At 46.1% G+C, this 57,671-nt stretch carries 52 protein-coding genes and 1 pseudogene (2 of these 53 only partly in view); 27 read left to right on the top strand and 26 right to left on the bottom strand.

The genetic code is table 11. The annotated features are described in order from the left end of the window. Both MHUN_RS09300 and MHUN_RS19000 read left to right on the top strand, forming a co-directional pair. On the top strand, window positions 1-1,436 hold the 3' portion of the coding sequence (locus tag MHUN_RS09300; protein WP_048067414.1) for a NosD domain-containing protein. 778 nt of this gene lie to the left of the window's left edge; the window shows 1,436 of its 2,214 coding nt (coding positions 779-2,214); its start codon lies beyond the left edge, outside the window; it ends in the stop codon at window positions 1,434-1,436. Between the two features lie 129 nt (window positions 1,437-1,565). Then, the gene (locus MHUN_RS19000; RefSeq protein WP_158498202.1) at window positions 1,566-2,843 is read left to right on the top strand and encodes a diadenylate cyclase; all 1,278 of its coding nucleotides are present in this window, start codon (window positions 1,566-1,568) and stop codon (window positions 2,841-2,843) included. Between the two features lie 2 nt (window positions 2,844-2,845). Here MHUN_RS19000 and MHUN_RS09290 read toward each other — a convergent pair whose 3' ends face one another. Further along, the gene (locus MHUN_RS09290; protein WP_011448764.1) at window positions 2,846-3,403 is read right to left on the bottom strand and encodes a LemA family protein; all 558 of its coding nucleotides are present in this window, start codon (window positions 3,401-3,403) and stop codon (window positions 2,846-2,848) included. A gap of 143 nt (window positions 3,404-3,546) precedes the next feature. Here MHUN_RS09290 and MHUN_RS09285 point away from each other — a divergent pair, with 143 nt between their 5' ends. From MHUN_RS09285 to MHUN_RS09230, 11 genes are all read left to right on the top strand, one after another. Then, complete coding sequence (locus tag MHUN_RS09285; RefSeq protein WP_011448763.1) at window positions 3,547-4,467, top strand: AEC family transporter; 921 nt, start codon at window positions 3,547-3,549, stop codon at window positions 4,465-4,467. A 46-nt stretch (window positions 4,468-4,513) separates the two neighbouring features. Next, window positions 4,514-5,623 carry a DUF362 domain-containing protein gene (locus MHUN_RS09280; RefSeq protein ID WP_011448762.1) on the top strand — a complete coding sequence of 370 codons (1,110 nt, stop codon included), beginning with the start codon at window positions 4,514-4,516 and terminating at the stop codon, window positions 5,621-5,623. A 296-nt stretch (window positions 5,624-5,919) separates the two neighbouring features. Then, entirely contained in the window at window positions 5,920-6,234 is a 315-nt protein-coding gene (locus MHUN_RS09270; protein ID WP_011448761.1) for a hypothetical protein, read from the top strand. Window position 6,235: 1 nt separating this feature from the next. Then, on the top strand, window positions 6,236-8,215 hold the full coding sequence (locus MHUN_RS09265) for a V-type ATP synthase subunit I (RefSeq protein ID WP_011448760.1): 1,980 nt from the start codon (window positions 6,236-6,238) through the stop codon (window positions 8,213-8,215). Further along, on the top strand, window positions 8,212-8,937 hold the full coding sequence (locus MHUN_RS09260; RefSeq protein WP_048067412.1) for an ATP synthase subunit K: 726 nt from the start codon (window positions 8,212-8,214) through the stop codon (window positions 8,935-8,937). The genes MHUN_RS09265 and MHUN_RS09260 overlap by 4 nt, the downstream gene beginning before the upstream one ends. A gap of 11 nt (window positions 8,938-8,948) precedes the next feature. Then, complete coding sequence (locus tag MHUN_RS09255) at window positions 8,949-9,551, top strand: V-type ATP synthase subunit E (RefSeq protein ID WP_011448758.1); 603 nt, start codon at window positions 8,949-8,951, stop codon at window positions 9,549-9,551. Beyond that, window positions 9,551-10,744, top strand: coding sequence for a V-type ATPase subunit (locus MHUN_RS09250; protein WP_011448757.1), 1,194 nt, complete (start codon window positions 9,551-9,553; stop codon window positions 10,742-10,744). The genes MHUN_RS09255 and MHUN_RS09250 overlap by 1 nt, the downstream gene beginning before the upstream one ends. Continuing rightward, on the top strand, window positions 10,741-11,013 hold the full coding sequence (locus MHUN_RS09245; protein ID WP_011448756.1) for a V-type ATP synthase subunit F: 273 nt from the start codon (window positions 10,741-10,743) through the stop codon (window positions 11,011-11,013). Before MHUN_RS09250 ends, MHUN_RS09245 begins: the two co-directional genes overlap by 4 nt. 49 nt (window positions 11,014-11,062) lie before the next feature. Next, on the top strand, window positions 11,063-12,829 hold the full coding sequence (locus tag MHUN_RS09240; RefSeq protein ID WP_011448755.1) for a V-type ATP synthase subunit A: 1,767 nt from the start codon (window positions 11,063-11,065) through the stop codon (window positions 12,827-12,829). Then, window positions 12,826-14,235: a V-type ATP synthase subunit B gene (locus tag MHUN_RS09235; protein ID WP_011448754.1), complete on the top strand. Its 1,410-nt coding sequence runs from the start codon at window positions 12,826-12,828 to the stop codon at window positions 14,233-14,235. The genes MHUN_RS09240 and MHUN_RS09235 overlap by 4 nt, the downstream gene beginning before the upstream one ends. Further along, the gene (locus MHUN_RS09230; RefSeq protein WP_011448753.1) at window positions 14,220-14,897 is read left to right on the top strand and encodes a V-type ATP synthase subunit D; all 678 of its coding nucleotides are present in this window, start codon (window positions 14,220-14,222) and stop codon (window positions 14,895-14,897) included. The genes MHUN_RS09235 and MHUN_RS09230 overlap by 16 nt, the downstream gene beginning before the upstream one ends. Here MHUN_RS09230 and MHUN_RS09225 read toward each other — a convergent pair. Both MHUN_RS09225 and MHUN_RS09220 read right to left on the bottom strand, forming a co-directional pair. Further along, the gene (locus MHUN_RS09225; protein ID WP_011448752.1) at window positions 14,892-15,740 is read right to left on the bottom strand and encodes a universal stress protein; all 849 of its coding nucleotides are present in this window, start codon (window positions 15,738-15,740) and stop codon (window positions 14,892-14,894) included. The two genes, MHUN_RS09230 and MHUN_RS09225, sit on opposite strands and share 6 nt — an antisense overlap. Window positions 15,741-15,767: 27 nt before the next feature. After that, a complete protein-coding gene (locus tag MHUN_RS09220) occupies window positions 15,768-16,373 on the bottom strand; it encodes a hypothetical protein (RefSeq protein ID WP_011448751.1) in 606 nt (201 codons plus the stop codon). Window positions 16,374-16,559: 186 nt separating this feature from the next. Here MHUN_RS09220 and MHUN_RS18995 point away from each other — a divergent pair, with 186 nt between their 5' ends. The 10 genes from MHUN_RS18995 to MHUN_RS09175 all read left to right on the top strand — a co-directional run bounded on the left by MHUN_RS18995 (window position 16,560) and on the right by MHUN_RS09175 (window position 25,145). Beyond that, complete coding sequence (locus MHUN_RS18995) at window positions 16,560-16,727, top strand: hypothetical protein (RefSeq protein WP_158498201.1); 168 nt, start codon at window positions 16,560-16,562, stop codon at window positions 16,725-16,727. 83 nt (window positions 16,728-16,810) lie between these two features. Then, a complete protein-coding gene (locus MHUN_RS09215; RefSeq protein WP_011448750.1) occupies window positions 16,811-17,128 on the top strand; it encodes a V-type ATPase subunit subunit G family protein in 318 nt (105 codons plus the stop codon). 13 nt (window positions 17,129-17,141) lie between these two features. Beyond that, a complete protein-coding gene (locus tag MHUN_RS09210) occupies window positions 17,142-19,043 on the top strand; it encodes a V-type ATP synthase subunit I (protein ID WP_239441516.1) in 1,902 nt (633 codons plus the stop codon). A gap of 84 nt (window positions 19,044-19,127) precedes the next feature. Next, entirely contained in the window at window positions 19,128-19,346 is a 219-nt protein-coding gene (locus MHUN_RS09205) for an ATPase (protein WP_048067948.1), read from the top strand. Further along, on the top strand, window positions 19,339-19,980 hold the full coding sequence (locus MHUN_RS09200; RefSeq protein WP_204222942.1) for a V-type ATP synthase subunit E: 642 nt from the start codon (window positions 19,339-19,341) through the stop codon (window positions 19,978-19,980). The genes MHUN_RS09205 and MHUN_RS09200 overlap by 8 nt, the downstream gene beginning before the upstream one ends. After that, window positions 19,973-21,022, top strand: a complete 1,050-nt coding sequence (locus MHUN_RS09195; RefSeq protein WP_011448746.1) for a V-type ATPase subunit — start codon at window positions 19,973-19,975, stop codon at window positions 21,020-21,022. The genes MHUN_RS09200 and MHUN_RS09195 overlap by 8 nt, the downstream gene beginning before the upstream one ends. Continuing rightward, window positions 21,015-21,335 carry a V-type ATP synthase subunit F gene (locus MHUN_RS09190; RefSeq protein ID WP_011448745.1) on the top strand — a complete coding sequence of 107 codons (321 nt, stop codon included), beginning with the start codon at window positions 21,015-21,017 and terminating at the stop codon, window positions 21,333-21,335. Before MHUN_RS09195 ends, MHUN_RS09190 begins: the two co-directional genes overlap by 8 nt. A gap of 1 nt (window position 21,336) precedes the next feature. Beyond that, window positions 21,337-23,091 (top strand): V-type ATP synthase subunit A, encoded by a 1,755-nt coding sequence (locus MHUN_RS09185; protein ID WP_011448744.1) that lies wholly within the window; start codon window positions 21,337-21,339, stop codon window positions 23,089-23,091. Beyond that, complete coding sequence (locus MHUN_RS09180) at window positions 23,073-24,473, top strand: V-type ATP synthase subunit B (protein ID WP_011448743.1); 1,401 nt, start codon at window positions 23,073-23,075, stop codon at window positions 24,471-24,473. Before MHUN_RS09185 ends, MHUN_RS09180 begins: the two co-directional genes overlap by 19 nt. Before the next feature lie 3 nt (window positions 24,474-24,476). Beyond that, window positions 24,477-25,145: a V-type ATP synthase subunit D gene (locus MHUN_RS09175; RefSeq protein ID WP_011448742.1), complete on the top strand. Its 669-nt coding sequence runs from the start codon at window positions 24,477-24,479 to the stop codon at window positions 25,143-25,145. A 93-nt stretch (window positions 25,146-25,238) separates the two neighbouring features. On the opposite strand, the gene MHUN_RS09170 is transcribed toward MHUN_RS09175, so the two are convergent. The 8 genes from MHUN_RS09170 to MHUN_RS09135 form a co-directional block, all read right to left on the bottom strand. After that, the gene (locus MHUN_RS09170; protein ID WP_204222940.1) at window positions 25,239-28,487 is read right to left on the bottom strand and encodes a DUF499 domain-containing protein; all 3,249 of its coding nucleotides are present in this window, start codon (window positions 28,485-28,487) and stop codon (window positions 25,239-25,241) included. Between the two features lie 147 nt (window positions 28,488-28,634). Beyond that, window positions 28,635-29,252 carry a DUF4276 family protein gene (locus tag MHUN_RS09165; protein ID WP_011448740.1) on the bottom strand — a complete coding sequence of 206 codons (618 nt, stop codon included), beginning with the start codon at window positions 29,250-29,252 and terminating at the stop codon, window positions 28,635-28,637. Beyond that, window positions 29,249-30,466: an AAA family ATPase gene (locus MHUN_RS09160; RefSeq protein ID WP_011448739.1), complete on the bottom strand. Its 1,218-nt coding sequence runs from the start codon at window positions 30,464-30,466 to the stop codon at window positions 29,249-29,251. The genes MHUN_RS09165 and MHUN_RS09160 overlap by 4 nt, the downstream gene beginning before the upstream one ends. A 330-nt stretch (window positions 30,467-30,796) precedes the next feature. Continuing rightward, window positions 30,797-33,679, bottom strand: a complete 2,883-nt coding sequence (locus tag MHUN_RS09155) for a DUF1156 domain-containing protein (RefSeq protein ID WP_011448738.1) — start codon at window positions 33,677-33,679, stop codon at window positions 30,797-30,799. Between the two features lie 10 nt (window positions 33,680-33,689). Next, window positions 33,690-34,232 carry a hypothetical protein gene (locus tag MHUN_RS09150; protein ID WP_143709442.1) on the bottom strand — a complete coding sequence of 181 codons (543 nt, stop codon included), beginning with the start codon at window positions 34,230-34,232 and terminating at the stop codon, window positions 33,690-33,692. Window positions 34,233-34,255: 23 nt separating this feature from the next. Beyond that, the gene (locus MHUN_RS09145) at window positions 34,256-35,797 is read right to left on the bottom strand and encodes an AAA family ATPase (RefSeq protein ID WP_011448736.1); all 1,542 of its coding nucleotides are present in this window, start codon (window positions 35,795-35,797) and stop codon (window positions 34,256-34,258) included. Window positions 35,798-36,017: 220 nt separating this feature from the next. Further along, the gene (locus MHUN_RS09140) at window positions 36,018-37,565 is read right to left on the bottom strand and encodes an ATP-dependent nuclease (RefSeq protein WP_011448735.1); all 1,548 of its coding nucleotides are present in this window, start codon (window positions 37,563-37,565) and stop codon (window positions 36,018-36,020) included. 85 nt (window positions 37,566-37,650) lie between these two features. After that, complete coding sequence (locus MHUN_RS09135) at window positions 37,651-38,964, bottom strand: DUF3883 domain-containing protein (RefSeq protein ID WP_204222937.1); 1,314 nt, start codon at window positions 38,962-38,964, stop codon at window positions 37,651-37,653. A gap of 69 nt (window positions 38,965-39,033) precedes the next feature. On the opposite strand from MHUN_RS09135, the gene MHUN_RS09130 reads away from it, so the two are divergent. Beyond that, window positions 39,034-40,644 (top strand): IS1182-like element ISMhu2 family transposase, encoded by a 1,611-nt coding sequence (locus tag MHUN_RS09130; protein WP_011447087.1) that lies wholly within the window; start codon window positions 39,034-39,036, stop codon window positions 40,642-40,644. Between the two features lie 66 nt (window positions 40,645-40,710). Here the strand turns inward: MHUN_RS09130 and MHUN_RS09125 are convergent, their stop codons facing one another. The 10 genes and pseudogenes from MHUN_RS09125 to MHUN_RS09085 form a co-directional block, all read right to left on the bottom strand. Continuing rightward, on the bottom strand, window positions 40,711-42,900 hold the full coding sequence (locus MHUN_RS09125) for a DEAD/DEAH box helicase (RefSeq protein ID WP_048067945.1): 2,190 nt from the start codon (window positions 42,898-42,900) through the stop codon (window positions 40,711-40,713). A gap of 158 nt (window positions 42,901-43,058) precedes the next feature. After that, a pseudogene (locus MHUN_RS20030) lies at window positions 43,059-43,247 on the bottom strand (type II toxin-antitoxin system HicA family toxin); the annotation flags it as partial. 45 nt (window positions 43,248-43,292) lie between these two features. Then, a complete protein-coding gene (locus tag MHUN_RS09120; RefSeq protein WP_011448734.1) occupies window positions 43,293-43,532 on the bottom strand; it encodes a type II toxin-antitoxin system HicB family antitoxin in 240 nt (79 codons plus the stop codon). Window positions 43,533-43,655: 123 nt separating this feature from the next. Then, window positions 43,656-44,036 (bottom strand): 4Fe-4S binding protein, encoded by a 381-nt coding sequence (locus MHUN_RS09115; RefSeq protein WP_011448733.1) that lies wholly within the window; start codon window positions 44,034-44,036, stop codon window positions 43,656-43,658. A gap of 5 nt (window positions 44,037-44,041) precedes the next feature. Next, window positions 44,042-45,121, bottom strand: coding sequence for a nickel-dependent hydrogenase large subunit (locus tag MHUN_RS09110; RefSeq protein ID WP_011448732.1), 1,080 nt, complete (start codon window positions 45,119-45,121; stop codon window positions 44,042-44,044). Continuing rightward, a complete protein-coding gene (locus MHUN_RS09105) occupies window positions 45,114-45,503 on the bottom strand; it encodes an NADH-quinone oxidoreductase subunit C (protein ID WP_011448731.1) in 390 nt (129 codons plus the stop codon). The genes MHUN_RS09110 and MHUN_RS09105 overlap by 8 nt, the downstream gene beginning before the upstream one ends. Further along, window positions 45,500-45,946 (bottom strand): NADH-quinone oxidoreductase subunit B family protein, encoded by a 447-nt coding sequence (locus tag MHUN_RS09100; protein WP_011448730.1) that lies wholly within the window; start codon window positions 45,944-45,946, stop codon window positions 45,500-45,502. Before MHUN_RS09100 ends, MHUN_RS09105 begins: the two co-directional genes overlap by 4 nt. A gap of 5 nt (window positions 45,947-45,951) precedes the next feature. After that, complete coding sequence (locus tag MHUN_RS09095; RefSeq protein WP_011448729.1) at window positions 45,952-46,800, bottom strand: respiratory chain complex I subunit 1 family protein; 849 nt, start codon at window positions 46,798-46,800, stop codon at window positions 45,952-45,954. A gap of 5 nt (window positions 46,801-46,805) precedes the next feature. Next, window positions 46,806-48,740 carry an NADH-quinone oxidoreductase subunit 5 family protein gene (locus MHUN_RS09090; RefSeq protein WP_239441515.1) on the bottom strand — a complete coding sequence of 645 codons (1,935 nt, stop codon included), beginning with the start codon at window positions 48,738-48,740 and terminating at the stop codon, window positions 46,806-46,808. A 451-nt stretch (window positions 48,741-49,191) separates the two neighbouring features. After that, complete coding sequence (locus MHUN_RS09085; RefSeq protein ID WP_011448727.1) at window positions 49,192-50,025, bottom strand: nitroreductase family protein; 834 nt, start codon at window positions 50,023-50,025, stop codon at window positions 49,192-49,194. A 272-nt stretch (window positions 50,026-50,297) separates the two neighbouring features. On the opposite strand from MHUN_RS09085, the gene MHUN_RS17575 reads away from it, so the two are divergent. Beyond that, entirely contained in the window at window positions 50,298-52,823 is a 2,526-nt protein-coding gene (locus tag MHUN_RS17575) for a PAS domain S-box protein (protein WP_011448726.1), read from the top strand. 39 nt (window positions 52,824-52,862) lie between these two features. Here the strand turns inward: MHUN_RS17575 and MHUN_RS09075 are convergent, their stop codons facing one another. The 5 genes from MHUN_RS09075 to MHUN_RS09055 form a co-directional block, all read right to left on the bottom strand. Further along, complete coding sequence (locus tag MHUN_RS09075; protein ID WP_011448725.1) at window positions 52,863-53,201, bottom strand: cupin domain-containing protein; 339 nt, start codon at window positions 53,199-53,201, stop codon at window positions 52,863-52,865. A gap of 2 nt (window positions 53,202-53,203) precedes the next feature. Beyond that, window positions 53,204-53,887: an NAD(P)/FAD-dependent oxidoreductase gene (locus MHUN_RS09070; protein WP_011448724.1), complete on the bottom strand. Its 684-nt coding sequence runs from the start codon at window positions 53,885-53,887 to the stop codon at window positions 53,204-53,206. Window positions 53,888-53,938: 51 nt separating this feature from the next. After that, window positions 53,939-54,949, bottom strand: a complete 1,011-nt coding sequence (locus tag MHUN_RS09065) for a TIGR00341 family protein (protein ID WP_011448723.1) — start codon at window positions 54,947-54,949, stop codon at window positions 53,939-53,941. A 101-nt stretch (window positions 54,950-55,050) separates the two neighbouring features. Continuing rightward, on the bottom strand, window positions 55,051-55,515 hold the full coding sequence (locus MHUN_RS09060) for a thioredoxin family protein (RefSeq protein WP_011448722.1): 465 nt from the start codon (window positions 55,513-55,515) through the stop codon (window positions 55,051-55,053). A gap of 163 nt (window positions 55,516-55,678) precedes the next feature. Further along, window positions 55,679-56,953: a hypothetical protein gene (locus MHUN_RS09055; RefSeq protein WP_011448721.1), complete on the bottom strand. Its 1,275-nt coding sequence runs from the start codon at window positions 56,951-56,953 to the stop codon at window positions 55,679-55,681. A gap of 294 nt (window positions 56,954-57,247) precedes the next feature. On the opposite strand from MHUN_RS09055, the gene MHUN_RS09050 reads away from it, so the two are divergent. Both MHUN_RS09050 and endA read left to right on the top strand, forming a co-directional pair. Further along, the gene (locus tag MHUN_RS09050; protein ID WP_048067410.1) at window positions 57,248-57,442 is read left to right on the top strand and encodes a hypothetical protein; all 195 of its coding nucleotides are present in this window, start codon (window positions 57,248-57,250) and stop codon (window positions 57,440-57,442) included. 214 nt (window positions 57,443-57,656) lie between these two features. Beyond that, on the top strand, window positions 57,657-57,671 hold the 5' portion of the coding sequence (endA, locus tag MHUN_RS09045; protein WP_011448720.1) for a tRNA-intron lyase. Its footprint extends 993 nt past the window's final position; 15 of the gene's 1,008 nt are visible here — the first part of the coding sequence; its start codon is at window positions 57,657-57,659; the stop codon falls past the right edge of the window.

Genomic DNA, 57,671 nt, shown 5'->3' with positions numbered 1-57,671 from the left:
ACTTTTCAAAGACTGCAACCGGTCCGGTGGTAGTCATTGGGAACGGGGTCACGGGTGCGAAGATATACAACAACTACTTTGGAAGTGTGAATAATATCTCCGTGGATGAGATCAGCAGCGATATTGTCTGGAATGTCACCCTCGAAGAAGGCGTGAATATCCTGGGAGGTCCGTATAAAGGTGGTAATTATTGGGGATCTGCACCAGGCCTTGATGGGTTTTCTGATACGGTTCCTGATGAGGACGGGTATGGAATCGGTGACAAACCATATGAGATCAATGCTTATAATATCGATTATCTCCCCCTGACAAATACCGATAAAAATTATCCTGCCCCAACTCCTGAGCCAACCCCTGAACCAGTTGAAGCGGTTTCATCAGAATTTGAACATAATATTCCTGCAGATACAAACACAACCTCTGAAGAAGAACCGGTTGCCAATCAATCGAGTGAGGGACTGTCGGTAGAAGAAAGAGAACCGTCTGAACCGGTCAAAACGAATGAGACCGCCAATGAGGTGGTGAATGAGACGATCAATGCCACGACCAAATCCCCTTCAGCCACACCTGCAATCTCTGTCCAGAATGAGTATCAGGATGAAGAGTCTGCCTTTTCAGCCCTGGGTTCAGAGGTCGTCAGGGTGAAGGATGAGAACGGGACGGTTATCGCAGAAAATATTTCAGCAAATGAGACCCCGGTGACGGCTCCGGCAGTAAAAAATGGTTACCTTCTCTTTACCGGGCTAAACCCCGGGAATCAGGTTGTTCTCACCACCAGCACTCATCAGGAGGTCGTACTTGACGCAGTGATGACATCAAGTCTCTCGGTTCCGGTTCCCGCAAATATTCCCTTATATACCTCCTGGAAGGTTATGGCGATGAATGCGACCGCTGCCCAAGGGTCCATTGATCGGTATCCTGCTGCTGATGAAACCGTGGTTATTGCCGTAACACTGAGAGAACTTTCACCCTCACTTTCATCGAATAATTCATCAATGGCGGTGCTTTCAGTCAGTGATCCTGCCATCCTGACTATTCCTGATAGTACCTCCCCGCTACCGACACCTGATTCCAGTCAGTCGGTTGATATTGCCAATAATTCCACACCATATGAGGTTGTACCGCCCGTGCTCACTTATCTTCCTGAAATGCGGTCAGGGAATGAAACCGGGATTGCATCCATAGTCATTGAAAATGGTGCCGGAGAAAAGGTGCCCGGGCACACGGTTACTGCATATGCCGGCCCCGGTGGCGCAATCTTTCCGGAAGGAACTGTTGAAGTGATGGCCGGCGGAGATATTACCTTTGTGCTGACTCCCTATGAGGGACACCAGATCGAGTATCTCCTCATAGACGGTTCCAATGTTGACCCTTCATCTGAATACCAGTTTGTGAATGTAACAAGGGATCATACCATCATTGCAGGATTTAGCTAGATCCTCTCTTCTCATCAGACTCTCATTTTTCTTTTATATACAGATTGAAGAGTAAATAATTTAATAAACCCCAAAATGATACGTCCTTCCGGTTACATCTTTATCAGTAATCAGCACCTTAGTACTACTATGAACGCCATCTCCTGGTACCGGTACCTGATGGTGTTTATTTTAGTTCTGACAGCAGTATCATATATTACCCCCTGTTTTGCTGAAACATCGGTAACCGGAACTGATATCATCACTCCAGTGGTTACGGCACCTGTTCCATTGGATGAAATGACAACCAAAGCGACCATCGCTCCGATTCATACCAAGGAGCCGGCGGTAAAGCCCCCGGTTGAAAACCCAAAGCCTGGAGTGAGCCCGACCCTTCCCCCTCCGGTGCAAAGTCCGACCATGAGACCGGCCCCGAGTACAGGGACCGCCACACCAACCCCATCACCAGTCAGTACCATGACCGGAAATAATGAGACGGCAGAGACATATTTCCAATGGGGACGGGCATATGAGGATGTCGGGAACTGTCAGGCTGCACTGGTTGAGTTTGAAAAAGCGATTGCCCGCGATCCGTATTATGCCGATGCCTGGTACCACCGTGCGATCTGTTATGAAAGACAGGGGATGTATGATGAGGCATACGACTCATATCGGTTCCTGCTGACCATAGAGCCAGGGTTTTTCTCTGATAATAAAAATGTAACAAAACCTCTGACCTCGAATATCAGTCCTGGAGAGTTTCCAAAGCCCCCTGGTGAAGAGTCGGTGATGAACGGGCCGTTCTTCTGGATCCTGATCGGGACCGGAGTAGGCGGGCTTATTATCAGTGGTCTTGTTCTCTATCATATTCGTCGGCGTCCTGCTCCAGATGGAACGGTTGTCCTGACCAGGCAATCCACAGGGCCTGTTACCAACGAGGAGCTAAGCGCGATCGCCGACCAGATTGCAGAGTACTATGACGGGGATAAGGAGATCTGCATGCAGGTCATCAAACTTGCAATAGAGATTGCCCGGGAGGGACGAGAAGGAAAACCGGTAGGCACCGCCTTTGTCCTTGGTGATAGTGATGCTGTCCTCGAACGGTCCAGGCAACTTATCCTGAACCCCCTCGCCGGTCATTCCTCAACAGATCGGAAGATTACCAATCCGGACATGCGGGAGAACATCAAGGAACTTGCCCTTCTTGATGGTGCCTTTGTCATCAGGGAGGACGGGACGGTTGAAGCAGCCGGCCGGTATATCTCTATTGATACCAGTAATGTCCAGCTCTCAAAAGGATTTGGAACCCGTCATGTTTCAGTTGCCGCAATTACGCAGGAGACAAAAGCGATCGGTATTGTCGTCTCTGAAAGTGGCGGGCAGGTCAGGATTATGGCAGAGGGCCGGATAATCCTTGAGACCAGATAAAATTAGAAGGATATCTCAGGTCTTTTAGCAATCTCTTCCTCAAACTCCAGGTACTGAAGCTTGGAAAGACCTGAAAACCGTGCGACCAGGTTTGAAGGGATGGTATCCACCATGGTGTTAAACTGCTCGGCGATGTTATTGCAGGTATATCGCTGGCGGGCAATCTCATCTTCAACACTTTTCACAGCGCCCATCAGATCAGAAACGGTTGCCTGGGTTTTTAAATCCGGATAATTTTCCATAACAGCAAACAGTCTTCCCAGAATCGTCCGTGATTCTGCTTCAAGTGCTGCGATATCACCAGCTCCAGCAGATCCGACTGATGCCCGCATTGCAGTAACCCGCTCAAATGTCTCCTTTTCAAAAGCGGCATAGCTCTTCACCGCCCCCAGAAGCTGGTCAATCATATCAAGCCGCTTTTTAAGGGCAACCTTGATCTGACCAAGGGTCGCTTCATATGAATTTTTGAGTGCATAAAACCGGTTATACAGAGATACAAACCAGACAACAAGTGCTATCAGGATAAGAATCAGAACACCGGGTAGAATAAATTCCATCATGAATATTCCTAAAACCTATTGCATCAGGACTGATTAATAAATCTTCTTTACGAATCTGGTCTGATGTCCAGACCCTCCTTGTAGAAAAGGGAAGATTGATACCTGACCATTTTCTGATTTATCAGAACAACAAGGTACTGGGAATGGACTTTCTTCCGGTTGCAACAAGCATATTCACCCTTTTTATTCTGATAGGGGTAGGATTTCTCGCGTTTCGCATGGGATATATTACCCGGAGCGGAGCATCAGGACTCTCTTCTCTTCTTGTAAATGTAGCCATACCCTGCCTTATCCTGGAGAGTATGCAGGTCCCCCTCTCGAGCGGCCTCGTATACTCGATGGAAGTCATAGCTCTCATTGAGGTCGTCGTTTACCTCGTCTCATTCATCAGTGCCATTGTCATCCCCTGGTGCCTGACAGGGTCAGTCTTTGAGACCGGAGTCCTGCGGTTCATGCTCATCTTCTCAAATCTGGGGTTTATGGGGTACCCGGTGGCTTATGCAATGTTTGGGGAGGAGTCTGTTTTTTATGTCACTCTTATCAACCTCCCGTTCGGATTTCTGGTATTTACTCTGGGAGTATTTCTTCTGCGTCCGGATCTTGCACGGAATCCTGATCTGAAACGGATTTTAACCCCAGGTCTTATTGCTTCAGTCCTTGGTTTGTGCCTTCTCGGGACCGGTACCACCATCCCCTCTCCCCTGAATGAATCTGTTTCACTCCTTGGGTCCATCACAACACCTCTGGCGATGATCGTCATCGGAACGTTTCTGGCGCCTCTTCCCTTCTTCTCCATGGTATCCGATATCCGGGTATGGATAATATCCGCCGCACGGTTGATTCTGATTCCGGTGATTGTGTTCCTGATAACATCTCCCTTTGTAACAGATCCGCTCCTTCTGGGCATCCCCGTCCTCCTTGCTGCCATGCCTGTTGCTGCGAATACGGTGCTGTTGTCAGAAGAGTACGGGGTGAATGCCGAACTTGCATCAAAAGGAGTATTTATTTCTACTTTACTTTCCCTGGTTACAATACCGCTGATTGGGATCTATCTTCTTCCCTGACTTTTCCTGTATGTTCTTATGGTTGCAGGTAGATGTTCAGGGAAGCATGTCCACCAGTACAGTCTATCTTGCACGTATGCGGATACGAAATCCTGATCAGAACAATGGGGTCAAGATACGGGACCTTTGCACAGCAGCAGGCCTTTCTGATATTATAACCGAAGGAGACCTGACTGCAGTTAAGCTCCATTTTGGTGAGCTTGGGAATGATACGTTCATAAAGCCGGTTTTTGTCAGGTCTATTGTGGATAGTATCCGGGAGATATCTGGAAAACCATTTCTGACCGATACCAATACGATGTACATCGGTTCCCGGCATAATGCGGCAGATCATCTGTCTACAGCGATTCGTCACGGGTTTGCCTATGCTGTTGTTGACTGTCCGGTCATTATCGCAGACGGGCTGAAAGGGAACAATTACCGTGAGGTTGCAATAAACGGGAAACATTTCAAAACCGTAAAGATTGCGCAGGATATTAGTGATTCAGATGCCATGGTTGTCCTCTCCCATGTTAAGGGCCATGCTCTTGCCGGATTTGGGGGTGCCATAAAAAATGTGGCCATGGGATGTGCACCACCAATCGGAAAGCGTGATCAGCATCAGGGGATGCAGGCGGAGATCAACGAGTCCCGCTGTGTCGGGTGCGGGTATTGTGTGACGCAATGCCCTTTTGATGCCATTCATATGGGAAAAAAAGCAACCGTTGATAAATCTGTCTGCTACGGGTGTTCTGCCTGTCTTCAGGTCTGTCCGGAACAGGCGATATTATTCCACTGGGAGCGGGATGTCCCACGGTTCCTAGAGCGGATGGCAGAATATGCCCTGGGAGCCGTTTCTACCCTTAAAAATAAGGTCCTCTATATAAGTTTCCTGATGAATATCACCCCTGATTGTGACTGTGTTCCCTGGAGTGATGCACCGATAGTGCCTGACATCGGATTTCTGGCATCAACTGATCCGGTCGCAATTGATGCCGCAGCGCTTGACCTTATTAATAAGGAACGGGGACTCCCCTCTTCCTCACTTCATTGTCATCATGAACCAGGTGAGAACAAGTTTACCGGTGTGTGGGACTATGTCGATGGAGGATATATTCTTGAGTATGCTGAAAAGATCGGCCTTGGGTCACGATCGTATACCCTTGTGGAACGGTGAGGCGACAGAGGAAAGGATGTATTCCATTTTGTAAATATAACTGTACATGCAGTTTCAAAAACCTGTAAAAATTGCTAAACATGTATTGTATTGCCTGGAAGGAGCAGCATTTACCATACATCTCGTCATACCGATGGTTCTGCTGGTACTATTTCTCTCCCTGTATCATGGTATGTGGATGAGTTGATCCTGTCTGTTCAGATCTTCTTTTCCCTTTTTATTTCTGATATTTCTCAACCAGTGATTACATGGATGACAACAGATAAATGAGGTGAAGATAGACTAGAAAGATAGAAATGGCAATCCCTGAAATAGATCAGATAAAACGCAGTGAAGAAGAGGCTGCTGCTCTGATCGAAGCCGCACGACACAGAAGGATGCTGGCAATTGAGGAAGCGAAACGGGAGGGGGAAGGTCTCGTTCTGATGCGGCTTTCAGATGCTGAAAAAAGATTGCGTGAAGAGAGGGAGCGGGCAGAAAGCCAGGTTGCCCGGGAGCATGCCCGTCTTATGGATGAGGTGCATCATGAGGCCGGACAGATCAGGGCCTATGCAGAAAGACAGAAAAATACGGCTGTTTCAACCCTGATCCGACTCATAACCGGGGAGTAATATGTTTTATCCGGCCAGAATGAACAGTGTTGTTATCGGTATTCATAACCGGTGGCTCATGGATGTTACTTCTGCGTTACATGAGCAGGGTGAGCTTGAAGTCCTAGATCTGAAAAAGGGAACGGGCACTGAGATCCCCCAGACATCATTTGAGATCCCCCGCGGAGATATTGAGAGGATTATTTCGCTTCAGTTCAGATATGACAGGATTTTGGAGATCCTTGAGCCCTACGAGGTCAGACCGGAGGGGGTTTTATCGCTGCTCTTTCCCAAAGACTCTCAGCCGCTCCCGGTCAGATATGATACACCTGGAGATGTCTTTCAGGCTGCACATGAGATGCTCGATCAGGCCGAACCGGTTCTTACAACATATGAGGCTTTAAAACAAAACCGTGAGTTGCAGCAGGTAACACGGGAAAGGATAGAGAACTTAAACCGGCTTGCTGTCCCAGGTTGTTCGCTCTCCTACCTGGCACCTGCTCCGTATACATTTCTGGTAGCAGGGTGGATTCTCCAGGAATCTCTCCCTCTTCTTGAGGCATGGTTCAGAGAATCAGGAACTGATGAGATCTATCATCACACGATACAAAACGGGCAGGAAATAATCGTTTTGTGCATTGGGACCCTGGCAATGAGACCGCGTCTTGAAGAACTGGCTCATCATGCATGGTTCTTCCGTATCACGCTTCCTGATTCATATACCGGTATGCCAGGTGAGATGATTCGTACCGAACAGAACCGGCTGGAAGAGTATATGAGAGAGGAAGAGAGCCTGACTGCTCATCTCATCTCCATGGCTGAGTCCCATCTCACCCCTCTTCGGGTAATACGGGAAGAACTTTCGATCTGGCGTGACCGTTATGAGGTATCCCGGAACTTTGGCTCAAGCAGGGATGTAATATACCTGCATGGGTGGATTCGGGAAAAAGATCAGGCTCGCCTGCACGACGTCCTTAGAAAAGTCACGGGTGATGAGTTTTTCCTCTTCTCAAAACCTGCAGATCCTGAGGATGATGTTCCGGTCCGGTATGATAACCCGGGATGGCTTGCACCATTTGAGATCCTCACCACCACATTCTCGAGGCCCCGGTATAATGAGATTGATCCAACGCCCTTTTTTGCCCCTGCATACCTGCTCTTTTTTGGACTGATGCTGGGTGATGCCGGATACGGTATCATCATAGCCCTTGTTGGGTGGCTGCTCTACCGGGGACCGGGCAGACATGATGTGGCATTTCGTGACATGAGTTATATTCTCATCTGGTGTGGTGTTGCTGATATCCTTCTTGGGACACTGCAGGGAGGCTGGTTTGGGGATCTTCTCCCCCGGTTTTTCAATGTAACGCCGCCGTTTGTTCTTATCGAGCCATTGAATCAGCCGATACTACTGTTCCAGATAGCACTGATTATCGGCACTATTCACATCAATCTGGGAATTTTCCTTGGATTGTGGCAGAATGTTCGTGACCGGATGTACCGGACAGCCATTATGGACCATGGTATCTGGTTCGTTATTCAACCGGCAGCGGTGGTTCTGCTGATCGATTTCTTTGGATGGATGACCTTCTCTCCCCTGGTTACGCATTTCGCAATTCTTGGCACGGTGATTGGTCTGCTGGTTCTGTTTTTCCGGAATGGTCCGATGGGATTTTTCAGTCTTACCGGTTTTTTGGGAGACTGGCTTTCTTATGTCAGAATCCTGGCTCTTGCTCTTGCAACCGGAGGAATTGCCATGACAATTAACATACTGTCTGAAATGATTGCATCTGTTCATCCGTTGATGATAATACCTGCAATACTCTTCTGTATTGCCGGCCAGCTCTTTAACCTGGCCATCCAGACTCTTGGAAGTGTAATCCATGCCCTGCGACTGCATTATATTGAATTCTTTGGAAAATTCTATTCCGGTGGCGGAAAAGAGTTTGTACCGTTTCATGAGCACCGTGTGTATACAAGCGGTACACGAGAGGAGGTAATATGACAATAGGGACCGGAGCGGTTTTAATGGCTATCGGGGCCGGAATAGCAGTGGGATGTTCTGCTATTGGGTCTGGTATCGGAGTGGGTATTGTGGGTTCAGCAGCGTCAGGGGTGATATCAGAACGGTCTGAAAAATTTGGTATGGCTCTCGTGTTTACTGCAATTCCCCAGACCCAGGCGATATATGGCCTTCTTATTGCAATTCTTATCCTTCAGGCGGGTGGTTTTCTGGGCGGGACTGCCGCTGACATCCCTACTCCTGCAGGACTTGTGGCGGTTGCAGCAGGTCTTGCCGTCGGTCTGGCCGGTTTTTCAGCAATTGGTCAGGGCATCGCTGCATCATCAGGTGTTGCTAATACCGCTGAAAAACCAGAGATGTTTGGGAAAGGTGTTGTATTTTCTGCAGTCTGTGAGACCCAGGCAATTTATGGGCTTCTTATCGCCGTTCTCATGCTTGCCCTTACCGGGATATTATCATCAGACTTCTCTGTTGAGATGCCGGTTGCAATCGGGCTTGTAGGGGCAGGTCTTGCGGTCGGCCTGGCCGGTTTTTCAGCCATCGGTCAGGGGATTACCTGTTCAAGCGGGATTGCTGCAACGGCACGAAACCCGGGTGCGATTGGGAGATCGCTTGTGTTCGCTGCAATGTCAGAGACGTTTGCCATCTTTGGTCTGCTGGTTGCCATTCTGATCCTCTTTGGCCTCGGCCTCTTTAGCGGATAAACGGTCGGCATATGTCTGTTGAAACCATTATCAACCGGATACGGGAGGAAGCTGAGGCAGAAATCCGGACAATCAGGGCCGAAGAAGCCTGTGATGTGGGTGCAATCAGAGCCCAGGCCGAACAAAAAGCAGAAAATGCCTATAATCACCGGATAGCAGAGGGCCAGCGTGAGATCAGACAGCTTATCGCTAGTCAGGAGTCGAGGACCAGGATAGAAGCGAAACGAAAGGTCAGAGAGGTCAGGGAGGAGATGCTCAGGCAGTGTTTTGATGAGGTGTCTTCGTATCTGAAGACGATACGCACAAGACCTGAATATCCTTCATTTTTAGAGGCCATGATTACCGAATCTGCAAAAAACCTTGGCCCGTCTGATATTGCTGTAAAAGTTCATCCGGATGATCGGAGGCTTGCAGCAGATAGTATCTCCAGGATAAACCAGGAAGGATTCTCGCTCATTCTCTCTGAAGAGCCGATTATTACCAGTGGCGGGGTCATCTGTGAGCGGATCTCTGACCGGGTGGTGATTGACAATACTGTAGAGGTCAGGTTTGTACGCCTGGAACGTGAGATGATCGTCGCAGCATCACGTATCCTCTTTCATGGTGAACGTTGATGGATATCCCTGATTTGAACACCCTTCTGGATGCAGGCTCCCCGTATTTTACCCACCTGTCAGGAGCAGTTTTTATCGTCATCCTGGTTCTGCTCTTTCTGACTCTTCTCAGTACCGCCGGATATTTTCCGGTTCTGTTGTCGATAACATCGTATACGCCGATAGTAGCACGGCTGAAGGCGAAAGGAGTTCCTTTCATTGAACCTGAACAGCTTCGGGAACTCATGCAGAGTGGTTCGGTTCAGGACTGTATGAGCAGGTTGAAGAGTTATGGTTATCTGATCGACGTACCGATAGAATGCACACCTGATCAGGCAGAAGAAGAACTGCTCCTTGCATGGTATGAGGAGGTAACATTGCTCCGTTCGCAGGCTCCCCGGGATGCATGGCTCTTTTTTGATGCCGTTCTCTTCTTTCAGGAGATTGCAAAAGTCAAACGGATCATCCGGCTGATCCACATGGGCCGGGCAGGGGCGATTGCAGCAACTCCGGGACTCTGGCCGGAAGGATGCTCACCGGATCTTGCAGCAAAGCTTGGGAACGTTCGGTCCATGAGTGAAGGCGTTCGTTTGTTGCAGGAGACCAGGTACGGTGAACCTCTCCTTTCATCTCTAGCTCTTTACGAGAAAGAGAAGTCCGTATTTTACCTGGATCATGCCCTTGACTGTATGGGTTTTTCAGAACTGAAAAGCCAGATGTCGATGGTCCAGACATATCTGGCCTCCCCGTACCGTGATTTTATAGCAGTTCTGATTGATATCCAGAATATCCGGGCTCTCATCAGGGTTAAACACTCCGGGTGGAATCCTGATGCAATCCCGCCCTGTCTGGTTGACGGCGGTCAGGAACTTCCCATGTGGAGGCTGGTTCAGATGAATGAGATGATGAGTGTTCCGGATCTTCTCCGGCAACTCTCAGGGACCGGATATGATCCCGTCCTCTCCCCCGTGCTTAGAACCTATCCCTCTACGGATACGATGCTCCGGATGGATATGGCTCTTGATCAGTACCTTCTCGATACCATATCCAGGCTGGGGCTTACCTATTACCATATCGGAGGTCCGCTGCTCTGGTACTTGGTGGCAAAAGAATTTGAATTACGCAATATCCGCATCATTTTATCAGGGTTGTATGATGGGTTTTCTGCTGACAAAATCACCCCGATGCTCATCACCGTCCCGGAGGAGACATGAAAGTAGCCCTGCTTGCATCCCGGCGTATGGTGATGGGATTTCTTCTTGGCGGTGTGCATAGAGGATATGTTTGTGAGGATGCAGAAGCGTCACGGGCTCATCTGGATGCATGCCTGAAGGATTCAGATATTGGAATCATTCTGGTGACCAGAACCGTTGCCTCCATGATTCCGGACAGAATACATGACATAAAGAGTTCATCAGATCTGATTCCGGTTATCTCGGTAATACCGGATGTGCCAGAACCCGGACCGTTCTGCACCGGGTAAGATCTGATGGTCGGAAAAACAATGGAAAAAACACAACGAGACAGATACCATGGGTGAGAAAAACGGTGTAATTATCCGGGTAACCGGTCCGGTGGTTGAAGCAGAAGGAATGGCCGGCAGCAGGATGTATGAATCGGTGAGGGTAGGAAATGACGGATTAATCGGTGAAATCATCATTCTTGAAGGGGACCGTGCCACCATCCAGGTCTATGAGGAGACGATCGGTCTTACCCCTGGTGAGCCGGTAGTCAGAACCTATCTTCCGCTGTCGGTTGAACTGGGTCCGGGACTTATCGGCACCATGTACGACGGAATCCAGCGGCCCCTTGAAGAGATCCTGAAGAATACCGGTGATATGATCGAACGGGGTTCCTCTGCTCCGGCTCTGGACCGGACAAAAAAATACCGGTTCTATCCTCTTGCAAAGTCTGGTGACATGGTGCGGGAAGGTGACCGGATCGGCTGCGTCCGTGAGTCGGTATCGGTCAATCATTATATTCTCATCCCGCCCGGCCTGTCTGGTACTATACATTTCATTGCAGAACAGGGAGAATACGTCATTACTGATACCATTGTCATCCTTGATACCGGAGAGGAGAAGAAAGAACTCACCATGATTCAGCGTTGGCCGGTGCGAGACCCGAGGCCGGTTCGTGAACGTCTGGACCCTGTGGAGCCGCTGTTGACCGGGCAGCGGATCATCGACACCCTCTTTCCTCTTGCCCGCGGGGGAACTGCTGCTATTCCCGGTCCCTTTGGTTCGGGAAAAACGGTCGTTCAGCAGCAGCTGGCAAAATGGGTCAATGCAGACATTATCATCTATATCGGGTGCGGGGAACGGGGTAATGAGATGGCAGATGTTCTTGAACAGTTCCCGACCCTCAAGGATCCCCGGACTGGTCATGCCCTGAGCAGCCGGATGGTTCTTATCGCAAATACAAGTAACATGCCGGTAGCAGCCCGTGAAGCATCGGTATACACCGGGATTACCATTGCTGAATATTACCGTGACATGGGGTACCATGTTGCCCTTATGGCTGACTCGACATCACGGTGGGCAGAGGCGATGCGTGAAATATCCGGAAGGCTTGAAGAGATGCCGGGAGAAGAAGGCTATCCTGCATACCTGAGTTCCCGGCTTGCTGACTTTTATGAGCGTGCCGGCAGGGTGTCTCTGCTTGGGTCAGGGGATCATGAGGGATCCATCTCGGTAATCGGAGCGGTCTCCCCGCCGGGTGGAGATTTTTCAGAACCGGTCACTCAGAACACGCTTCGTATTGTCAAGGTATTCTGGGCACTTGATGCGGATCTTGCGTATCAGCGGCACTTTCCTGCGATCAACTGGCTCATGTCTTACTCTTTGTACAGTCCTATCGCCGGGATATGGTGGGAGGAGCATATCGGCCCGGAGTTTATCAGGATGAAGCAGGAGATGATGGAGATATTACAACGGGAGAATGAGCTGGAGGAGATCATCCGCCTGGTCGGTCCGGAAACACTTCCTGAATCTGACCGTCTGCTCCTCTTAAAGGCCGAGATCCTTCGGGAGAGTTACCTCATGCAGTATGCCTTTGATGAATTTGATACATTTACCGGCCCGAAGAAACAATATCGTATGTTAAAAGCCATCTTCACGTTCTTCTCCCAGGCAGAACGAGCTCTTGAAACCGGGATTTCTGTCTCACGGCTCCGTGGTCTTCCTGTCATTGAATCATTTGCAAGAATGGGCACTGCATCCCCTGAAGAGGAGGATCCGCTCTTTGAAAGTATAGCCCGTGATACGGACGCGATACGGGATCTGAAGGAGGTTTTATGACCGATCTGAGATTTCGGACCTATACCGGAGTGTCAAAGGTGGTCGGTCCGCTCATGGTTCTTGACGGTGTCGAGGGGATCGGGTATGGTGAGATAGCAGAGATCACGCTCCCCGGCGGTGAGGTCCGAATCGGCCAGGTGCTTGAGACAACAACGACCAGGGCCATGGTGCAGGTATTCCGGGGGACGAGGGATCTGGATACCGAGAAGACACAAGTCAGGTTCAGGGGAGAGCCGATGAAGATATCCCTGTCATCAGACATGCTTGGGAGGACATTTGATGGGAGTGCCCGGCCAATAGATGGTGGCGGCCCGGTCATTCCTGAATGTATCCGTGATATCTACGGATCTCCGATAAATCCGTCTGCCCGTGAACATCCCCGCGACTCCATTCAGACCGGGATTTCATCCATAGATGGTATGAACACTCTGGTCCGGGGTCAGAAACTTCCCATATTTTCCGGAGCAGGACTTCCCCATAACCTGCTGGCTTCACAGATTGCACGACAGGCAAAAGTGACCGGTCAGGCAGAGAAGTTTGCGGTTGTCTTTGCTGCGATGGGTATTACCTATGAAGAGTCGGCCTTTTTCATCAGGGAGTTTGAGGAGAGCGGAGCACTGGAACGGACGGTTCTCTTCCTCAATCTGGCAGATGACCCGGCCATTGAACGGATTATAACTCCACGGCTGGCCCTTACCACCGCAGAATACCTGGCTTTTGACAAGGGTATGCATGTCCTTGTGGTGCTTACGGATCTCACCAATTATTGTGAAGCACTTCGTGAGATTGCAGCAGCGAGGGAGGAGGTTCCGGGCAGACGTGGGTATCCAGGGTATATTTATACCGATCTTGCATCTCTCTATGAGCGTGCCGGCCGTATTCGTGGGAGGGAAGGTTCTATTACCCAGATTCCCATCCTGACAATGCCTGACGATGATATCACCCACCCGGTCCCTGACCTGACCGGCTATATCACCGAAGGCCAGATTGTTCTCTCACGGGATCTTCACCGGAAAGGAATCTACCCGCCTGTTGATGTCCTCCCCTGTCTCTCCCGTCTTATGCAGGGAGGGATAGGCCCAGGCAGGACGAGGGCCGATCATGCTGAGGTGAAAAACCAGCTCTACTCTGCATATGCCAGGGGTATCAGGCTGAAAAGTCTCGTAGCAGTTATGGGAGAAGAGGGGCTGACGCCGCTTGATAAACTCTATATCCGGTTTTGTGACCGGTTTGAGAATGATTTCATCAGGCAGGCATCATACGAGGATCGTTCTTTTGATGACACGCTCACCCTTGCGTGGGACCTTTTGTCAATTCTTCCAAAGGCTGAGCTGAAGCGGATCAGCACTGAGTTTATCAAAATGTACTATCATGGCGAGGAGATTCTGGAATGCAAAGGGCCGTAATTGCCGGGGTAAGGCCAACGCGGCTGGAATTGATACGGCTCTCACGACGTGAGCAGATCGCCCGCAAAGGCAGGGATATCCTGCAGGAGAAGCTGGATGCCCTCGTCATTGAGCATGCACGCCTCACAAAAGAGCTGGAAACCATGGCTGTTTCAATCCAGGATCAACTGCAGGCTGCCTATAATGCACTTGAACTGGCAGGGATCATGACCGGATGGGTCAGACTTGAAGAACTGGCTGCAGCCTGTGGAAAGATCCCGGAGCCTACGGTCACCGCTTCCCAGGTTATGGGTGTCCATGTTCCTGTTATCTCTATGCCTGACGTGACGGGGTATTTCATGACCCAGCGGGGATATAGCATGGCAGGTACGTCCGGGCAGGTTGATGAGGCAGCTCTCCGGTATGAATCGGTTTTAGAGTCCCTTATCACCTATGCGTCACTTGAAGGAAGGGTGGATCGAATCTCGCTTGAGATGAACAAAACGAGAAGACGAGTGAATGCCCTTGAGCATCTTGTCATTCCCCGGCTGGTGCGGACCATGCGGTATATTGAGTTCAGGCTTGAGGAAAGGGAGCGGGAGGACCTCTTCAGAAGAAAGCGGATGAAGCAGAACATGGAGCGGAAGGAGAGGGGAGGAGATCAGACTTCCAATCTGTTATGATCTTCTGATGACAAGAACCGGTTTTGTTGCCAGCCGTGCCAGTTCACATGAAAAACTTCCATGGAGCATCTCGGCGAAAAATCCTTTCTCTGTTGGCACGGTACTGATAAGGGAGACATCCGCCTCCTGTGCATAATCCAGTATCCGGCTGACAAGATCGCCTTCAAGGATACGATGCCTGATCTCTGCTCCGGCAGTTTGAATCTGTTTACATCTCTCCTGAATGTCCTGTTCTGCCTGGATTCTGATACGTTCAAGTTCCCGTTCAGTCTCACCCCGTGAGATCACAAAGGCAACAATGATCTCTCCAACATCAGGAATCTTCGCCAGTTGTTCGACCGCTGTCCATGATTCAGGGGTAAGATCAACCGGAACCAGGACCCGTGAAAAGATCAGGGGGCAGTACTTCTGAAACTTCTCTCCAGATAGGGTTTCAATTATCTGCCCCCTCATGATCAGGAGATTCTTCTTTGAGTCATGGAGGATCCGGTGGGTAACACTCCCCAGATGCAGACCTTTGATGATGCTTTTTCCCCTGGCACCCATGACAATGATGGTCGAGTTATTTCGTGTCGCTGCATCATCAATTCCTGAGGCGATAGATTCTGAAACAAGAACTTCAGATTTGATGGATGGAATACCGAGACTTTTTAAAAGGGATGCTTCAGTCTCTATCCGGTTCTTTGCAGTTGATGTGATATCTCCTCTCAAAGAAGCCGGTTTATCTGTACCTACGATATGAACCAGCACAACCTCCTCAACGCCGGGGAGATCTGCGATGCAGTCCATGACACGCCGTGCATAATCTGAAAAATCAGTTGGAAACAGAATTCGTCTGAACATATGTTTAACCTCACACTGAATGGGTGCCTACCAGACCTTTGGAATGAAGGTATCTGTATTTACTATGCTGGCACTGTCACCCGTTGCACGGATCACGAACAGCCCATTCTTCTCAGCCATTGCTGCAGTACCGGCGTCTTCTGATATAAATGCAACCGCACCGTACACCCGCTTGTCAGAATATTCGGGCATCCAGGTCTTCGCATATTTTAGTTTATTCAAAAAATCTCTGATATCTTCGGGTCGGAGGGTGGTTTTTACTTCCACGATTACTATTTCAGTTCCGTTGATCGCGATGATATCAAACTCGTAATCAACACCGTCACGCCGCCCGGATCTGCGTTTAATGGTGTCAGTTACTTCTATCCCACGCTGATTGAGAATCGAAATTATATCTCCTTCAACCAGGGATTCTACGAGTGTTCCCCATTGGGATACGAATAAACGTTCCAGTTTGTTTAGTTTTTTATCAGTTTCCTTAAACTTCTGGTCAGTCTCCTTAAATTTTCTATCTGTATCCTGGAATTTCTTATCTGTCTCCTGGAACATGAGCCAGACTTTTTCAAAGGAGAGCGGTTCTTCTGGAGTATTTTGATCCGGTGAAGATGCTTTTGGTTTAGATGAAGATGACATTTTCCTGATATACTATTGCGAATTGGATATATTATCTGTTCCGGGAGAGATTTGAAAACCATACAAAGGCCTGGTATCGATAGGTGATAGAAATGTTGTTATTCACTGATGGATACATGGAGTACTACTCTTAAATATTATGTGATAGTAAAAGGTCACTATCTCACATGACACGGGGTGATAGGTATGGCTGTACCAGATATGAAAAAGATCCTCGAGCTCAAGCAGATTGCAATGAAACGGTGCGAGGATCGAATACTCGAAGCCGCTAGCCGTCCGCCCTGTAAAAAGCATCTTGAAGATACCGACAGCTATGGGATGACCCGGAGAATGAAGAGCAAATACGGTCTTTAATATTGGTATTTGTGACATATACGGGCATTCCTGATTCTTAAACTGCCGGGTTTCAGCCTGGCTTTATGGGAAAGGGGAAGAGTATGGAGACTGAACACTCATTGCTGGATCAGATATCACGAAAAGAAGCAGAGCTGAAAGGTCAATGTGATATTGCCTGTAAAGAGGCTGAAACCCGGATTCATGATGCACGGGTCAGGGCACGGAGTATGCGGGAGGATGCAGAACAAAAAGGAGCTCTGGAGGCATCACAGTACATGCAGAGCGGGCTTGATGAACTTGCTGTACAGATCAGTTCGATTCTTGCAGCGGGAGAAGCTGAAGCAGATAAAATTCTGAAGACAGGAGAGAAAAAAGTAGATAATGCGGTGAACAGAATAATCGAGATGATCCTGGGATAACATGCTGCAAAAGATGATGAGAATCCTGGTGGTAGGTCCGAAAAAAGACTATCAGCGTATTATTGATGTACTGTACCAGGCAGGTTCCATTCATCTTGAAGATGCAAAGACTGATATCCCTGATGGCATGGTGGTACGTCCTCTTGATACGTTTCATACTGAAGAGTTATCCTCTCTTCTCATCAGAATCAGGGGACAGATCCAGATCCTTACTCCGGTTGACTCAAAAAAGCATAACAAAAGCCCTTTTATTGATAAATACGCAAGTCTCCCCTTTAAAGATCTTGTAGTTACTGCAACAACAATCTGTGATTCACTCGAGGAGAAACTCAGGTCACTTGAAAACAGAAAGGGGGACCTTGATGTCCGGTATACGACCCTGCTTAGATATGAGAAGATCATACGGAAGATCTCTCCCCTTGAGCAGCAACTCCCTACTCTTGAGGGATTTGAAGTCACGATCCTGATTATTCAGAAGGAATTTGAATCGGTTCTCGATATTATTCACCCGTTTCTCTCCGAAATCACAAAAAACCAGTTTGAGTTTATCAGTGCTGATCTTGATGAGAAAAACATTGCAGTCATTACGGTCTTCAGTAAAAAATATGCCAATAAAGTTCATGATTTTCTCTATTCCAAAAATGTGAATGAAGTCCGGATACCCCAGGAGTATACGAATATGCCTCTGGATGACGCCCTGACTCTCATACAGGCAGACAAGGATGCAATCCGTACAGAAATTACTGAAATAGAGGCAAAAATTCGTGATATTTCGACCAGGTGGTATGCAGATCTCGTCACCCTGAAAATTTTGCTCACCGATTTTCTTGAAGAGACATCCGCATATTCACACTTTGGTCAGACTGAGTACACTTTTGTGGTAAAGGGATGGATACCGAAGAAATTTCTACCGGCAACAAAAAAGGCCCTCGTGGAGAGTTTTGGAGAGTCGGTTGTCGTTCATGAACTCCCCGATGATCCATCACGGTATGATGATGCTCCGGTCTTCTTCGATAACCCATTCTGGGCAAAACCCTTCGAGTTCTTCATGAACCTGGTCACACCGCCTATGTACCGGGAGATAGACCCCACTCCTCTGATAGCAATCTTCTTCCCCCTCTTCTTCGGGCTCATCGTGGGAGATATCGGGTATGGACTGGTAATCCTGTGTTTCAGCCTGGCGGTCCGGTATAAATTCAGGGAGATTCCCTGGATCTGTCAGCTCATGAGTATCCTGATGATCTCATCTATCCCGACGATGATTTTCGGATATTTCTATGGAGAGTTTTTTGGCGATCTTGGGGAACACATGGGCTGGATTCATCCCATCACGCTATTCGGGATCACCTGGAATCGGATAGAAGCCATCATCCCTCTTCTGATACTGACCATTGGTATCGGGGTATTTCATGTGTTCCTGGGTTTGTCCCTAGGGATTCTGAATGCGTACCGACACCATAAAACCAGGCATATCATCGAAAAAGCCGGGATGCTCGGACTGTTATCTGGAATTCTTCTCTTACTTGGTGCATATGCCGGTCATGTACCTGGGTCGGTAACATTTGCCGTAATCGCGCTGATGCTGGCTTCGATTGGCTGTCTCATCTATGGCGGAGGAAGCAGGGGAGTCATAGAAGTGATGGGGACTATTGGAAATATCATGTCTTATGCCCGTCTGATGGCAATAGGTCTTGCATCAGTTATTCTGGCTTTAGTGGCGAACCGTCTTTCGCATGAGCTGGGTATCCTTGTTCTGGGAATTATTGTCGCTATTCTCCTTCATACACTCAATATTTTCCTCGCCATGTTCAGTCCGTCAATTCACTCACTGAGATTGCATGTCGTGGAATTTTTCTCCAAGTTTTATGAAGGCGGAGGCGTTCCGTATAAGCCATTTGGAAAAGAGAGACTCTGATTCTTTTTTTCCATTCTCTTTCTTTTGACAGACAAACCACAATATATAAATCTGCACAGGATAAGGTAAACGATGGAGGTTATCATGACAGGATGGGAAGTCCCCATTGGCGCAGCAATCGCCTTTGCAGGAGGCGCAATTGCCACAGGAATCGCTCAGTCAAAGATTGGTGCTGCCGGAGCCGGAACCGTGGCCGAAAGACCTGAATCGGCCGGTACGGTGATTGTTCTTGAAGCAATTCCGGAAACACTGGTTATTCTTGGTTTTGTCGTAGCGGCAATGATCATCATTATGGTTGAGTGAAGAGAGCTGCTACCCAGGTGATGCAGAAGGTGAGCGAAGAATGGCATACGAAGACCTTATCAAGTCCATAGAATCAGCAGCCGAGGAGAAAAAACAGGAAGTTCTCCGGAATGCTGAACGAGAAGTGGAGGCAATTCTTCGGGAAGCAGAGACAGAATCATCTGCCATCCATGCTCAATACCTGGAGAAAGCGAAACGGGACCTGATTCTGGAGAATAACCGCCAGAAATTCCTTGCGAAACAGGAAGTGAAGAAAAGGATCAGTGCAGTCAGACAAAAACTCATTGATGATGCGTTTTCCCGTTCCAAAGAGAAGATCTCCGGAATCAGGTCTGATCCATCATATCCTGCTTTGTATGAGCGGCTGACTCGTGAGGTTATTTCCGCCCTTGCTGGAGAAGAAATCATTCTTCATATTGATCCGGCAGATTCGAAAATTTGCAGTGATGTACTCAAAAAAACCGGTATAGTTTGTGATATTATGCAGGATATCACGACAATTGGTGGATTATCCGGAACATCTGCAGATGGCAGGATTCGTGCATATAACACCCTGGAAAGCAGAATGGAACGGATCAGGGATACGTCTACCCTTGAGATTATCAACCTGATTCTTGGAGGGCCTGATGGATAGCGGGTATGTCAATGCCAGGATTCGGGGTATGTACTCCCGGTTGCTTGATAAAAAAAGTTTAAGCAACCTGATTTTAAAGCCTGACATCAGTTCCCTGATAACTGCCCTGGAAGAGACTTCATATCATGAGGATCTCGAGCGTGCCCTTGTCGGAAAATCCGGGCTGAGCGGGATAGAGGAAGCTCTCCGGCTGAATCTTATCAGAACGATTCAGAAGATCTCGGAATTTCTTCAGGGAGAGAAAGGAGAGCGGTATATCCTCATCTTTTCTTCCCGATGGGATATTCACAATTTAAAAACCATTCTGCGTGGAAAGAGGATTAAAGTGCCAACCATGCAGATCCGGGAGAATCTGGTTCCAGCTGGAGAATTTGATGAATCACTCCTATCTGAACTCTTAAAACAGCCGGATGTCAAAAGCGTCATTGATCTTCTGGCAACCTGGGAAGTCCCCTATGCCATACCCCTCACCCAGGCATTTCCTGATTATAATGCTCAGGGAGATCTCTTCATACTGGAAAATGCCCTGGACCGGTTCTATTATGAGCGGGCTCTTTCTCTTGTCGGTGGCAAATCTGTTGAAGAGCGTAAGATCCGTGAGATTATCGGAACTGAAATCGATCTTATCAATATTAAATCACTCCTGATGATGTTTCGGGATCATGTGGATCCTGAAGATGCTCAGCCAATGCTTCTGGATGGTGGAAAGGTCTTCAACCGAAAGAAGCTCAAAATGCTATTAAATCTTGGCTCCATAGCATCGCTCATTGAATATCTTGAAGAGACTCCGTACCGGTTTCTTTCTGATCTTCGAAGCACCGAAGGCGATACAGTTAAAATATCCACGTACCAGCATCTTCTTGATGAATATCTCATCAGACATGCAGTCAGGTTATACCGGGGGGATCCTCTGTCGGTGACGGTGGTTATCGGGTATCTGTGGGCAAAATACACCGAGATAATGAACCTGCGTATCATCGCCCGGTGTAAAAATGCCCTGATCCCCCCTGAAGATATGGAGGCTGAGATGGTGTATGTATAAAGTCGTCGTCATCACTGATCCGGAATCAGCAACCGGGTTTCGTCTTGCCGGATCTGATGTCCTTGAGGTGGAAGATTCCTTTGAAGCATCCAGAGTTCTTTCATCTCTCCTTCACGAAGAGGAGACCGGAATAATTGCCATCAGGGAGGATTACCTGGCCAATCTTGACAAGAGTCTGTATGAACAGGTTGAGCGGTGTTATCACCCGGTCATCATCCCGATTCCTGCACCACGAAAAGGCGATGAAGTGAGCGGATATGTGGAACGGCTGCTCCGGAGAGCAATTGGATACAATGTGGTAATGAGGAGCTAATATGATTACCGGAACAATAGCCAGGATTTCAGGGCCGGTGATTACTGCCAGGAATATGACCGGATCGCGGATGTATGATGTGGTATGGGTGGGTAGGGCTGCTCTTCCCGGTGAGATTATCCGCCTTGAAGGTGATGAGGCAGTCATCCAGGTCTATGAGGATACCACCGGTCTTATGATCCACGAACCGGTGGAGAATACCGGTGTTCCGCTCTCCGTCGAGCTGGGTCCGGGTCTGCTGGCATCTATTTATGACGGGGTACAGCGGCCGCTTCCTGCCCTGTATGCGAAAAGCGGGAACTATATCAGCAGGGGGATCATGGTCCCCGGCCTAGACCGGGAGAAGAGATGGGCATTTAATCCGGTGAAGAAAGCTGGTGAAATGGTCCAGACCGGTGATGTTCTTGGAACGGTCCAGGAGTTTCATCTGGTCCATTCGATCATGGTCCCACCCGGCGTATCAGGCGAGATAAAAACGATCGCTTCTGGAGAGTTCACCGTAACCGATGTAGTATGTACCCTTGCAGACGGGACCGAGATAACCATGCTTCAGCGGTGGCCGGTCAGGAAAGGGAGGCCCTTTGTCAAACGACTGGATCCGGAGGTTCCCCTGCTCACCGGTCAGCGGGTATTTGATACCATGTTCCCCCTGGTAAAGGGTGGGACTGCCATGATTCCGGGCGGATTTGGAACCGGAAAGACGGTGTCTGAGCAGACTCTTGCGAAATGGGCAGATACCCAGGTGGTTGTGTACATCGGGTGCGGTGAACGGGGCAACGAGATGACTGATGTGCTGACTGAGTTTCCAGAACTGACCGACCCGAGGACCGGCTATCCCCTGATTGAGCGGACGATCATGATAGCAAACACCTCAAATATGCCGGTCGCTGCCCGTGAAGCATCCATTTATACCGGGATTACTATCGCTGAATATTACCGGGACATGGGCATGGATGTTGCACTTCTAGCCGATTCAACGTCCCGGTGGGGTGAAGCACTTCGTGAAGTGTCAGGACGGCTTGAGGAGATGCCAGGGGAAGAAGGGTATCCTGCCTATCTTGCAACCCGTCTTGCTGCCTTTTATGAACGGGCCGGGCGTGTCATCTGTGCCGGTTCGGAGGAGAAGACCGGGTCGGTGACGATCATCGGGGCGGTATCACCACCAGGCGGGGACTTCTCAGAGCCGATTACACAGAATACTCTTCGTATTGCCGGAACATTCTGGGCACTTGATGCAAATCTTGCATACCGCCGGCATTACCCGTCGGTAAATTGGATCCGGAGTTATTCCCTGTATTTGGAGGATGTCGAGGACTGGTTTTCGGAGAAGGTCGCCAGAGACTGGTACCAGTTCAGGGGACGGGCGATGTATATTCTGCAAAAGGAAGTAGAACTGCAGGAGATCGTGCAGCTTGTCGGGCCTGATGCCCTTCCTGACAAGGAGAAGGTCGTTCTTGAGATTGCAAAGATCATCCGAGAAGATTTCCTGCAGCAGAGTGCATACAGTGATGATGATTCATTCTGTCCGCTTGAAAAACAGTACTGGATGCTGAAGATCATTATCTGGTATTATGATGCAATCCGTGCAGCCATGAGACGGAATGTCCCGCTTCGTCAGCTCCTCTCCATCCCGGCACGGTCAGAGATAGCACGGATGAAAGAGCAGAGGGATCTGGACCGGTTGAAACGACTGAGTGATATTGTCTGGGAACAGACTGAAAACCTGGAGGTGCAGACATGCAGCACGGCAGCCTGATTACGGTTGAGTACCAGACGGTCAATTATGTATCAGGTCCCCTGATCTTTGTTGAACGGCCCAAGGAGATCTCGTTTGGAGAGACAGCACAGATCATTCTTCCGGATGGTGAGGCACGGACCGGCCAGATTCTTGATATTTCAGAGGATATTGCAGTTGTCCAGGTCTTTGAGGGGACACGGGGTATAGATAGCCATGTGACTACGGTCAGGTTTACCGGCCAGTCACCCCTTCTTGATGTCTCCTATGATATGCTTGGTCGGGTACTGGACGGGGTCGGACGGCCACGGGATGGTGGTCCGGAAATCATTCCGGAGGCACGGCTCGATATCGCCGGTATGCCGATCAATCCCTACTCCCGTGACAAACCTGCCGAGTTTATCCAGACCGGTATATCGGCAATTGATGCATTAAACACTCTTGTCAGGGGACAGAAACTTCCTATCTTCTCAGGTGCAGGACTTCCGGCAAATCAGCTGGCTGCCCAGATTGCAAAACAGGCAAAGGTTCTTGGTGAGGGTGAGAACTTTGCCGTGGTCTTTGCAGCGATGGGTATCACCTACAAGGAAGCGTCATTCTTCATGAAGGAGTTTGAAGAGAGCGGAGCCCTTGAACGGGTCGTCTTCTTCTTAAACCTGGCCGATGATCCGACGATTGAACGGATTGCAACGCCCCGGTGTGCTCTGACTGCTGCTGAGTTCCTGGCGTATACACACAATCTGCATGTACTGGTCATCCTGACCGATATGACAAATTATTGCGATGCTCTTCGTGAGATCTCAACAGCACGGGAGGAGATTCCTGGTCGTCGCGGGTATCCGGGGTATATGTACACCGACCTTGCAACCATTTACGAGCGGGCCGGTCGTATCAAGGGCTGTACCGGTTCGATCACCCAGATCCCGATCCTGACGATGCCGGATGATGATATCACCCATCCGGTGCCTGATCTGACCGGGTACATCACTGAGGGGCAGATTGTACTCTCCCGTGATCTGTTCAGGAAAGGGATTAATCCGCCCATTGATGCTCTCCCCTGTCTTTCGCGGCTCATGAACCTGGGAATCGGGCCAGGTAAGACCCGTGAGGATCATCGGAATGTGGCAGATCAGCTATATGCTTCATATGCCTATGGGCGGGACCTTCGAAGACTCGTTGCCATTGTCGGAGAAGAAGCACTCTCGGAGCTTGACCGGAATTATCTCAAGTTTGCTGATCACTTTGAGAAACGGTTTATATCACAGGGGAACGTTGAGCGAAGCATTGAGACAACGTTGCAGGTCGCCTGGGAACTCTTCAGCCTGCTGCCAGATGAGGAGCTGAAGCGGATTAAGGAAGAGTATATCGATAAATACCGGACTCTTATCATATCCGGAGGGTAGGCCATGGAGCAGGTGCACCCGACCCGGATGGAGCTGATGAAAAAACGGTCCCAGATCGTGCTGGCAGAGCAGGGCCGTGACCTCCTCAAAGAGAAGATGGAGGCTCTCATCCAGGAATTTTTTAAGATCATGGTCAATTTTTCAGAATCACGGGAAGGGCTTGAACAACTTGCCATCGAGGCCGATCTTGCCCTCCTCGTAGCTGAAGCGGTAGATGATCCGATTGCGGTTAAATCTGCCTCCTATGCAACCAAGCGGCAGATCATGGTTGATATATCCGGGAAGAATATCATGGGAGTCCCGGTTCCGGTTATCCAGAAGAAGAGTGTTGCCCTGAACGTCATGCAGCGGGGATACGGGCTTATCGGGACCAGCAGCCGGATAAATGAAGCGGCTGAAAAGTTCGAGGCCGAGATGGATATGATAATTCGGCTTGCCGAGACCGAGACGACTCTCCGCCGGATCGGGAATGAGATCCAGATGAACCGCAGACGGGTGAATGCCCTGGATCAGATTATTATTCCGGAACTGAAAGAGCAGGCTAAGTATATCCGGTTCAGTATCGAGGAGCGGGAACGGGAAGATCTGTTCAGATTGAAAAAAGTGAAGAAATTGATTGAACGGAAGAAAGTGAAAAAGAAAATGGCTCAGGCAGCAGTGAGATCAGGGTAAAGGAGTGATTAAACAAAGATTTTTTGTTCAACTGAAATAGTTTTTCACTAAGTATTCCTAGTTATATTGGATATATCCATAAGAAACTGAAAGTTAATCTTCAAACTCACAGGCATCAAAATGTAATATTTTACAATTTTCGGATACATCCCGAATCAGTTTTTCGTCTGCACCATTCTCTATATCCGCATCAATATAAATTGTAATCTTAACTTTTGTTTTAATTTTGCTTGTAAATTGATTGATAATTTCTTCTTTTATGGTACCAAAGTCCCGTATTGCCCGTTCTGCATCAACCGTGACATGCCCATGGAACCGATGATATACCTTTGGTTTTACAACAGGAGATGGGGGATTAATTCTAGTTGGAATGCCTCCCCCATCAGTTTCGGGAGTAGGATTATTTATTGGCTTTAGGTTTCCTGAGTCATCAATGATTAATTTTTCCTTTCTTTCTAACTGTGCTTGTGCAATTCCCGGTTTTACTAACAGGCTCATACTATCAGAGAAAACCGCCCCATTTGCCATGAACTGGAGTCCCAGATACTCATTTTTCTCAGCGTCAAAACCGGCAGCATACACAAAAGTATCAGGATTAACTGATATAGTGTTCAGAGAATTTTTAATCGCTGATATGAGGACCTGTTCATCTCTTAATCGTGGAAGATAGAGGTATGTTGCGAAATCCTCGATAAGTTGTTTGATTGAGACATGATCTCCTCTCCATAATGGTACCCTATCTAACTCCAGTCGTAGTCGGACTCCTCCCATTTCGGTAAGCAGCATCTCATCAGTTTTCAGCTTCTTTGAAGCCCGGATGGTTAGTTCATCCTGCCCTTGCAGGCGAAGAGTTTCCCATTCAATCTCTCCCCTTACATCTGGCTGAGTTGGAACTATGAGCCATTGATATGTCTCAGGAATTCTCGCCTCAATGGTATCATCCATTGATTTCTTCTTCGTCTCTGCCTGCCGTTTCTGGAAGTTATCTAGGTTTAATTCTTCCTGATCATGGAGAATGCTACTCCAGGCTAGATAATATCTCACCGCACTTTCCAGGTCAGAGAGTCTGGTCGAATCAGGAGCTAAAAACACCAGAGTATTCCGGTACGTTCGAGGACTTGAACCCCGAAAAGACAAAATATTTGTTGCTTCCTCAATCGCAGGGCTATAATCTTCTCGTCCGGTGTGTGCAAATTTAGGATGCAGTACTATGAGTCTGGCATCCCGTTCATCCGGGATATCTTGTGACCGCGTACAGACATGAACTTTTGAAAAATCCCCTCGTGTTCTCGCGTGTTTGTTCAGTCTCTGTTGAATCTCATCCCATACATCTTCAGGAGATTTTCTTTCAGCCCGTTCCTCAGCCGTTCTGGTTACAGAGGGTTGTGTGGAATACCAGTACCGGGTTCCATCAACATAGAGATAGGTTGCCTTATCAGTCAGTCTTCGGAGGGCATCACCAAATGTCGGGACCGTCTCTCCCGGTTGGACACATCCAAGTTTCACCCGTTTTTCGTCGATGCCGCGATTTGATGCCCGGATAGTCGGGGCTGAACCAAGATAAATGGTACGTGCTATTCTCCTGCATGCAGAGAATCTCCCTAAGTTTGGATTATCCCGGTCAAGACTGAGCGGAAGAGAGTGTGGCCCGTCAACATCTTTCTCAATGACCGGGACCCACTGGTCTTCAAGGTACCTGGTCAATTCAAACTGAACATTTGAATCATCAATCGGGACCGTTGCAGGCATAATGAGGAGATTGGCATCCTGTCTCTCCCACAGGGAATGGATGACTGCAGCCATGAGCCGTAAGACACCACGGGTTCTCTGGAATTTGTCCAGCGTTGACCAGTCGTTATAGAGCCGGTCAAAGAGTTCTGGATGAATGGGGTATGCCATCTTTATCCGTCGCTCATACTCCCCTTCCCGGCATTCAATCGGAAATTCCGTAGTGTGAGTTCCGTAAAAATCAATAAATGCCCTGGCTACTGCGTCACGGTGGACTGCCTGCTCATGGGTAAGTGGCTGAAACAGACGACGCCTGACGATCTCAAATCCCTCATCCTGGCTTGCCGGACGCCAGGGAGATTCTACCCTCCCGATTGCATTCTTCAACCGCTCAAGTGCCTTTTTCCCCCATTCTCCACCAATTTCGTTGTCAGATGCCGGTATTGAGACCACGAGCATGGTGTTTTTTGCGGCCTTTGCTGATTCAGAAAGGGCCTGGGCAAAGGTGAATTGTGTTTCAAAAGTTCCAGCCGGAAGATTGGTTCCTTCATGGAGTTGTCTGGCATAGGCAACCCATTCATCTATAAGGATAAGACAGGGAGAGTACCTGTTAAAAAGTTCACGAAGCCGGTCTCCAGGGTTGGTCGCCTTTTCATCATCCTCTTTGACCATTGCATAGCCTTCTTTGCCGCCAAGTTGCCATGCAATTTCTCCCCAGAGGGTCCGGACTAGAGTGCCGTCAGGTTTTGTAACCGGCTGACCGGGCGATATCTTTGTACCCACAAGAACGACCCTTCTGACATTATGAGGTATTGTTACGGCTCTATCTTTGAGGAGTTCTTCAACCCCCGGAAGGTCTGATGCCGGACTTCCGGAAAAGATATGCCAGAGTGCAAGCATTGAGTGGGTTTTCCCCCCACCAAAGTTCGTCTGTAATTCAACTACTGGATCTCCGCCATTATTCGCAAGTCTCTCCAGACCTTTCACGAGAAGTTGTCTGAGTCCTTCAGTCAGGAATGTCCGGCGGAAGAATTCTGTCGGGTGTTTATATTCATCAGATCCTTCTCCCAGGTATACCTGCCAGAGATCAGCGGCAAATTCAGCCTGTTGATATCGCCCGGAGGCTACATCAGGGTGAGGGGTGATGACTTCCCTCCAGGGTTTAAGGCCCCCCATTGGTTTTCCTTCGGTTGGTTGGAATGATGATTTTCGCATCTCATTCCTTCGCATCTCTTCAAACTGGAGTCGAAGGAGGTCCATTCGCATCTTTTCCACTTCGGCATGTTCTGCAGATGCTGATATTGCATTGAGAAGGCGGGCGGTGCTGTCGAGGGCACGAAGAGTATCATTCGTAGAGAATGGTTTCTGGTGGGCCCACTGGTTTCTGGTCTCCCTGAGTTCTGAAACAAGGCTTCTCTCGGTATGACCTAATATTTGTGAGAAGACCTTTGCCCATTGATCCCACATGACAAGCAGCAATTTCTGGACATCCCAGTAATCCACCCAGCCATCCCGTGGAGGAATATCTGTAACCATCTCCTGCCAGGTTTCACCATATGCAGATTTCATTTCCCGCTCAACAAACCGCATAAGTCCGGTTTTGAGCTGATCCATTGCCCTCCCCACTCTGTCGTAATTTGATAATGCCATCTCAATGCACCAGAATATAAAGACCGGTTAATAGAACTCTTAATTAAAGATAATAGAATTTTTCGGTTTTGATTCTTGAGTGAGGGTGAAAAAGAAAAAGTTCTCTCCTGATTATGTGGATGTGGATGAAGGAGAGAGGAGTGTGTTCAGTCCCTGAAGAAATATCTGAAAACTTTGAGACTGATTCATGTGAGGGTCGATATGTGAAGCTACCTTTCGGGCTACTTCAATCTTTGGATAGATGTCACCACAGTACCCACCTTTTTTCAGCAAAGCATGAAGTGATTCCCAGGTATTTCCTACATTATCAGGAGTTTTATATTTCGTATGGGTTCCAAGTGTTTCCGGGACACGACTATAAACCGCATGTATTGCTCGGAAATCTCCTAATATCCATGATTCGAGTTCCTGAATTGCAAGTCTTGTTATCACCGAATAGGAACCATCCATATCTGGGTTGGTTTTTGTATGAAGACCAGCCCGATGGACGATTTCTTCGAGCCATTGTTTCATCTCCCTGCAATCCTTTCGATCAAGGTCACTTATGATGATTATTCTGTATTTTCCTGGGTCCTGATGAGTAAATCCTCGAAGCCGTTTTTCAAGTTTAGTCTTAAAGCAAGACAAAACATGGATACTCCAGGTATCCGGAGGAAGTATAATCTTTGGAAGAACTGGCTCCAGAAATCCTTTCATGGATGGCTCTTCAACCAGAATGTCAATCTTCATTGGTATCTGGAATAGGTAATGGGATCACTGTTCGGGACAAAATTCTCCATCCAGAGATCTCCGAGAGGGATCTTTTCCTCCAGAAAGCCTTTCAGTTCTTCGATATCTGACAGCCGTTCTGCCCTGGTATATCCATCTTCATCCCGGTAGATCGAGAAGACTTCTTCCGGTTTTGCTTCGTTGATAAGGGCAGGTGAGTGGGTTGTCACCAGTAATTGCGTCCTGCTTGTTGCTTTATGAAATTCTTCTGCAAGGTGAGGGAGGAGCAGGGGGTGAAGCTGGTTTTCAGGTTCTTCGATTCCGATAAGTGATCCTGGAACCGGGTCATTGAGGAGAACCAGGTATGCAAGCATTTTCAAAGTCCCGTCGGATGCAAAGCGTGCAAGGATTGGTTCTTTAAATGGTTCATCATATATCTGAAGGTTTAACCGGGTATCTCCCATTATCTCTGCATCAATACGGCTGAGCCGTGGAATGCGGGATGTCAGGGTCTGGCGAATCTCTTCATATACAAAGGGATGCCGCTCCATGAGATATTGTATCACATTCGGCAGGTTATCGCCCGTTGATGAGAGGTGTTCCTGCCCTCCGGCTGCAGGAGTGGTCCTGGTATTATCTGCAGTCAGGTATGAGAGATGCCATCTGGTGATGAAATCCCGAAGAGCACTCACCCGGGGGTGTTTTGAGAACAGACCCAGTGTTGCAACGGCTAATGTCTCCGGTGAATTGAGAGATTCGACCTGTCGTTCTGCTGATTCATCCGGGTTCTCACCGGTGATGACGGTGCCGTGCCCTTCAGAAAAATCAAGAAATTTAAATGGTCTCCCCCATGAACTTCTCTTCCATTGTAGCCATTCACTCGTTACAACTGGACCTCGTTCTCGTTCATCTATCTCAAGATGATAGGTGATGAGTGGGGAGTCACTTTTTTCCCGGTACTTTATCTCAATGGATATTGGATCGGTGCTCCCTCGTGAACGCAGATGTTTAAACCTTCCCCTCTTCTCCCATGCAGTTCGTAGTCCTCCCGGTTGGGTGAAGCATTCAGACAGGAACGCAAATACATCAAATATTGTAGATTTACCGCTTCCATTCGGTCCGATAAATATGGTTAAGGGGGTAAGTTTTGATAATTCCAGGTGACGAAGGACCCGGTAATTTTTCACCTCCAGTTTTTCTATCTGGGGAGGTTTCTCAGATCTTCCCATTCTCATCTTATCCTTTTTGTTCGTGTTTTTCAGTCCCATTCATTTCGCATGAGACGTTCTTCTTCTCTTCCATTAAAACCTGTGAGTATACCACGATATTTCACCGGGAAGGTTAAAACCTTCTCTTTCATCTTTTCCTCCTGTAGATCAGGTTGCTCTGGAATTTCATTCATTATCAGGATCCCTCTTATTGTAATCGTTGATTGGTATAGGAGTCAGGTTCTATAATTGTTCCTTGGAGATTATTTTGTGATAATATCAATACGTCACACAGTGTGTGACCTTTTTTCATTATTCAATGCGGGTTATAGCATGCAATTTCTGTTTAACCGATATTTACAATGTCTGTTGTCCAGTCGTCCCAGTAAGACTTCCCTGAGCCAATTTACTGATCTCCGGCCATGAAATAATCAGACTATTGTATGCCAGGGCTTCAGAGGACCATTTTTTTCGTTCACAGATGGCATAGAGCCGGTATGCAAGATCACGGGCCTGATCTCCCATCGTCCCTCCAAGCTTATTCAAAAGATCAGCAGCCCCTTGCTCACCCTGATTTTCAAGCGTCCGGATAAGGTGCTGGGTCGCTTCCCAGACTGGGAGACGGGTGTCAGTGGTAGGGTCCCAATTATTCGGATATTCTGACCGATTGATAAGATGAACCTTTCCTCCCTTTGCGGTAAGAATGCCTGCATCGACAAGCCCCTGGACCGCAATATTCTTAGCAGTTGCCAAGGTTTCTGCTTCTCCATATGGCCCTTCTTCCATTCCGTGTTGTTCAAACCAGGCAACAGCCCACCGGGTATCGGTATCGAATTCTCCTTCCTGTTCAGCCAGAACTTCGTCAAGGATCTGGTTGATGATTCCGAGAGCAGTCCGGACGGTCATGGCAGATCCGTCTGATTCCATTACCTTGGCATACCGGGTAAATACGGCCATACCGGGACCAATAGCAGCCTGGGCGAGATCGACCGGAGCAATGAGTCCCTGTTGGAGATTGTGAAGGGACTTAGGGAGTTCTTTTTTTAGAGCAGAGAGGAATTCCCGGCGGGTTACGGTCTTGGCATCGTCAGGACGGGGACGACAGACGAGAACGATGGAGGAAGCGAGTGCTGAAAACTGCTTTTTCAAATTTCCCGTTAATTCTGTTCTCATAGGCCAAGTGCCAATAATCATGAAACCTGCTTCACTTAGGCTAGTAAGCATAGTTTCCCATCCTGTTGAAATTATTTGGGAATTTAAGTCATCAGAATTATCAACTTCAGATTGTTTAAACGCGTAGTAAACTGTAAATGGAAACAAAGTATTGTAATTTGTTTTAATTTGCAGAAAAACCTTTTTTAACCCATTTTCAAAAAAAACTTTAGCCTTATGAATATCTCCATCATGGCGATTTGAACTAGCAATTAATTCTTGATTTTTAGGAGTTAATAGAGTAGAAAATATATCTGGATATATACTATTTAAAGAGCGACGTAGCCATACATAAAAAAAATCACTCAAATCAGCATAACAGATGTTGTCATAATAAGGGGGATCTGTTGAAATTATTGTTGAATTGATATTCAATAATGAACTGGATGCATCTCTTTGATATACTTCACCTGGATTATTTGCATATATATTTTCTAACATTTTTTTGGCTTGATCAATTCCTGAAGAGATATTTCCCGATGAATTGCTAAAGGGATTGGCTTCAGTAAAATCCCAAACCATTGGTAAAGCTTGTCTCGAAAATGTACTGGTAACTGTGTCTCTTCCCGAGTGCCAACTAGATAGAGTAGACCAATAATTCACACCTTTATCTATTGCAAAGCCAAGATATGTTGCGACTGCATCTGCATAATCATTATAATTTTCGTCGCTGGATTCTAATTTTAAATCCTTAATTCGTTTAGATATTTCACTATGTATTTCGGGAATGAGATCAGAAAGGCAATTAAGTATTACTAATTGCCGTTTAGTAAAAAGATCACCAAAATTATCCATACCATATACAGGGGGTTGAAAATTTCGGTGTTTTTTGGGGATTTCCCCCTCTGGTTTCCAAATTGCTTTAATCTGTTCACCGATCTCACTATGTTCAACACAGGGAGAAAGATAAACCCTACCACGATTTCCTTCAGCAACGATAGCCATTAAACGGGTTCCCATTCGACCAGCCTTTGCTTCTGATCGTATGTAAGGATATGGCATTGGAACATCGGTGATTAGACATCTTCCTCCTTTCCTACTCATAATGCCTTCTAAAGGTCCATTTATCGTGGGATCACTCCTTCTTACTTCAAAATGATATTCATTTTTCTCTCGATCAATTATTGGTTCAACCCATGCTTCTTTCCCTTTTTTTGTAGATAACCAAAATGACCTAACCAATGGAACCTCTGCCCCCCCCGCTGCAGGGTTCGGTGATTGCACTGTCCTTGCCCAGATCCAGGCAATCACCGTTAACTCCTGTCCCACATACGGTACTAGGTCAGGCCGGTCTTTTGCCATCTCCTCCGTAATTTTGACTTTCGGATACAAATGTCCAATCCGTTTCTCTGCCTCATCCCGCATCCATTGCCCATAATACCTGACATCCTCGGCCAGTCCTTTTGCTCCTTCCCATCCCCCTGATATTTTTTTATTTTTCCGGGACTCCGGATTGACCGGGGGCATACCAGCAAACTTTGGCGGGATCTCGATGAGGGCCTTGGTGATTAACACGGCGACCGGGTTGAGATCACTCGCATATGCCTTCAGACCAAGCCGCTGGGCTTCGAGGGGGATCGACCCGCCACCACAGAACGGATCATAGAGCGGGGGAGCATGTTCAGCAATGTATGCCCTAATCGCATCTGCTCCTTCTGGAAGAGGCTCATTCCGGCCCCTGGCGAGTGACCGGGCAATCTCGGTATGAGCCTTCAGCAGAACGCCGGGATTATTCGAGTTCTCCCAGATGACCAGTTCTTCGATGATCCTGAAGAGTCGCTCACGTTCCTTCTCTTGTTCCTCTTCGGTGGGAAAGAGTTCAGGCCAGGCAGAAGGATCATCGACCAGGGAGGAGAATATCACGGCACGACAGGCAGCAAGTGGTCGTCTTGCCCACCATAGGTGGAGGGTTGAGGGATGACCATGGCGGATACTTTTTTCACGGGCGGATTCTTTGTTGATGGCTTCGAGAGGGAGGGCGACTTCGATCAGTTTTTTTCGGTAGGGTGGGGTGGTTTGTTGTGTCATTGGATCACAATCAGCGTTTTTTTCGAGGAATGAGTTCAGAATCAAGAATTTCAGGTGTTGCTACGAAAAAACCATTCTTCCTTGCTTGCATAGGACGTACTGGGTAATCTTTGCCCCTGAATCGGACCCTTTTTCCTTTCAGTATCTTGAAAAACTGGTTACTTCTCACGGTTGTGTAAATATAAAAAAAACCAAAAATACATGAATCAGGGGGATGTGAACATTCTTTAAGAAGTCGAAGGGATTCTTCACCTCCATGAGAGAATTGCTGAATTATCTCATCATGGCTTTTTGAAGAACCTTTACATAATTCAATAAGAAGAATAAATTCCAGCTCCCCTTTGATGAAAACAATGTGATCACAGACCTTATATCCATCAATTTCGGTCAGAAAAGTTCCTTTTTCATTTCGTAATTTTTCTGATTTAATTATGAGAACATCCTCAATCTGTTCAAATCTAATCCCGGTTCCCTTTTCAGAACATCTCTTCCTTTTAGTCTCTTCCTCCAAAAAACCATCTTCAGACTTATCTTTAAGACAATCAAGAGGCAACTTCCGAATCCTGGAACCCATATTTATTCTGCCTCTAATTCCTGTTCAATCTGAATTGTCTCATTGTATAGTATTTCAGAGACACGGACAAATTCTTCTGAAGGAATTCCTATCAGTGGATCAATGGGTAATTCCCTGGCATGATAAAGGTCGTCTTTTTCGGATTTTTCCATGACATACACGCCGATCTCATCATCATGAATGTAGAGATCACTATCTGAAACAAGACCTTTACGGTCATCCGGGGATAATAATCCCGTTTTAAGATAATTAGCAAGTTGTTCAACCAGATAATCACTATGAGTAGTAAGAACAACCGTTACTTTCTCCCGAATCATCTTTGTAATCAATTGTGCCATCAGTAACTGATTTGCAGGGTGTAGGTGGGCTTCTGGCTCTTCGATGATGATCAGATCACCAGGTTGCATACGATATTTAATGTAGAGAAGAATGGGTGCCAATTCCTGAACTCCTGAAGATAGAAGATGAAACGGAATAGGATTTTTTTCAGAGTAATATTGGTACTCAAACTCATTATCCGATAATTTATTTATTTCAAATCTTCCTCCGATTAAATGCCCTATAAGTTCATCATACTGATCATTTGAGATGTCTTTCGTTGCTAATACCTTCTCAAGTAATGCAAAAAAGTCAGAGAAGACTGAACTCATCTTTGGAGAGGGTTTTGCACTGGCACGAGATGAACTTAACAATTGCATTGCGACAAAAGGTTTCATCTCCATGAGAGATGCTCTTCCTGCCGGGAAATACACACCATCAAAAGAATTGTAAAAATAATAATCCTGTAGTATTCCTGCTGCAATGCAATAGGTCATATCACGAGCAATTTTTAAAAGCCCATCATTATCTCTTATTAGAGAATATGGATGAACAAAATGAAAATTGTGATAACTTATGTCTATTTTATCATCGTTTTTTTGATACGTAATTTTATACTGTATTAGCTTGAGAATATCTGGTTTAATGTGTAAATGAAGCCCTTCCTTATCTAATGTCGTGGAAAGAGTTTCTCCTCGAATTTTAAATAGGAATTCACCCTCATTGCGTTGTTTTGAAATTAATTCATTTAATTGAGTGTTAAAAACATCGATTAGTGCATTTGTAAAGAGTTTTTCTGTAATATTAGAAAAAAGAGAATCAGATATTTCTGATAGAATTGAATCAGGAAGAATTAAGTCTGATTTTATATCCCATTCCTGAATTAATTTAAATAATTCCTGGGGTATTGGGAGTTCATCTTTAAGATAATTATTTTGAAAATATTGAAAAGAACCTGTTGAATAATAAAGGTCATTCTGAAGGGAGTACATTGCATAAATTATTTTTGCTATATAGGATTTTCCTGAACGATTTGAACCAATAATAATTGTACAGGGTTTTATTGTAATGTCACCCGATTCAATTGGACCGATGTTTTTCAGGCCTATTGAAAACTTATGAGGGTGTGCAGTTGATTCATTGGTAAGTATTGTCCTTGGTGGCTCTGATGAGGAATACCGTTGTGATATTGATAATGTTTTTTTCTTTTTTTGTCTCTCTGTCATGAGATCCCTATATTGCCTTGTTTTTCATTTGTTTGAATAAACATTTATTGGTTATACGTTTCAAAATAGATATGGTGAAATATTTTCTGATCATTTATTTAAAGCATCCACCAACGTCATATTGGGATATGGAGTACAATTTAAGGTAAGTCTACAATAATTCGAGTAATTCCTGCACATTCTCATATATTGGATTTGAAGATCCTATGCATTCAAACGATTAGGACCTCCAGAGAAGAATAAATTCTTCTAGTCCCCTTGAAAAAATTTCCATATCTGATCCTATTCGACTAGTCTCTACTCTACCGACCGTTCTGGCTATTCTGCCTTCATCAGTCTTAATCTCTAAACTGATGGAATGGAGAATCTCCTTTGCAATATCTCGTTCCTTTCCTGTACTTTTTTCATATAACTGAATAAAGTCAGATACAATCTTCCGAAAATCATGACTTGAGCAACCGAAATGTTCTGCGTATTCACTCGAGTACTGATTTAAGGTTGTAATAATATAGCGTTCAGGTGAATACTCACCAGGAAGGACTAAAATCATTAAGGAGCATCGTTCAGTTTTTGCAGTCTTCTCAAGTTGATCTTTATAGTCTCTAGAATCTCCATCTAGGACAAAGATAAATTGATCCAATCTGTTAAATTTAGCCAACGCACGGATATAATGATTAAATTCATCCTTACCTGTATCACGTCCAACCTGAATTATTGACTGTCGAAGATCCAATTTCGGAGAAAGAATTTCGACAACCCCTCTCACCAATTCTTCACTTATATCATCCTCACAAACAACAGATAATAAGTCCAAATATTGGTGGTACAATGCCCTTTGAACAAAGTCGCGATACGGTGGGGTAACGGTCACCCCATTATCAGACCTTTCTAAGAAAATGCGCCCCTCAGATGGCACAGACTCTAAAATAAATGGACTATGTGATGTAACAATAATCTGGAGATCCTGCCGAAGAGCAAGACGCTGTAATTCTAGCATAAGCACTTGTTGTGTATATGGGTGTAATCCTGCCTCGATTTCATCAATTAATATGAGGGCATCGTGAAGAGTTGATATATCCCTTGATAGGCGAAGAATAGCTCTTTCACCGGCTGACATATGAAATTCTGAGTAACTTGGATGATCAGCATCATCCCGCTCAGCAAATAACAAATCTTTGGCTTTATGGGATAATAAATAAAGACGGGCATAATGATGAGGCAGGATTTGATGAGCGAGAGTAATCAGTTGGGGAGGAATTTCATCACAGTTAATTTGTTCTTGTCCCATTTTTTGAAGGCTAATAATTTCTGCAGGACTACTGAGTTGTGAAAGATTGCGAAGATAAACTATTCTTTCCGGCTGATTAACGCCCTTCCTCCCAAAATAACTTTTATTCCATTTATCCGCGTTTCTCTTCCATAACATCTCTGATGGAACCTTATTAGAATAATATAGATATGAAATTTGATTATTTCCACCAGAATCATGAGGAATATCTGGATTTTTTGTCTTAAAATCAGGAAATAATTTTGCAGGAGTAAATGATCGTCCCAATTTATTTATATACAGGCATCCTAATGCATGAAGAACTGTTGTTTTCCCACATGCATTTGGTCCAGCGAGTACACTAACTGGATATGGAAAGCGAATTGAAATATCCACAATGCCACGAATATTTTGAATACGTACTTGTTCTAATCGATTATTTACATGCGGACGTTTTTGGGTTAATTGCTCCCAAATTCGTTCAAATTCATCTTTTAACATAATCCAACATCAATTTACTATGAATGATCGCTCTTCCATTAATATTAGGTATATTTGTTAGAATTACCTATATAATCATAGGTTTTCATTGAATTAATTCACTGATATCATAGTTCACACTTGTCGCAGCAAAATCCGGCTCTTTTTTAAACGGATGCTGAACATACCTAACCGTTGTCTGCTCCCCCTCAACCTCAACCAAGGCCAGATAGAAATCATCTGGTTTATTCAAAGCGGTCAGGATCTCATTCCTGGTTACCGTTACCGTTGTTGCCCCTTTCACCCTGCCTTTTACCTCAATGAACCGGAGATTCCCAGTCCCCGGAATTACCGATTCAATATCATATCCGACCTTTTCAGCACTCACATCCCGGGGAATAAACCCAAGTCCTTTTTCATACTCCATTACTGCTTTCATCGCAAGGAGTTCAACCCGTTTGGTATCACAGCCAAACAGATTAGGAGTATGAGTTTTCCCCTCAAATTTCCAGAGTAGTCCAATCGGAATAATCATCGCTCCCCCAGTCATAACAGGAGGAGATGGGGTAAGGGTCCGTTCCTCATTCAGTTCGTCCTCACGACGATGGAGACGGGCAGACAGTTCATCGGCTCTAGCCCTGGCTTTTGCTGAATTAATCTTAGCATTGACCCGGCCGGCCTGTTCCTGTTCCTTCAATTGCTCAGCACGGTAATCCCAGTAAGTGATCTCCCGAGTGAGGCGGTTATGAACCTCCTGAAGCGTTTTATCAATCAATGGTTCCCGCTGCCGTTTTACTTCTGCCAGATGTTCCGGAACCAGATGTTGAATAGCATAATCACTCGCCGTTTCTTCAAGACTCCGGGCAATCCATTCAGGAACTCCAAAACTTTCAATAACCGGCAACTCATCCTCTTTTGGTGGTCGGTAATCCAGATATGGAGCATATCCGGCAGAATGAATCGTTTGGTCTTCAGAGATCTCAACAAACTGCATCCTTCGGGAAATAATCCGTCTGGTTCCGGTCCGGGTAATACTGGCATCAGAGATACTGTGTTCAAGGATAACCAATGCACGGATTTTTTCTGATGTATCCAGTTCATCAATGAAGATAGCGCCTTGTTTCAGGAGATCCTGATATCGTTCACTGATAAGATCAATGACCGATTCAAGAAGCGGATGACCAGGACAGATAAACTCTGCAAGTGGTTTTCCCTGAGCTCTGATGAGTTTCTTATTAAAAGTTACCCGTTCGTATGATTTCAGAATAGACTCACGAGTCCCGATGATCCGGTCCCGGTTTCGGATGACTACCGGGACATGTGGGATCTCATACCGGTCACTCTCCCGCTCATGAATAGAACCACCCAGGGAACGGAATGCAGTCAGGAAAAATGAGCCGATATAGTGAGGCTGTTGCACAAACACAAAAAAAGCTTAATATAAATTATTAAAGCTTAATTATATATATTATTAAGATCAATATATTATATGTCTCATCGCTATAACATGATTAGAGGATATGGTAATGAACAACAATTTTTACTCCCTGTCAATGCGATGGACTGGCTATCTGAAAATGATATTACTTATGGCATATTAGAAATTCTTTCGATTCTCGATATTAGTCCATTTATTAATAAATATCGTGACGATGGTCGCGGTTCTGCCTTTTTTGATCCTCGTTCAATGCTTGGAATAATAATTTATTCAATGATTCGTGGAGAAAAATCTAGCAGAAAAATTGAGATGTGCTGCCATTATGATATTGGATATCGGATCGTCGCCAATAATCTTACACCTGACCATACAACGATCTATCGTTTCAAGAAGAATAATTCAAAAGAAATCAAATCCCTTTTTAAACAATTATCTCAAATTATCGTAGAATCCGGGATAGCAAGAATCGGTGTCCTAGCCCTCGATGGATCAAAATTTGGCTGTAATGCCTCTTTATCAGCCAATAAAAAATTAAAATACCTTGAAGCAGAGCTAGGTCGGCTTTTTGATGAATCACAGGAAATTGATGAGTTAGAAAACGATGATATAAATATTCAGGATATGGAGATTAACCGACTACCTGAGCATCTTTCAACAAAAGAAAAACGAAAGGAAGTTCTTAATCGGGCTAAAGAGAAATTAATTGAACGACATGATATCGAATCTAAAAAACAAGAAGAAAAGATTCTGGACCGCGAAAAAGAAGAATTAGAATCGGGTAAAAAGAAACGAGGTAGAAAGCCTTTAGAGCCTAAAAAAGAGCCATCTTCAGATTCAAAAGTAAATCTCACTGATCCTGAAAGTCAGATAATGTCAACCACCAATGGCTGGATTCAAGGGTATAATGGGCAGATTATCGTTTCTGAAAATCAATTTATCCTCGCTGCAATGATATCAGATGAGCAAAACGATAAAAAATTATTAATACCTATGCTAAATGAACTCGAAGACCTTTTTACGGGTATTCATCCATCAATTTCGCCTAATATACTACTATCTGATGCAGGTTATTTCTCATACCCGAATTCTTTAGCAGAATTGGATTATGGCATTCAACTCATCATCCCTCCTTCTAAAGAAAGAAAAATTCCAGAATATTCAGATAATGATGGGTATATCTCACGAATGGAAATGATATGTCGGGCGATTTGTATGGGAGAAATAATCACATTTCCGGAATTGCAAAGTATCGGGACGTTTGTTTGGCAATCTTTTATGAACAGAGAGAAACAAGCAACAACTCAGGAAATTTGTAAACGAGTTATGGAAGTACGTGTGAAATCCCCCACTGGTAGAGAGTTATATCGAAAACGAAAATACATGGTCGAACCAGTTTTTGGTAATATGAAACATAATATGAGGTTTAGGAGTTTCTCTCAAAAAGGGAAAGAGAATTGCGAGGGAGAATTCTTTTTAGCTGCATTAGTGCATAATATAAAAAAACTTATCAGATTTGAGGGTATAGTTAAAATTAAAGAATTTGCTACGAATATTATAAAACCGTCAAGAGGTTCAGGTTTTTCCTATATTTTTGCAAACACAGTATGTAAAGTGGGAATTGATACATGCAGGTTCATACATCAATTAGTCTATTTTGGTTGATAGCTTAAGGGGTAGAGATCGATCATTTGTGATCCTGCATGATATTGATCATTGGTGCAACACCCTCTAGTGGGGCTGTAATTTCCGTGCCTCTGCCCGTTCCATATCTTGCCGTATCTTCTGAACCATGCTGACATCCATGGCATTGGAGACAAGAGCTCGTTCCTCGATCAGTTTCTTGAGGTGATCATGGTCAAGAGCTGCTTCGACGACCTTGTTCAGTTTTGCACGAATCTCTGGCTGGTCACCATATCGAATAGCCTCGATCAACAGATCACGAAGCGGTTGATCATTAAAAGTCAGACTCCCCAGCACATCAAAGACCTGACCTCCCAGAGCTTCCCGTTCAATATTCAATTTTTCGAGCAGTCGCTTCCACACTTCACCCTCCCTGGTCTCTGCCGCTACAAGGTTCCAGAGATGACAGACCTCAGTCTGCCCAATACGGTGAATCCTGCCAAACCGCTGTTCAAGCCGGTTCGGATTCCAGGGGAGATCATAATTGACCATCAGATGAGCACGTTGAAGGTTGATACCTTCCCCGGCAGCGTCCGTAGCAATAAGGATGAGGACTTCTTTATCCTGGGTAAATGCCTGTTCAGCATTCTTTCTCTGTTCCCTCCCCAAACCTCCATGAATAACAACAACTGCTTCTTCCCTTCCGATAAGTGCCCGGATCTTTTCAGTCAGATAATTCAGCGTATCCCGATGTTCAGTAAAAATGATCAATTTTCTCCGGGAACCATGAACATCGAACATCTCCTGATCACCCTGCAATATTGCGGAGAGTTCTTCCCATTTTTTATCAGAACCGGATTGTTTGACCCGGAGTGCCAGTTCTTCGAGAGTTTGAAGAGTTTCTATCTCAATCTTCAGTTCCTCAATCGTCCGGGCTGCAGATGCACGGTCTACCAACTGCTCTTCTATCTGTTCAAGTTCTTCGTCAGGGGCATCTTCAAGTTCATCGATATCATCCCGACTCATTTCAGGGATTGATCGACTGATATCCGGGCGATCGGCACCACGCTGGAGAAGTCTTTCCTCCCGGAGACGGTCCTGGAGTCGTTCACGCCTTCTCCGAAGAGATTGATAGATAGCTTCAGGGGAAGATGCCAGACGACGTTGAAGGATAGTAAGGGCAAATCCAATTGTCCCTCTTCGTCCCTCGTTTTCTATGCTATCAGCACGGTTGAATTCCTCCCTGACATACTCAGTAACACGACGGTATAGCTCAGCCTCGATGGTTGAAAGGGTGTAATTTGCGGTATATGCCCGACGTTCAGGAAAGAGAGGAGTCCCATCAAATTTGAGGAGTTGTTCTTTCAGCAGTCTCCTCATGAGATCAGAGGGATCTGAAAGGTGGACGCCATCCCTGAACTTCCCTTCAAACCTATCACCGTCAAGGAGTCGAAGAAAGAGCTGAAAGTCTTCTTCTTTCCCATTGTGAGGAGTTGCCGTCATGAGCAGAAAATGCCGGGTAACTCCGGAGAGTAGTTCCCCAAGCCGGTATCGTTTTGTAAACCTGGCCTCTCCCCCGAAAAAGCTGGCACTCATTTTATGGGCTTCATCACAGATGACCAGATCCCAATCTGTAACCCGTAATTTTTCCTGAACATCCTCATTTCGGGAGAGTTTGTCAAGGCGACAGATGGCAAGAGGGTTTTCTAAAAACCAGTTACCGGTTCTGGCTGCCTCATAATTGTCATTTGTCATGATCTCAAACGGGATGCTGAACTTTCTATCCATCTCATCCTGCCACTGCTCGACAAGATTTCCTGGACAAACGATCAGGCATCGTTGAAGATCACCTCTGGCAATTAATTCCTTGATGAGAAGACCGGCCATGATGGTCTTTCCAGCACCTGGATCATCTGCCAGTAAAAACCTGAGTGGTTGTCGGGTGATCATCTCCTCATATACGGCGGTAATCTGGTGAGGAAGGGGTTCGACGAGGGAGGTATGAATAGCAAGGAGGGGATCAAAGAGATGAGCAAGATGTATTCTCCTGGCTTCTGCAGCCATCCGGAATAGATCCGAGTCTCCCAGAAAACTCCAGGGTCTCCCTTCAGTCTCAATTTCAAACTCTGATTCATTATCCCGATATAAGAGACGGTTATCTGCCCGGCCTGAAGAATCTTCATAGGTGAGTTTAAGTGAGTCCTTCCCATACCATTTCACACTGGTTACCGTAACCAGTGATGAGGGGAGGATGCCTCTGACTATTGCACCTGGCTCTAGATCTTCAAGTTTCCCCATTACATACAGTTTGGTCTATAATGGATAATAAGTTTCGAAATTGAGCGTTTCGAGAATTACATTAAAATTGGTTAAAAAAGATCCAGTCCCGGTAAATCCCAACTGTTTTAAGAAACCATATCCGGCCATCTATTCGTTATTATTTGATTATATCTCTCTCACTGATTCAGAAAATCCACGAATTCTTCTCTTTCCATCCGGGCTTGCTTCATAATTGACAAAAGGGTTCCAATCGGAATAGGATCACGTTTTGGAATTATTATGAGGATTTTTGTCCCGTTAGACTCCTTGTACAGGGCGAGATGACTCCCCTTACCTTGATATGGTGCTTCTTGAAAACCAATTTTTTTAAACTTTTTTTATTAAGGTATTTGATGAAACCTATGGTAACTTCACGCTGCTTCAACCTCTATCACCGAGGTAAATTTTTCTGATGAGGTTATTGAAGGGAGAGCATCTGTTAAGATTCCGAGAAACTCAGCATTTTTTAGCCAGAGATCAATCGCTTCACGGAGGTTATCAAGAGCTTCCTTTGGGGTGTCACCACAGGATGCAACTTCGATTTCCACACATTTTGAAACGTAGACTCCCTCCTCTTCCCAAATTAGGGTTGTAAATTGATATCTTTTCATCTGGCAGTCCTCAATTGTTCTCTCTCATATATTCTCTTTCCTGATTTTAAACTTGTCAGGGGAGAAAATTGAATATATTATCTGGCTTATTAGTTCAGAATTTCTCAAAAAAAATTATAAAAATTAACTTGATACTGGTTCTCCCTGCCCCTCTTTCTTATCAGGTTCAGGCCCGGTTACAGAAACAATCGTTGCTGATGTCGTCGGCGGAAGATACGTCTGCTCAATGGATAAACAATCTTTCGGACAGTAACTCACACAGCACCCACAGATAACACACTGAAACTGGTTTAACCTCCAGGTCCGGTCAGGTTTGCTGACTTCAATGGCATCAGCAGGACAATGCATCTTACACAGACCACAGAAGATACAATCATCAATATTGATAACAAGGTGACCACGGGTTACCGGCGTCATCTTTGCCGGCTGGTATGGATATCTGATGGTTGCAGGTCCTTTGACAAGGTTTTTGAGGACGGTCAGGGCCATAACTCCTACTTTCATGAGAATCACCGCTCCATACAGCCGATACAGGGATCAATTGTCAGCACGATAACCGGAACATCGGCTAGTTCACATCCGGCCAGCATATGGACAAGAGCAGGAACATTGGCAAGCGTTGGGGTTCTGACCCGGTGACGGAGCAGGTTTTTCTTCCCGTTCGCTTTCACATAGTGGATAACTTCTCCCCGTGGCTGCTCTGCCCGTGCATAATATTCACCGGACGGGTTGCCTTTGACTGGTGCCAGGATATCACCGGCAGGGATCCGGTCAATAGCGTTCTCTATGAGATCCAGCGATGTGAAGAGTTCCTCTGCTCTCACCAGACAACGGGCATGACAGTCAGCCTCATTTCTGACAACCGGTTTGAAATCAAGTTCATCATAGGCACCATAACCGGTGGATCGTGCATCAACGGCATATCCACTGCCCCTGATAACCGGACCAACTGCCCCAAGATCCCATGCCTTATCCTTCGGGAGTATACCAATTCCTTTGGTCCTCGTCTGAACCGTCAGATCTTCATCAAAGATACGGGTCAGTTCTGTAAAGTCATCCCGTAAACCTGGGATTTCACACTCAATCCGCTTCAGCTCTGCTGCATCCATATCCCTGCTGACACCACCGACACGGTTCACTCCCTGGATGACCCGACCTCCGGTTGTCCGCTCCAACACATCAAGAATCTTCTCCCTGACTTTCCAGCAGTTCATAAAGAGGTTTTCATACCCTATGCCGTCTGCAAAACATCCAAGCCAGAGGAGATGACTGTGCATACGGGAGTATTCTGACCATATTGCCCGAAGAAACTCAGCACGTCTGGGAATTTCAATTCCCATAATCTGTTCTACTCCCTGGCAATAGGTAGCTCCATGGATGAAACTGCAGATACCGCAAATGCGTTCGGATATGAAGACATAGTCCTTGTAATCACGCTTTTCCACAAGTTTTTCAAGACCACGGTGGACATACCCGATGGAGGGAATTGCCTCAACGACCCGCTCATCCTCCAAGACGAGGTCAAGATGAATGGGCTCAGGAAGGACCGGGTGCTGAGGTCCGAACGGGACGATAATCTGTTTACTCATGCTGGCCCTCCGGTTTCTTTTTCACAACCGAAATCTGTGGCGATCCAAAGGGGTGGGGAATACTGGTCCTGATAAAGGTACCTTTGTAATCGATTGCTATCCCGCTGAAAGGAATTCCAAAGAGATCTGCAATTTCATTCTCGTACACGAATGCGGCAAGATAAATCCTTGAGATACTGGGGATTGGTTTTTCAGTGGAAGCAGGGATCCGAAGGTGAATCAGTGTCAGATCCTTGTCAAAACTATAGGTCACTTCAAAAGCATCCCCTTCCGATGCACAACTGATCTGGACCAGGCGATATCCGTCATCATGAAATGAATGAACCTGGTGAATGAGTTCCTCCACTGCGATGGTCTTGATTGTCTGTTGTGGCTGCTTCATGCGACTCCCTCCGCTCCTGCTTTCATCGCACTCCGTTTTTGTTCAAGTATCCCCAGAGCCTGCACGATACCATCAATGATTGACTCAGGCCTTGCTGCACACCCGGGGACATAGACATCAACCGGGATGACTGTTGCAACACCCCCTGAAATATTGTAGCATTCTCTGAATACTCCCCCGGAGCATGCACAGATCCCAACCGCAACAACAACCTTCGGATGAGGCATCTGCTCATAGATGTTCAGCACAACTTCTTTGTTTATCTCATTGACACCACCGGTTATGACGAATATATCAGCATGTTTTGGGTTTCCAGTGTTGAGAATCCCAAACCGCTCTACATCATAGAGTGGAGTCAGACAGGCCAGTACCTCAATATCACAGCCATTACAGCTTGAGGCATCATAATGAATTATCCAGGGTGATTTCTGTAGGTATGACATGATTCTCACATAATTGAAAGGGCAAAGATATTTCCGGCTCCGGCAACAAGGGTGACAAACCAGGCACTGGTCATGGCATCCTGCCAGCGGACTCTTGATGTGCAGTTATCGACCAGAATCTCAAGGATCATGATGATTGCTATTGCAGCCACACACAGGATCAGATTATCCCCAAAGAATAACCAGATAAACCCGAGCATCACGACAAGTTCATAGATATGGGCAAGTTCGACCATTGCAAGGGTCCAGCCTGAAAACTCGGTCGTACTTCCCTTTACGAGTTCCTGGTGTGCATGATGTGAGGTTGCCAGATCAAAGGGTGATTTCCTCAGTTTAAACGTTAATATATAGATAAATCCGAGAAATACGCCCGGTAGAAGCAGTATGGGAAGACCAGGATGGTTTGCCATATCACCAATCAGGAATGAACCATTCACCTGGTAAAGTCCGATGGCTGCGATGATGATCATCGGTTCGACAGCCATCAGCTGGATAAGTTCCCGCTCAGCTCCGATATGAGCATAGGGCGAGTACGATACATAGGCACCAAGCACCAGGAAGACATGGCCAAGGGTAAAGGCGAATATGACCAGTAAGATGTCCCCTCCGGCAAAGAAGAGTGCCCCGGTGAATATGATGAATATGAGATAGCAGAAGATGAAAAAGCTTTGTGCTCCCCATACTGCGACCTGTTTCTTCTGGAATAATTTGCGGATATCATACCAGGGCTGGAGAACCGGCGGTCCGACTCTCCCCTGCATCCGTGCAGTCAATATCCGGTCCAGCCCGGTGATGAGTATGCCGACAACCGGTGCAAGAATGATAAACAATGCTGCTGCAATGAACGGATCCATGGAATTCACAGGCCACCTCCGATAATAAGAATATTGAGAAGCAGGACTATCAGGAAGATACCCATCCCCACACTGATTCGGGAGAGACGTTCTTCACCAAATATCCGCTCAAGATAGTAATTTGAGAGTGCTATTTCCCGGTTTATCCCACAACTACCCATGAATGCAGTGCTCCGTCCCTCCGGAATACCACACAGGTATCGGGGAACCCGTCGTGCTGAATGCGTGAACCGGGCGAGAGAAAACGGCATAATGAGCACTAAAAAGAGCATCATGAACATGATCTCGATATTGCTCAGTGAGATGAGATCCGTGACCGACTGATACATGGTTAGGAGCCAGGGTTCAATCAGGTACCATGAGATGATGGGAAACCCGAAACAGACTCCTATGGTAAGTGCTGAGAGAATATAGAGAATGTTCTTTTCAGATCTTGGGATATGGGATTCGTCTTTTGTCTGTGGTTCTCCGACGGCGATGAGTTTCCCCATCCATTTTGCCCAGAAAAAGGCGGTAATCCCGCTGCCATACGCGATGATGATAACCAGGAGGATACCATATGGAGGAACTGATTCCACAAAGGCATGGAGGGATGCCCATTTCGAGATGAGCATTCCAAACGGTGCCAGAAACATGCCGGCAATTCCTATCAGGATAATCATGGTAATCCGGGGCATCCTGGTGACAAGACCGTTCATGTCTTCAATATCTCTGCTATGAATCTGGTGCTCCACCGTTCCAACCGAGAGGAAGAGCAGGGATTTTGCAATAGCATGGAAGACGATCAGAAGGATTGCAGCCCAGAGTGCCTCTGCAGTTCCGACACCACAACATGCAACAATCAGTCCCAGATTTGCAATAGTTGAATACGCAAGGACCTTTTTTGCATTGCTCTGTGAAATGGCAATGGCGGATGCAGCAAGGAACGTGATTCCCCCGATAAGCGCAATAAGGATCCCTACAATCTGTCCTTCAAAGACCGGGGCGAACCGTGCAATAATATAGACCCCTGCTTTTACCATGGTACTTGAGTGAAGAAGGGCTGAAACCGGGGTTGGTGCAACCATTGCTCCGACAAGCCATGATGAAAAGGGGAATTGTGCAGATTTTGCAAGTCCTGCAATGGCTATGAGTCCTGCGGGAATAAGGGCAATACCGGGTCCTGCAGTTACCAGTTCATGAAGTCCGATATATTGTGATCCCTGGCCTAGGAAAATTACCAGGAACGCAACCGGAATACATGCTCCTCCGACCAGATTGAAGAGCAGAGCCCTGAAAGCATTCTTTACCGCTTCATCCGTCTCCGGATATCTGATAAGCAGGAATGAACAGAGTGTGGTTATTTCCCAGAAGAAAAACAGCCAGAGAAGGTTATTTGAGAAGACCACTCCGAACATTGCCGAAAGGAAGAGGAACATGATTCCGAAGAACCTGGGCCTCTTATCCGGACGGTCCGGATGCTCTGCATGATATTCTCGCATGTATCCAAGAGCATATACACAGATAAGGCCTCCAATGACTCCGATAATGGCAGCCATGATTCCTGAAAGTTGATCTGAAAATAATTCAGGAATATGGGCATGGTCTGCGAGTGCCAGATATTCGACGGCACACAGGAGAATAAGCTGCAGGATGGTGATGCCGGTTACCAGATACTGCCGTGCTTTCAGACTGACAAAGATGATATACCCGCTAATGAGGATATCACCAATAAATATGAGTATACCAATCATATCGACCGGAACAGAGTGGTATACTGCCTGGGTGGTGATACTGTCTGCAAGGGTAATGAGAGAAGCAATCCCAACCAGGACTGCTCCACTTATAACTGCCGCTCTTCTGAAATTCTCGCCCTGAATGAGTGTCAAAAGGCCAGCCATCAGAAGAGGAAAGAGTATCAGGAAGATGAGCAGTTCCATGTATGTATCGTTTGAGAGCATGGATATTTATCATTATTTATCATGACAGTTGGTAGGAATCAAGATGAATACAAAGGTAATTTATGTGTTTTTATTTTAATTCGAAACGAAAGAAGAGACCATTCGTGAATTGTCGATGTTTTTATTCCCCGTTATGCGTAAAAGGCCCCATCTTACAAAATGTTCTGCTCTAGAGAATTTGTGTCGAGAAAATTTAGCTAAATTGCTGTTATTTCAGGAAAATAAATTTTATTTGATACGCTCAATAATTACATATGCACGCAGAAAAAATTATGGTTAATTCTTGATTCAATTACGATGATCTACGATTATGTTGTTTTTATAGAGGGGTGCTATTCTGGTCTGATGCCGGAGTGTAATTCTATAGGGGTATGTTCCAAAAAGTGGATAGCGTGGCTCTATTTGAATGTCGATCATTTTCAATTATGGTATGAATAACATACATGGAAATTCACCCGTTCCATCGAATCCTCGCTGGTTCCCGTGGGGGGATGGCATAGTGCCGTAAAGCCGGATACCCGATGAGAAGAACCGTTTGAGGGATGGTGCCTTCGGGAAGATCCATTACAGACCTGACTTCCGGAGACCATTCTGCTGCCCGTTTTATTATCCCGGCCCAGCAGGTTCCAAGACCATATGCCATAGATGTCAGCTCAAGGTAACTGGTTGCAATTATGGCATCGGTTGGTGCTGTAGGGTCACTGGCTCCTGAGTATGTCATGAGAAGATGGGGAGCCCCATGCGTGATAAGGTCCCTTCCTTTCTCCCACTCCCTGGTAATATAGGGAAATGATGAACCAATAGCAAACTCATGAAGTCTTTGTTCTTCTATCATCCGGTTCATCCATGAGATGATTGCTGATCCAACAGACCCCACAATGCTGGTATCATAGATGACCTGCCAGTGGACGGTCTGAAGGTTCATTGCTGATGGAGCATACCTGACGATATCAAACAGATTTTCAAAAACCTCTCGGGGAATGACTTTTTTCAGGTACTGTCTGGTTGACCTGCGGGAGGTAACAAGGGTTTTGATCTGGTCTGGAGTAACCGGCTTTTCAGACAGCACGGGTACAATTTGTCTTTCTCCAAAACCGGACAATTGTATTGCAGATGAAGGACAGAATACAATACAATGACCGCACCGGCTGCAGGGAGGAGCATGCGGATTCAGACCCGGAGATCCGGATTCATCGCTTATTATAATGGAAAACATACAGACTTTACCGCATATTCCACAGGCTGTACAGGCTTCTCTGTTAATAAGTACCGGAGGCTGATACATACTCGTTCCTTGTCCTGGTGTGTCTGATCACTCTCACGAACTGGTAGAATGATGAAGAATGGCTATAATCAGAGGGTATTCCCCTTACATCTGATCTCTCTGATCTCATCCGGGTTCCTGAAAGGTATTGAAATGATTCTCATATTCAAAAGAGATCAAAAGATGACCTCACAGAAAAAACCACTTTTCATGGGATTTTTAGGGTATCTTTATTATGGTTGATGAGACATATTGGGTGATATCAGTAGATAAAAATATTGCAACGGGCATGTATGATCTCTCTCCTCTGTGTTGGTGACGGGAAAGGACCCTTGAGCAGGTATATACAAATCCTGAGTCAAAGCCCAAATATATCCTTGGATTTTTCTCTGACTTATCATGAGACCCTTTCAAAGTTAAAATCCGTATCATATGATGGGGTTCTCGCGGCATATCATCTTCCAGAGATGAATGGTATTGATCTCCTCCATCATGTCAGGGAATTATTCGGAGATCTACCTTTCATCCTCTACACAGGAGCAGAAAAAGAGGATATTGCGAACGATGCCCTCTCGTATGGGGCAGATCTCTGTCTGACGGATTATATTGATATCCGGTTTGAACGAACACGGCTTATCCATGTTATCAATCGCATTATAGAAGGCAGAGAGATAAAACAGGCTTTACAGAAAAGTATTGCCCAGCTGTACCATGCTGAGTATATTGCCGGGCTGGGTCACTGGACATATGATCCAGATTCAGGAATGATATTAGCATCACTTGGTGCCCAGGTGATAATCGGCTGCAATACTGAAAAGATTACCATTGATGACCTCCTCAATGTGCTTCTCATAAAAGACAGGTCCCGTTTTAGTGCATCCCTTCAGGATTTTATTCTTCGAAAACGAACCTTAAATGAAGAATGTAAAATACGAAGACCGACAGATAATGCCCTTATAGACGTCCATTTTATCGCAGAATATGATCCTGCATCTCATACCGTTTTTGGAATAATCCAGGATATTACCGGAAGGAAAAAGATAGAGCGTGCACTTCGTCTGAGTGAATCCAAGTTCAGGATGCTTGTTGAAAATATTAACGATGTCATCTTTTCTGTAAATCCGAAAGGCCAGATCGCCTATTTTAGTCCTGCAGGTGAGCGGTTATTTGGATACCGCTCTGCTGATCTTGCTGGAAGGTTCTTTCTGGATATGGTGTATGAAGAGGATCGCCCGGCTATTCTGAAGAGGTTTGAGGAAATGGAAAAGGGAGTATTGAAACCATTGGAATGGCGACTTATAAAAAAGGACGGATCGTTATCCTGGGTCAGAACCTCAACACGACCGGTTACAGATACCGGTGGGAACCTGAAATATTTTGGTGTTATTACTGATATTACCAGAGAGAAAGAAGCATATGCTGCATTGATTGAGAGCGAGGAAAAATACCGGTCACTGGTGAGTTATTCACTTGAAGGAATTGTAATTCTTGATTTTGAAGGGAAGCTCTTATTTGCAAACATAGCTGCACTCCACCTTGTAGGGGTTTCGGACCCGGCCCTTCTTTCAGGTGTAAATGTTATGGATTTCATCGCCCCGGAATCGCGGGATCAGGTTCTTCAGGATCTCTCACGGGTCCGGGAAGGAATCGATCCATTCATTGCAGAGTATCAGATCTGTACCATTCATGGAGAGAAGATATGGGTTGAATGTGTCGGGAAACTGATCCGGTATGAGGGTCAGGATGCGGATCTTCTTTCAATTCGTGATGTATCTGATCGGAAAGCTGCAGAAGAGGAGCTAAAGGCAAGTGAAGAGCGGTTCAGATCGTTCGTTGAATATGCGTATGATATTGTCTACTCACTTACCCCCGATGGAGTATTTACGTACATCTCACCAAACTGGGCTGATGTGCTGGGCCATAATACACAGGAGATTATCGGGAGTTCATATACAAATATTGTTCACCCTGACGATATTGGGGCGACAAGCCAGTTCCTGGAGACAATAATCAGTACCGGGCAAAAGATGGGAGGGGTTGAATACCGGGTCAGGCATAAGGATGGTTCATGGAAATGGCATGTATCAAGCGTAACTCTGGTTAGAAATCCTGACGGGACTCCGAAGGCATTTTTAGGAATTGCCCATGATATCACCGAACGAAAAAAGTCAGAGGAGGCACTATTTCAGGCAAACCGTCAGCTCAACCTGCTCAGTTCGATTACCCGCCATGACATTTTAAACCAGATTAATGCCATTTTTATCTATCTTGATGCGATGAAGGCTATGGCCCATGATCAGAGAATCGACGAGTTTATTGAGAATATCATGGCATGTACGGAAAAAATCCAGTCTCACATAGAATTTACCAAAACCTATGAGGGTCTTGGGTTGCATGAACCTGAATGGCAGGCTCTGATACATTGTATTCAAGAAACTCATCTGCCAGAGTCTATTCGGATTATTCTCGATCTTCCTGATGTCTACCTCTATGCAGATCAGATGCTCTCCAGGGTATTCCTGAACCTTATAGATAATTCTATCAGGCATGGAAAAACGGTCACTTCAATTCATATATCTGCACAGAGATCCGGTGATGAGTTCCTTATTACGTATGCCGATGACGGCGTTGGTATACCTCTGGAATGTAAAGAAAAAATTTTTGAGCGGGGATTTGGGAATAATACCGGGCTTGGATTATTTCTAGTACGGGAGATCCTTGCACTTACCGGAATTTCTATTATCGAACGAGGGCAGGAAGGGCAGGGAGCCTTATTTGAGATCCGGGTACCGAAAGGTGGATGGAGGATTGTGAAATAACAGGCCGTTCATACTGCACCCTTTGAAAAGATGGTACGGTCAGAGTAATTTCGTCTCTTCTATTGGTTTTGGGACTTTAACAACAAGGACTCTGAAAATTTCAGTACTCTGGTTAATCCACCGGTGAGGAATCCTTGCCGGGCTTTCCACCAGCATATCCTTTGTTACCTCTGATCGCTCATCTCCAATCTCAACGATTCCTGTCCCTTCAAGGACATAAAAGAAGACATCGACCGGAGTAATATGTTTTTTCAGTGATTCTCCCGGCTTAAGGGTGATGACCACCGCCATTGCATGCGGAGAGTCATAGATCTTTCTGGCATCCACGTGGTGTGGATTTGGTCCTGAAACAACCTGTGCTACGTCGGTTATGATCATGGTTACACCTTGTCCAGATGTATGTAAGGGATCATAGAGAGCAGCTCTGACTTTAATGTATCGATCCCGATACGTTCCATGAATCGGGCAGTCCGTTCCTGGGTTTCTCCGTTTTTTTGATAAAATTCAAGCAGGCGTCCAACCAGATCGCATGCTTCACTATCAGACAAACCATATGCTATCGGGTCGGCGAACCTTGGCTTTTTTCCCCCATTTCCTCCAAAAAGGACAATCCATCCCCTGGTGGTTCCGATAAGCCCGATATCACGGAGATGACTTTCACTACAGCATCGTTGACATCCCGATACCCCGATCTTAACTTTTGCCGGGAATTTTTTATCCTGAACACAGGCCTCAATTTTGGCTGCAAGGCCAATTGAATCCTGTGATCCCCACTTACAGCTCTCTATGCCAAGACAAGCCTGGACAAATTTCACACCTGGCCCAAGGTCTGGCCTTCCGAGTGTTCCAAGTTCTTTCATTACCGAATCAACATTATCAGCGGGTATTCCAGCAAGAATCATCCGCTGTCCTGAGGTAATTTTCATGATTGGAATGTGGAATCTTCTCCCGACTGCGGCGATACGTTCAAGATCCTCAGGGGTTACTATACCAGAGGGGGTATGGGTCATAATCCCGTATGTTTTTCCATCCCGCTGCAGAATGGCTCCGGTTACCTTTTTCATACTATCTCTCTGGTAATGATACTCCGGATAAGTGGATAAAACTCCCGCATTCTACGACCCAGTTTTCGAGGGGTAATGAATTATATTCACTGGTATTGCCCGCAGATCAATGGCTATAGGTCTTTGAAAATGGTCCTCCAACATCCGGTGCAGGAGTTCAGGGTCAGGCATATCTCCTGTTCCGATGATATGCAGGGTCAGGTTCTGTTTGCGGAGATCAAAATCTGTTATCTCATACCCGGATCCATACAGCCAGTTCTTTGTAATTTCCTGTGCTTCTTTCGAGTAATATGCCTGCTCCAACGTCTCATATCCTGATATAAAAAGCGGGACCGATATCAGGACTACACAGATGACGGCTATGGAAAACGCCTGTTTCCGTTTTTTTGAGCGCTCTTCGTCCATCCATCCGGGTTTTATGCCTGAAAGCCAGAATACTGCTCCACCGGAGACCAGGATTGCAAAAAGGTTCGTGAGAAAGAGAAGCAGAGAGCCAATAGCATCTCCCCATTGAAATTTTGAAAGTGAGATTCCGACGACACTGAGCGGTGGCACAAGAGAGATGGCTATTGCTACCCCTGGCAGTGAGTCACTGACTGATTCCCGGCTGACAGCAAAGGCTCCTGCGGCTCCTGATGCAAGAGCAACATAGAGGGCAAACATATCTGGTGCGGTTCGAGAGAGGATCTCCTGATTTCCCTGGAAATCAATGGTCAAAGGAGAGATACTACAGGTGATCAGGGCTGCAAGGAGGATGACAAATACCGTACTGACCGTCACCATCATAAATGATCGTCCGGCACGGTGCGTGTCTCCAAGAACAATTGCGAGGGTGGTTGCCATAATCGGGGTCATTAACGGGGCAATTATCATAGCTCCGATAACCGTGGCAGTGGATCCGGCTATGACCCCATACGTTGAGATGATGGTGGCGAGGGTCAGGAGGACTCCGTAATTCAGAATCCCGTTTCCTGCACATTCACCCTCAAAGCAGAGTTTTTTCTGCAGGACCGGGAGATATGCCTGGTCAAATTTATTGGCCCTGATAAATTCTTCGAACATATGCCTATGGATGATATGAGCGCTTCCATTATCATATCATTGGTATCCACAGTATCCTGCTTCTCGTTTTAACTCACAATGACAAAAAAAGACCCGGAGAATTACTCTCCTTTAAATGAGGACATATACCAGGTGTATACCATATCAAAATAATTTTTTATATCATCTGCCCCTTCCAAAGAGACCGGGCCGATATATGCAAGGGGAATAAAGGCTTTTTCCCGGTGATAGGTCTCGGCAAATTGCTTAAACTGATCCATCTGTTCAGGGCCTTCCTCCAGGTTGACCTGTTCAAGTATGACATCAGGGTTTTCTTTCAGGTACGTATCCCAGAAGTCACGGACCTGCATACAGCCACCACAGTTGGGATCATAAAAGTAGATCACGAGCGGAGTTTCAAATTCAGGGGCAGGTTCTTTGAGATATGCGATCAATGCAGACTCATCCAGTTCGGTCCCATCTTCAATAAATATGGCCGCTGACACCGGAAAGAAGGAGATTGCCAGACCTACAAATAAAAGAGCGACAATCATCCTGAAAATTGGTTTCAATGATATCTTTTTCATTCTATCCCTCTAAATCATGGCGTACACATTTCGATAATATTTGAACATTAGAGTGAATAGGATAAAAGTCTTCTTCAAAATTTACGGGTTATCTCTCAACTCCATACGGTGAGATGGTATATGTTTTTCACTCGTACTCAAAAAAATGCTATTGTTTTTCCCTCTACATCGGATAGAGGATTTCAATCTTCCTGATGAAACCTGCAAGAACAAAGAGGAGCAGTCCGTTTATTACGATAATCACGGCATTGATGAGTCCTGGCATGATACCCGGAATGAGCATTGATGTACCAAATGCTATGGATACAAAATTCAGTATGGTCTGGGTAATATTCATTTTTTTCAGTATCGGGGGCTGCTTCTGATGATCCGAAGGGTTTCGCATTGCCTTAAGAAGCGGGTAATACCGGCCGATGAGCAGGACAACACCACCGATGATATTTAACAGACCTAGGAGTAATTGAAGAAAACCGGTCAGTAACCCGGGAACAATACAGGATATAATACCAAGAGTTGCGAATGTCATTCCAAAGATGGTCATCAGCCAGGAGCGCTTATATGCCCCGAGCGGGGTTTCTCCAAGAGCCATCATCTGAATAGCAAACACGACCAGAAGCATCCCAAGCAGTCCGTCCTGTGAAAACGGGAGTGCCCCAAGGTTTACCGGGATCAAAACCAACCCAAGAAGGGTCAGCAGTGTTGCAACCAGAAGAAGGACCCCGAGAGAGAGTGAGATAGATGACTCTTTCAGAACCAGCCATATCCCTTTTGTCTTTTGTGCTGCACTTTCCGCGGATTCATGTTCTACATCCTGCTTTTTCGAAGGGTACTCTCGTGCAACCTTCTGAATGCACCATGAAAGGTAAAAAAGACACAGAGCAAACAGAATTAAAATGACTGCAGTCTGATTATCCGTCGTAATTCCGGGGATAAGAGTAATCAGGCCACATATGCATGATAAGATATACACCAGCCCACAGGCAAGGATCAGATGCTGAAGTACTCCGGATACATGCCTCCAGGTCCGGGCTTTGTCTTCCCTCACGAAGAGTTGGAGGAAAAGAGCTACACCACCGAGAAACAGAACCCCTCCGACGATGAGCCTGATATGGTCAGAAAGATATCCCGGGACAAAAGCAGCAGCCATTCCCAGGATCGCAACGATAATGCCGATAAGTATCAGAAGCCAGGACCGTTTGAGATCACCAAAAGGCGTTTTTCCCATCGTGACAATCTGAAATGCAATTAGCAATACAAATAATCCATATGTGCTGTCCGGTGCATAGGGAAGAGCACCGGTGTGAATCTGAAAGAGCAGAAGGCCGAAAATAAGCATGAATATCCCGAAAATGAGCAGGATAACAACTTCGATGGTAAGATCGGATTCTCCGGTCAGGTTTAGATGTTCTTTTGTTTTATACCCGTGTTCGTTCGTCATGTACGCGAACTTCCTCAATATCTCTATAGTATGCTGGGTAAAAAAAACAACCTTAACCCAGGAGACGATCCGCGTATGAATATTCACATATTCTTACCGATTTACCAGAAATACAATTATCCTCTCTGCAAAAACGATATGATATGTTCCCCGTTGTGTCCGAATCCTATTTCCTGAAATTTTTGACTTGTTTTTGGAGATATCGGGACCAGTCCTGAGAGAATCATCGGTTCACACATCAGCGAGGCTCATGAGATTCGGAAGATCTTTCCGACCTGTGATCGGTTCAAGTCGGTGTTCATCACGGGTGTTCCCTTTCGTGAACTATTCACCATCCTGTATGACGGGGTGGAGATGCTGATGGATGCCATGTTCATCCCAGAAGGATCAGACCGGGTTGATATCAGGGATTCTCATCGTCCTTCAGATGTTACGTCACTTCGGGATGAGATAAGCAGCCTGCATCGTCGGAACGCAGAGTCTATCTAGTCCTGACCCTCTTTTCATTCTCACTGCTCACATCAGTATTGCTTTTCTTCCTGTTCGGTCTGTTTTCCAGTTCATCCCTGGATACTGATATTTGTCTCTTTGAATATTTCACCACTTATATATAGCATCATGAAGTTTATTTCTCAATAATCTGACTCATTCCAATCCGGTATCCGGGGCTGTTTTATGATGGACGACGCCTAAATCTTAAGGCGTGAAGGCACGGATA

The organism is Methanospirillum hungatei JF-1 (assembly GCF_000013445.1).
GTDB lineage: Archaea > Halobacteriota > Methanomicrobia > Methanomicrobiales > Methanospirillaceae > Methanospirillum > Methanospirillum hungatei.
This window is presented reverse-complemented; position numbering and strand designations above follow the sequence as displayed.

What these genes read in the sequence shown, in the direction of transcription:
- MHUN_RS09160 (WP_011448739.1), bottom strand. Translation starts at nt 30,466, where the DNA reads ATGAGAATGGGAAGATCTGAGAAACCTCCCCAGATAGAAAAACTGGAG.
- MHUN_RS09105 (WP_011448731.1), bottom strand. Translation starts at nt 45,503, where the DNA reads ATGAAGCAGCCACAACAGACAATCAAGACCATCGCAGTGGAGGAACTC.
- MHUN_RS09130 (WP_011447087.1), top strand. Translation starts at nt 39,034, where the DNA reads ATGTCTCATCGCTATAACATGATTAGAGGATATGGTAATGAACAACAA.
- MHUN_RS09265 (WP_011448760.1), top strand. Translation starts at nt 6,236, where the DNA reads ATGTTTTATCCGGCCAGAATGAACAGTGTTGTTATCGGTATTCATAAC.
- MHUN_RS09260 (WP_048067412.1), top strand. Translation starts at nt 8,212, where the DNA reads ATGACAATAGGGACCGGAGCGGTTTTAATGGCTATCGGGGCCGGAATA.
- MHUN_RS09140 (WP_011448735.1), bottom strand. Translation starts at nt 37,565, where the DNA reads ATGTTAAAAGATGAATTTGAACGAATTTGGGAGCAATTAACCCAAAAA.
- MHUN_RS09100 (WP_011448730.1), bottom strand. Translation starts at nt 45,946, where the DNA reads ATGTCATACCTACAGAAATCACCCTGGATAATTCATTATGATGCCTCA.
- MHUN_RS09110 (WP_011448732.1), bottom strand. Translation starts at nt 45,121, where the DNA reads ATGAGTAAACAGATTATCGTCCCGTTCGGACCTCAGCACCCGGTCCTT.
- MHUN_RS09250 (WP_011448757.1), top strand. Translation starts at nt 9,551, where the DNA reads ATGGATATCCCTGATTTGAACACCCTTCTGGATGCAGGCTCCCCGTAT.
- MHUN_RS09060 (WP_011448722.1), bottom strand. Translation starts at nt 55,515, where the DNA reads ATGAAAAAGATATCATTGAAACCAATTTTCAGGATGATTGTCGCTCTT.
- MHUN_RS09175 (WP_011448742.1), top strand. Translation starts at nt 24,477, where the DNA reads ATGGAGCAGGTGCACCCGACCCGGATGGAGCTGATGAAAAAACGGTCC.
- MHUN_RS09120 (WP_011448734.1), bottom strand. Translation starts at nt 43,532, where the DNA reads ATGAAAAGATATCAATTTACAACCCTAATTTGGGAAGAGGAGGGAGTC.
- MHUN_RS09065 (WP_011448723.1), bottom strand. Translation starts at nt 54,949, where the DNA reads ATGTTCGAAGAATTTATCAGGGCCAATAAATTTGACCAGGCATATCTC.
- MHUN_RS09255 (WP_011448758.1), top strand. Translation starts at nt 8,949, where the DNA reads ATGTCTGTTGAAACCATTATCAACCGGATACGGGAGGAAGCTGAGGCA.
- MHUN_RS09145 (WP_011448736.1), bottom strand. Translation starts at nt 35,797, where the DNA reads ATGACAGAGAGACAAAAAAAGAAAAAAACATTATCAATATCACAACGG.
- MHUN_RS09190 (WP_011448745.1), top strand. Translation starts at nt 21,015, where the DNA reads ATGTATAAAGTCGTCGTCATCACTGATCCGGAATCAGCAACCGGGTTT.
- MHUN_RS09170 (WP_204222940.1), bottom strand. Translation starts at nt 28,487, where the DNA reads ATGGATCAGCTCAAAACCGGACTTATGCGGTTTGTTGAGCGGGAAATG.
- MHUN_RS09285 (WP_011448763.1), top strand. Translation starts at nt 3,547, where the DNA reads ATGGACTTTCTTCCGGTTGCAACAAGCATATTCACCCTTTTTATTCTG.
- MHUN_RS09225 (WP_011448752.1), bottom strand. Translation starts at nt 15,740, where the DNA reads ATGTTCAGACGAATTCTGTTTCCAACTGATTTTTCAGATTATGCACGG.
- MHUN_RS09290 (WP_011448764.1), bottom strand. Translation starts at nt 3,403, where the DNA reads ATGATGGAATTTATTCTACCCGGTGTTCTGATTCTTATCCTGATAGCA.
- MHUN_RS09085 (WP_011448727.1), bottom strand. Translation starts at nt 50,025, where the DNA reads ATGTATCAGCCTCCGGTACTTATTAACAGAGAAGCCTGTACAGCCTGT.
- MHUN_RS09245 (WP_011448756.1), top strand. Translation starts at nt 10,741, where the DNA reads ATGAAAGTAGCCCTGCTTGCATCCCGGCGTATGGTGATGGGATTTCTT.
- MHUN_RS09090 (WP_239441515.1), bottom strand. Translation starts at nt 48,740, where the DNA reads ATGCTCTCAAACGATACATACATGGAACTGCTCATCTTCCTGATACTC.
- MHUN_RS09220 (WP_011448751.1), bottom strand. Translation starts at nt 16,373, where the DNA reads ATGTCATCTTCATCTAAACCAAAAGCATCTTCACCGGATCAAAATACT.
- MHUN_RS09095 (WP_011448729.1), bottom strand. Translation starts at nt 46,800, where the DNA reads ATGGATCCGTTCATTGCAGCAGCATTGTTTATCATTCTTGCACCGGTT.
- MHUN_RS09075 (WP_011448725.1), bottom strand. Translation starts at nt 53,201, where the DNA reads ATGATCATAACCGACGTAGCACAGGTTGTTTCAGGACCAAATCCACAC.
- MHUN_RS17575 (WP_011448726.1), top strand. Translation starts at nt 50,298, where the DNA reads ATGATCTCTCTCCTCTGTGTTGGTGACGGGAAAGGACCCTTGAGCAGG.
- MHUN_RS09195 (WP_011448746.1), top strand. Translation starts at nt 19,973, where the DNA reads ATGGATAGCGGGTATGTCAATGCCAGGATTCGGGGTATGTACTCCCGG.
- MHUN_RS09115 (WP_011448733.1), bottom strand. Translation starts at nt 44,036, where the DNA reads ATGAAAGTAGGAGTTATGGCCCTGACCGTCCTCAAAAACCTTGTCAAA.
- MHUN_RS09180 (WP_011448743.1), top strand. Translation starts at nt 23,073, where the DNA reads ATGCAGCACGGCAGCCTGATTACGGTTGAGTACCAGACGGTCAATTAT.
- MHUN_RS09070 (WP_011448724.1), bottom strand. Translation starts at nt 53,887, where the DNA reads ATGAAAAAGGTAACCGGAGCCATTCTGCAGCGGGATGGAAAAACATAC.
- MHUN_RS18995 (WP_158498201.1), top strand. Translation starts at nt 16,560, where the DNA reads ATGGCTGTACCAGATATGAAAAAGATCCTCGAGCTCAAGCAGATTGCA.
- MHUN_RS09240 (WP_011448755.1), top strand. Translation starts at nt 11,063, where the DNA reads ATGGGTGAGAAAAACGGTGTAATTATCCGGGTAACCGGTCCGGTGGTT.
- MHUN_RS09205 (WP_048067948.1), top strand. Translation starts at nt 19,128, where the DNA reads ATGACAGGATGGGAAGTCCCCATTGGCGCAGCAATCGCCTTTGCAGGA.
- MHUN_RS19000 (WP_158498202.1), top strand. Translation starts at nt 1,566, where the DNA reads ATGAACGCCATCTCCTGGTACCGGTACCTGATGGTGTTTATTTTAGTT.
- MHUN_RS09125 (WP_048067945.1), bottom strand. Translation starts at nt 42,900, where the DNA reads ATGGGGAAACTTGAAGATCTAGAGCCAGGTGCAATAGTCAGAGGCATC.
- MHUN_RS09270 (WP_011448761.1), top strand. Translation starts at nt 5,920, where the DNA reads ATGGCAATCCCTGAAATAGATCAGATAAAACGCAGTGAAGAAGAGGCT.
- MHUN_RS09215 (WP_011448750.1), top strand. Translation starts at nt 16,811, where the DNA reads ATGGAGACTGAACACTCATTGCTGGATCAGATATCACGAAAAGAAGCA.
- MHUN_RS09055 (WP_011448721.1), bottom strand. Translation starts at nt 56,953, where the DNA reads ATGACGAACGAACACGGGTATAAAACAAAAGAACATCTAAACCTGACC.
- MHUN_RS09235 (WP_011448754.1), top strand. Translation starts at nt 12,826, where the DNA reads ATGACCGATCTGAGATTTCGGACCTATACCGGAGTGTCAAAGGTGGTC.
- MHUN_RS09155 (WP_011448738.1), bottom strand. Translation starts at nt 33,679, where the DNA reads ATGACACAACAAACCACCCCACCCTACCGAAAAAAACTGATCGAAGTC.
- MHUN_RS09230 (WP_011448753.1), top strand. Translation starts at nt 14,220, where the DNA reads ATGCAAAGGGCCGTAATTGCCGGGGTAAGGCCAACGCGGCTGGAATTG.
- MHUN_RS09185 (WP_011448744.1), top strand. Translation starts at nt 21,337, where the DNA reads ATGATTACCGGAACAATAGCCAGGATTTCAGGGCCGGTGATTACTGCC.
- MHUN_RS09165 (WP_011448740.1), bottom strand. Translation starts at nt 29,252, where the DNA reads ATGAAGATTGACATTCTGGTTGAAGAGCCATCCATGAAAGGATTTCTG.
- MHUN_RS09280 (WP_011448762.1), top strand. Translation starts at nt 4,514, where the DNA reads ATGTCCACCAGTACAGTCTATCTTGCACGTATGCGGATACGAAATCCT.
- MHUN_RS09210 (WP_239441516.1), top strand. Translation starts at nt 17,142, where the DNA reads ATGATGAGAATCCTGGTGGTAGGTCCGAAAAAAGACTATCAGCGTATT.